This is a genomic window from Autumnicola tepida (assembly GCF_031846485.1).
Classification (GTDB): Bacteria; Bacteroidota; Bacteroidia; order Flavobacteriales; family Flavobacteriaceae; genus Autumnicola; species Autumnicola tepida.
Window position 1 is genome coordinate 1 of sequence record NZ_JAVRHQ010000017.1, and the last position, 57,671, is coordinate 57,671.

49 protein-coding genes, 3 tRNA genes and 1 pseudogene (1 of these 53 running past the window's edge) are annotated in these 57,671 nt (G+C 41.6%); 21 read left to right on the plus strand and 32 right to left on the minus strand.

Annotated features, from left to right (window positions below):
* On the minus strand, nt 1–389 hold a 389-nt coding region (locus RM553_RS13180; RefSeq protein ID WP_311535409.1), incomplete at its 3' end, for a hypothetical protein.
* 213 nt (nt 390–602) lie between these two features.
* On the opposite strand from RM553_RS13180, the gene RM553_RS13185 reads away from it, so the two are divergent.
* The gene (locus RM553_RS13185) at nt 603–1,457 is read left to right on the plus strand and encodes a universal stress protein (RefSeq protein ID WP_311535410.1); all 855 of its coding nucleotides are present in this window, start codon (nt 603–605) and stop codon (nt 1,455–1,457) included.
* A 25-nt stretch (nt 1,458–1,482) separates the two neighbouring features.
* Here RM553_RS13185 and RM553_RS13190 read toward each other — a convergent pair whose 3' ends face one another.
* The 3 genes from RM553_RS13190 to RM553_RS13200 all read right to left on the minus strand — a co-directional run bounded on the left by RM553_RS13190 (nt 1,483) and on the right by RM553_RS13200 (nt 3,536).
* Complete coding sequence (locus tag RM553_RS13190; protein ID WP_311535411.1) at nt 1,483–2,799, minus strand: NAD(P)/FAD-dependent oxidoreductase; 1,317 nt, start codon at nt 2,797–2,799, stop codon at nt 1,483–1,485.
* Between the two features lie 126 nt (nt 2,800–2,925).
* Nucleotides 2,926–3,126, minus strand: a complete 201-nt coding sequence (locus RM553_RS13195) for a helix-turn-helix transcriptional regulator (RefSeq protein ID WP_311535412.1) — start codon at nt 3,124–3,126, stop codon at nt 2,926–2,928.
* Nucleotides 3,123–3,536, minus strand: a complete 414-nt coding sequence (locus tag RM553_RS13200) for a hypothetical protein (RefSeq protein ID WP_311535413.1) — start codon at nt 3,534–3,536, stop codon at nt 3,123–3,125. The genes RM553_RS13195 and RM553_RS13200 overlap by 4 nt, the downstream gene beginning before the upstream one ends.
* A 199-nt stretch (nt 3,537–3,735) precedes the next feature.
* On the opposite strand from RM553_RS13200, the gene RM553_RS13205 reads away from it, so the two are divergent.
* Nucleotides 3,736–4,488 (plus strand): ZIP family metal transporter, encoded by a 753-nt coding sequence (locus RM553_RS13205; RefSeq protein WP_311535414.1) that lies wholly within the window; start codon nt 3,736–3,738, stop codon nt 4,486–4,488.
* A 123-nt stretch (nt 4,489–4,611) separates the two neighbouring features.
* Here the strand turns inward: RM553_RS13205 and RM553_RS13210 are convergent, their stop codons facing one another.
* The 9 genes from RM553_RS13210 to RM553_RS13250 all read right to left on the minus strand — a co-directional run bounded on the left by RM553_RS13210 (nt 4,612) and on the right by RM553_RS13250 (nt 14,252).
* Nucleotides 4,612–4,899: a hypothetical protein gene (locus RM553_RS13210; RefSeq protein ID WP_311535415.1), complete on the minus strand. Its 288-nt coding sequence runs from the start codon at nt 4,897–4,899 to the stop codon at nt 4,612–4,614.
* 130 nt (nt 4,900–5,029) lie between these two features.
* Nucleotides 5,030–5,115, minus strand: a tRNA-Leu gene (locus tag RM553_RS13215).
* Nucleotides 5,116–5,220: 105 nt separating this feature from the next.
* Nucleotides 5,221–5,293 (minus strand) — tRNA-Gly (locus RM553_RS13220).
* A gap of 310 nt (nt 5,294–5,603) precedes the next feature.
* Nucleotides 5,604–8,189 carry a DNA mismatch repair protein MutS gene (gene mutS / locus RM553_RS13225; protein ID WP_432271465.1) on the minus strand — a complete coding sequence of 862 codons (2,586 nt, stop codon included), beginning with the start codon at nt 8,187–8,189 and terminating at the stop codon, nt 5,604–5,606.
* Between the two features lie 268 nt (nt 8,190–8,457).
* Nucleotides 8,458–8,793 carry a hypothetical protein gene (locus RM553_RS13230; protein WP_311535417.1) on the minus strand — a complete coding sequence of 112 codons (336 nt, stop codon included), beginning with the start codon at nt 8,791–8,793 and terminating at the stop codon, nt 8,458–8,460.
* Nucleotides 8,794–8,803: 10 nt separating this feature from the next.
* Nucleotides 8,804–9,379, minus strand: a complete 576-nt coding sequence (locus RM553_RS13235) for a Pycsar system effector family protein (RefSeq protein ID WP_311535418.1) — start codon at nt 9,377–9,379, stop codon at nt 8,804–8,806.
* Nucleotides 9,380–9,983: 604 nt separating this feature from the next.
* On the minus strand, nt 9,984–11,216 hold the full coding sequence (locus RM553_RS13240) for an ATP-binding cassette domain-containing protein (RefSeq protein ID WP_311535419.1): 1,233 nt from the start codon (nt 11,214–11,216) through the stop codon (nt 9,984–9,986).
* An 88-nt stretch (nt 11,217–11,304) separates the two neighbouring features.
* On the minus strand, nt 11,305–12,207 hold the full coding sequence (locus RM553_RS13245; RefSeq protein WP_311535420.1) for an alpha/beta hydrolase: 903 nt from the start codon (nt 12,205–12,207) through the stop codon (nt 11,305–11,307).
* Nucleotides 12,208–12,419: 212 nt separating this feature from the next.
* A complete protein-coding gene (locus tag RM553_RS13250; protein ID WP_311535421.1) occupies nt 12,420–14,252 on the minus strand; it encodes an ABC transporter ATP-binding protein in 1,833 nt (610 codons plus the stop codon).
* A 404-nt stretch (nt 14,253–14,656) separates the two neighbouring features.
* Between RM553_RS13250 and RM553_RS13255 the strand changes: the two genes are divergently transcribed.
* Nucleotides 14,657–15,532, plus strand: coding sequence for a hypothetical protein (locus RM553_RS13255; protein WP_311535422.1), 876 nt, complete (start codon nt 14,657–14,659; stop codon nt 15,530–15,532).
* A gap of 66 nt (nt 15,533–15,598) precedes the next feature.
* Here RM553_RS13255 and RM553_RS13260 read toward each other — a convergent pair whose 3' ends face one another.
* Genes RM553_RS13260 through RM553_RS13275 form a run of 4 tightly spaced genes read right to left on the minus strand, consistent with a single transcriptional unit; the run spans nt 15,599 to nt 20,281 of the window.
* Nucleotides 15,599–15,979: an amidohydrolase family protein gene (locus tag RM553_RS13260; RefSeq protein WP_311535423.1), complete on the minus strand. Its 381-nt coding sequence runs from the start codon at nt 15,977–15,979 to the stop codon at nt 15,599–15,601.
* A gap of 42 nt (nt 15,980–16,021) precedes the next feature.
* On the minus strand, nt 16,022–16,357 hold the full coding sequence (locus RM553_RS13265) for a hypothetical protein (RefSeq protein ID WP_311535424.1): 336 nt from the start codon (nt 16,355–16,357) through the stop codon (nt 16,022–16,024).
* Nucleotides 16,358–16,405: 48 nt separating this feature from the next.
* A complete protein-coding gene (locus RM553_RS13270; protein WP_311535425.1) occupies nt 16,406–17,026 on the minus strand; it encodes an amidohydrolase family protein in 621 nt (206 codons plus the stop codon).
* A gap of 30 nt (nt 17,027–17,056) precedes the next feature.
* A complete protein-coding gene (locus tag RM553_RS13275) occupies nt 17,057–20,281 on the minus strand; it encodes a S41 family peptidase (RefSeq protein ID WP_311535426.1) in 3,225 nt (1,074 codons plus the stop codon).
* A 169-nt stretch (nt 20,282–20,450) separates the two neighbouring features.
* Here RM553_RS13275 and RM553_RS13280 point away from each other — a divergent pair, with 169 nt between their 5' ends.
* Nucleotides 20,451–21,017: an RNA methyltransferase gene (locus RM553_RS13280; RefSeq protein WP_311535427.1), complete on the plus strand. Its 567-nt coding sequence runs from the start codon at nt 20,451–20,453 to the stop codon at nt 21,015–21,017.
* On the opposite strand, the gene folK is transcribed toward RM553_RS13280, so the two are convergent.
* Nucleotides 21,014–22,153 (minus strand): 2-amino-4-hydroxy-6-hydroxymethyldihydropteridine diphosphokinase, encoded by a 1,140-nt coding sequence (gene folK, locus RM553_RS13285; RefSeq protein WP_311535428.1) that lies wholly within the window; start codon nt 22,151–22,153, stop codon nt 21,014–21,016. The two genes, RM553_RS13280 and folK, sit on opposite strands and share 4 nt — an antisense overlap.
* A gap of 102 nt (nt 22,154–22,255) precedes the next feature.
* On the opposite strand from folK, the gene RM553_RS13290 reads away from it, so the two are divergent.
* A complete protein-coding gene (locus RM553_RS13290; RefSeq protein ID WP_311535429.1) occupies nt 22,256–22,999 on the plus strand; it encodes a queuosine precursor transporter in 744 nt (247 codons plus the stop codon).
* Nucleotides 22,983–25,658: an AsmA family protein gene (locus RM553_RS13295; protein ID WP_311535430.1), complete on the plus strand. Its 2,676-nt coding sequence runs from the start codon at nt 22,983–22,985 to the stop codon at nt 25,656–25,658. The genes RM553_RS13290 and RM553_RS13295 overlap by 17 nt, the downstream gene beginning before the upstream one ends.
* Nucleotides 25,659–25,831: 173 nt before the next feature.
* Here the strand turns inward: RM553_RS13295 and RM553_RS13300 are convergent, their stop codons facing one another.
* The 3 genes from RM553_RS13300 to RM553_RS13310 all read right to left on the minus strand — a co-directional run bounded on the left by RM553_RS13300 (nt 25,832) and on the right by RM553_RS13310 (nt 29,109).
* Complete coding sequence (locus tag RM553_RS13300) at nt 25,832–26,971, minus strand: AEC family transporter (RefSeq protein WP_311535431.1); 1,140 nt, start codon at nt 26,969–26,971, stop codon at nt 25,832–25,834.
* A 14-nt stretch (nt 26,972–26,985) separates the two neighbouring features.
* The gene (locus tag RM553_RS13305; RefSeq protein WP_311535432.1) at nt 26,986–28,176 is read right to left on the minus strand and encodes a pyridoxal phosphate-dependent aminotransferase; all 1,191 of its coding nucleotides are present in this window, start codon (nt 28,174–28,176) and stop codon (nt 26,986–26,988) included.
* 138 nt (nt 28,177–28,314) lie between these two features.
* Nucleotides 28,315–29,109 (minus strand): DUF2797 domain-containing protein, encoded by a 795-nt coding sequence (locus tag RM553_RS13310; RefSeq protein ID WP_311535433.1) that lies wholly within the window; start codon nt 29,107–29,109, stop codon nt 28,315–28,317.
* A 118-nt stretch (nt 29,110–29,227) separates the two neighbouring features.
* On the opposite strand from RM553_RS13310, the gene RM553_RS13315 reads away from it, so the two are divergent.
* The 11 genes and pseudogenes from RM553_RS13315 (at nt 29,228) to RM553_RS13365 (ending at nt 38,810) form a co-directional block, all read left to right on the plus strand.
* On the plus strand, nt 29,228–30,739 hold the full coding sequence (locus RM553_RS13315; RefSeq protein WP_311535434.1) for a GH3 auxin-responsive promoter family protein: 1,512 nt from the start codon (nt 29,228–29,230) through the stop codon (nt 30,737–30,739).
* A 48-nt stretch (nt 30,740–30,787) separates the two neighbouring features.
* Nucleotides 30,788–30,955, plus strand: coding sequence for a hypothetical protein (locus RM553_RS13320; protein WP_311535435.1), 168 nt, complete (start codon nt 30,788–30,790; stop codon nt 30,953–30,955).
* A gap of 169 nt (nt 30,956–31,124) precedes the next feature.
* Nucleotides 31,125–31,538: a response regulator gene (locus tag RM553_RS13325; RefSeq protein ID WP_311535436.1), complete on the plus strand. Its 414-nt coding sequence runs from the start codon at nt 31,125–31,127 to the stop codon at nt 31,536–31,538.
* Between the two features lie 7 nt (nt 31,539–31,545).
* Nucleotides 31,546–32,103 carry a heme NO-binding domain-containing protein gene (locus tag RM553_RS13330; RefSeq protein ID WP_311535437.1) on the plus strand — a complete coding sequence of 186 codons (558 nt, stop codon included), beginning with the start codon at nt 31,546–31,548 and terminating at the stop codon, nt 32,101–32,103.
* Complete coding sequence (locus tag RM553_RS13335) at nt 32,087–34,483, plus strand: PAS domain-containing sensor histidine kinase (RefSeq protein WP_311535438.1); 2,397 nt, start codon at nt 32,087–32,089, stop codon at nt 34,481–34,483. The genes RM553_RS13330 and RM553_RS13335 overlap by 17 nt, the downstream gene beginning before the upstream one ends.
* A gap of 4 nt (nt 34,484–34,487) precedes the next feature.
* Nucleotides 34,488–34,808, plus strand: coding sequence for an Hpt domain-containing protein (locus RM553_RS13340; RefSeq protein WP_311535439.1), 321 nt, complete (start codon nt 34,488–34,490; stop codon nt 34,806–34,808).
* A gap of 11 nt (nt 34,809–34,819) precedes the next feature.
* Nucleotides 34,820–35,528 (plus strand): annotated as a pseudogene (locus RM553_RS13345) (LytR/AlgR family response regulator transcription factor).
* A gap of 127 nt (nt 35,529–35,655) precedes the next feature.
* A complete protein-coding gene (locus tag RM553_RS13350; RefSeq protein ID WP_311535440.1) occupies nt 35,656–36,735 on the plus strand; it encodes a mannose-1-phosphate guanylyltransferase in 1,080 nt (359 codons plus the stop codon).
* 123 nt (nt 36,736–36,858) lie between these two features.
* The gene (locus tag RM553_RS13355) at nt 36,859–37,542 is read left to right on the plus strand and encodes a DUF4114 domain-containing protein (RefSeq protein ID WP_311535441.1); all 684 of its coding nucleotides are present in this window, start codon (nt 36,859–36,861) and stop codon (nt 37,540–37,542) included.
* The gene (locus RM553_RS13360) at nt 37,539–38,351 is read left to right on the plus strand and encodes a hypothetical protein (protein ID WP_311535442.1); all 813 of its coding nucleotides are present in this window, start codon (nt 37,539–37,541) and stop codon (nt 38,349–38,351) included. The genes RM553_RS13355 and RM553_RS13360 overlap by 4 nt, the downstream gene beginning before the upstream one ends.
* A 189-nt stretch (nt 38,352–38,540) precedes the next feature.
* Complete coding sequence (locus RM553_RS13365; protein ID WP_311535443.1) at nt 38,541–38,810, plus strand: hypothetical protein; 270 nt, start codon at nt 38,541–38,543, stop codon at nt 38,808–38,810.
* Nucleotides 38,811–39,315: 505 nt separating this feature from the next.
* Here the strand turns inward: RM553_RS13365 and RM553_RS13370 are convergent.
* The 10 genes from RM553_RS13370 to RM553_RS13415 form a co-directional block, all read right to left on the minus strand.
* The gene (locus RM553_RS13370; protein WP_311535444.1) at nt 39,316–40,323 is read right to left on the minus strand and encodes a helix-turn-helix transcriptional regulator; all 1,008 of its coding nucleotides are present in this window, start codon (nt 40,321–40,323) and stop codon (nt 39,316–39,318) included.
* A 290-nt stretch (nt 40,324–40,613) separates the two neighbouring features.
* Nucleotides 40,614–41,003 (minus strand): response regulator, encoded by a 390-nt coding sequence (locus RM553_RS13375; RefSeq protein ID WP_311535445.1) that lies wholly within the window; start codon nt 41,001–41,003, stop codon nt 40,614–40,616.
* Between the two features lie 343 nt (nt 41,004–41,346).
* Nucleotides 41,347–41,424: transfer RNA gene (locus RM553_RS13380), tRNA-Val, on the minus strand.
* A gap of 230 nt (nt 41,425–41,654) precedes the next feature.
* A complete protein-coding gene (locus RM553_RS13385) occupies nt 41,655–41,813 on the minus strand; it encodes a hypothetical protein (protein WP_311535446.1) in 159 nt (52 codons plus the stop codon).
* A gap of 136 nt (nt 41,814–41,949) precedes the next feature.
* Complete coding sequence (locus RM553_RS13390; RefSeq protein WP_311535486.1) at nt 41,950–43,170, minus strand: bifunctional folylpolyglutamate synthase/dihydrofolate synthase; 1,221 nt, start codon at nt 43,168–43,170, stop codon at nt 41,950–41,952.
* 6 nt (nt 43,171–43,176) lie between these two features.
* Nucleotides 43,177–44,004 carry an energy transducer TonB gene (locus RM553_RS13395; protein WP_311535447.1) on the minus strand — a complete coding sequence of 276 codons (828 nt, stop codon included), beginning with the start codon at nt 44,002–44,004 and terminating at the stop codon, nt 43,177–43,179.
* Between the two features lie 2 nt (nt 44,005–44,006).
* Entirely contained in the window at nt 44,007–44,399 is a 393-nt protein-coding gene (locus tag RM553_RS13400; protein WP_311535448.1) for an ExbD/TolR family protein, read from the minus strand.
* 1 nt (nt 44,400) lies between these two features.
* Nucleotides 44,401–45,102, minus strand: coding sequence for a MotA/TolQ/ExbB proton channel family protein (locus RM553_RS13405; RefSeq protein WP_311535449.1), 702 nt, complete (start codon nt 45,100–45,102; stop codon nt 44,401–44,403).
* A gap of 136 nt (nt 45,103–45,238) precedes the next feature.
* Nucleotides 45,239–46,465, minus strand: a complete 1,227-nt coding sequence (locus RM553_RS13410; RefSeq protein ID WP_311535450.1) for a Glu/Leu/Phe/Val dehydrogenase dimerization domain-containing protein — start codon at nt 46,463–46,465, stop codon at nt 45,239–45,241.
* Between the two features lie 98 nt (nt 46,466–46,563).
* A complete protein-coding gene (locus RM553_RS13415) occupies nt 46,564–47,628 on the minus strand; it encodes an anhydro-N-acetylmuramic acid kinase (protein ID WP_311535451.1) in 1,065 nt (354 codons plus the stop codon).
* Nucleotides 47,629–47,718: 90 nt separating this feature from the next.
* Between RM553_RS13415 and RM553_RS13420 the strand changes: the two genes are divergently transcribed.
* From RM553_RS13420 to RM553_RS13435, 4 genes are all read left to right on the plus strand, one after another.
* The gene (locus RM553_RS13420; protein ID WP_311535452.1) at nt 47,719–48,861 is read left to right on the plus strand and encodes an acyl-CoA dehydrogenase; all 1,143 of its coding nucleotides are present in this window, start codon (nt 47,719–47,721) and stop codon (nt 48,859–48,861) included.
* Between the two features lie 236 nt (nt 48,862–49,097).
* A complete protein-coding gene (gene gltB / locus RM553_RS13425) occupies nt 49,098–53,618 on the plus strand; it encodes a glutamate synthase large subunit (protein WP_311535453.1) in 4,521 nt (1,506 codons plus the stop codon).
* Nucleotides 53,619–53,620: 2 nt separating this feature from the next.
* On the plus strand, nt 53,621–55,081 hold the full coding sequence (locus RM553_RS13430; protein WP_311535454.1) for a glutamate synthase subunit beta: 1,461 nt from the start codon (nt 53,621–53,623) through the stop codon (nt 55,079–55,081).
* A gap of 210 nt (nt 55,082–55,291) precedes the next feature.
* On the plus strand, nt 55,292–56,260 hold the full coding sequence (locus tag RM553_RS13435) for an NAD(P)-dependent alcohol dehydrogenase (RefSeq protein WP_311535455.1): 969 nt from the start codon (nt 55,292–55,294) through the stop codon (nt 56,258–56,260).
* 176 nt (nt 56,261–56,436) lie between these two features.
* Here RM553_RS13435 and RM553_RS13440 read toward each other — a convergent pair whose 3' ends face one another.
* A protein-coding gene (locus RM553_RS13440) for an SLC13 family permease (RefSeq protein WP_311535456.1) crosses the window boundary here: on the minus strand, nt 56,437–57,671 show its 3' portion. The gene runs 235 nt beyond the window's last position; only the last 1,235 of its 1,470 coding nucleotides appear in the window; its start codon lies off the right edge, out of view; it ends in the stop codon at nt 56,437–56,439.

Genomic DNA, 57,671 nt, shown 5'->3' on the forward strand with positions numbered 1-57,671 from the left:
TAACTCTCCACACCACTGTTCACAAATGCCAGTTCCCAGCCTTCCTGGGCCATAGCATTGATTTTTGAAGTTACTACGGCATCATTGGCCGCAATATTCTGAAAGCGGATCCCTCCCAGATTAAAGAAATTCAGCAGCTTGGTTTCCTCAAAATTCTTAATCCTGATGTCGCCTCTTTCCGATTTGTTGCGCTCATCATCTTCATCAGACCTTTTGGTGGTAAACTCCTTGAAATTTCGGGATTCTTCACTGCTAATCATACGGGAGCGTCCCATGCCTCCCGGCACAATGGATTCTACCACTGTAACAATTTTATATTCGGTCTTTTGGGCGAAGAGGAAGCCGCTAAAACACACTACCAAAACAATACTGAGGATTAATTTTTTCATGGTTCTTCAGGTTTAGAAATAGGACTAAATAATTTAAAAAATGAATATGCGAAGTGAGTTTTAGGGAAAATTTAACTACAATTTCAAATTTTAAATACCTGGCAATCAATTAAGCATAAAAGCAAAAGTTAATTATATGAAAGAACCAGAAGTATGATAATGGTCATTTTTTTACAGACATTGCTCCCCTACTTTTGGAGCAAATAGTTTGTCATGAAAAACATCTTAGTCGCTACAGATTTTTCCAGAGAGTCATATTGTGCTTTATACTATGCCACTGAACTTTACAGGAATGAGGAATGTACCTTCTCTATCACTAACTTTTACGGAAATGAGATAGAAACTTCTGTTTACAGCATCGTGAACGAAGAGGAGCTTGAGCAGCTTCCTAAATTAAAAGCAGCGTCTCAAACCCGATGTACAGAAGTGGTACATCGTATTACAAGGGATAACAAACAGCCCGCACATACATTTGAAACTAATATCTCAGATCAAAAACTTGCACATGCCCTTCCTGCCTTTGTTGTAAAAAAAGATATCGACCTTGTAGTTATGGGCACGCGGGGCCATTCCGGCACATTGGAAAGCCTTCTTGGCAGCAACACCAGCAAAGTAATAGAACAGGCAATTACCTGTCCTCTTCTGGTGGTTCCAAAAGAACTGGATTTTAAAGCACCTCGCAAAATTGTCTTCGCGACAGAATTAAAGAAAAAATTCAGTCATTCTTCTTTGGCTGAATTGAAAAAACTTGCGGTGAACTTCCAATCGAAAATTACCATTCTTTATGTTGGCGGGCGGGATTCTTTAGGCCAAAAACAAAAAGATAATTTGAACCACCTCAAAATGTTGTTGCAGGGAATAAAATTTGGGGTGGAATACCTTCCTTCTGATGAAGAAGTGTCCAAAGCGGTTTCAGCTTATGTAAAGGAGAATAAAATTCAGTTGTTAAGTATGGTATATTATCCTCATAATTTCACCCACACCATTTTCAGGGAACCCGTGATACGAAAAATAGACCAACATCTTGCATTTCCCTTTTTGGTCCTTCCGCAGAAAACAGAAGAATAAATTAAAAGAACACCCCCGAGAAAGGCTATACTCCCGAGTGTTCTTTTTCTGTTTTACTTTCCCGGATTTCCTGGGGAGCAACACTATTGGCCGGCCTGATGATTAACCTTAAATCCTGATTCCTGGTAAAGTATTCTATAGACCAGTTATAAAAGGTGCGAATCCTGTTTCTATAGTTAATCAGGGAAAAAAGGTGAATAAAAACCCACATAAACCAAGCTATGAATCCGCTGAAATGCAGTTTTGGCCTGGGAATATCTGCCACCGCCTTACTGCTGCCAATAATGGCCATAGAACCTTTGTCATTGTATTTAAAAGCCTTCGTGTCCTGAGAGTTTTCTATACGCCTGAAATTTTTTGCCAGGTTTTTACCCTGTTGTATTGCCACCTGTGCCAGCTGAGGGTGCCCTTCAGGAAAAGCAGGATCTGTACGCTGAATACAACAATCTCCTATGGCAAAGATATTTTCTAATCCTTCAACCTGGTTGATCTCATTTACCTTCAGGCGGTTTCCACGATCATAAGCTTCAGTTGGAATACCTTTAAAGATTAAACCAGTAACTCCCGTGGCCCAGATAAGATTTTTACTCCTGATGTACTTTCCATTTTTCAGACTTACTTTCTCACCATCATAATCTACAATACGGGTATTTAAAACCACATCCACCCCCATTTGTTTAAGGTTTTTCAGGGCATATTCCTGGCTTTTCTTGCTCATTGGGGAGAGCAGCTCGTTCCCACCATTAACTAAATAAATTTTTGCGCCTGAGCCTGCTAATTCAGGAAACTCCTTTCTTATGGTATTGTTCCGAAGTTCTGCGAACATTCCAGAAATTTCCACGCCGGTAGGTCCCCCGCCACCAATAACCATAGTGAGCCATGGCAGGCGCTCCTCTTTATCTTTGATACGGGAGGCAGCCTCAAGGCGCTGCAAAAGTATATTGCGCATACTAAGGGCATCCTCCAGGGTCTTCATAGGAATTGCATGTTCCTTCAGTTGTTCCAGTCCAAAAAAATTGGTTTTAGTACCGGTGGCCAGAACAAGGTAGTCGTAAGGCAGTTCTCCGTTATCCAGGATTATCTTTTTTTGTTGTGGAACCACCTCCTGCAGTTCGCCCATCCAGAAATGAAAATTTTCTTTTCCGCGGAAAAGATTACGGATAGGATAAGTGATGGAAGAAGGGTCCAGATAGCCGGTGGAAACCTGGTAGAGCAAAGGCGGAAAAAAATTATAATTGTTTTTGTCCACCAGGGTGATTTGAAATTGTGAATTTCCGGCAAGTGACCTTGCCAGGTTAATCCCGGCAAAGCCTCCACCAATAATTATTATTCTCTTTGGCATAGTCTTCTTCTTAAGCTGCCTTTAAATTAAAGGTTTTCAACAAAAAAGTAGCCGCAAGAATGAAAAATAGCACTTCTTTAAGACGGTTTTTAACAGCAGTTAAAGAATCGCTAAAGTAGTTGACCTTTATACTTCCTGTTCATCTTCAAAAATTTCTTCTATAGTAAGGTCAAACAACCTGGCAAACCGAAAAGCAAGGGGTAAACTGGGATCAAATTTGCCCTTTTCTATTGCATTTATAGTTTGCCTTGAAACACCCGTTTCGCTGGCGAGCTGGGCTTGCGTCAAATCTCTTTCTGCCCGCAACACTTTTAGCCTGTTTTTCATTTGTAACGGGAATTTGCAACAGCAATGGAAAATATATAACTAATCCCGATAAGGATCACCAGATAGGAAATTTCAGCATCAAAAGAAATAACATTAGTTACATCTAAAGTGGAGAAAGCCAGCCCTCCAACCACAGCTACACCTAAAGTGACACCCATGGCTTCCATGGAAATTTTGCGTTGCAGTTCATCCAGGTTTCTCAGGTATTTGACGTAATAAACCAGCATTCCCACTCCAGTAGCCAGGTTAACTAAAATGAACAGAATAGTAAGCGCCATATTGAAATCCCATAAACATCTGGCTCCAAAAGTTACCAAAGCAAGGCTCAGCACCCACGCGGCTGTCCATATTGCCAAATTTACAGTACTGCGCCTGCTTTCTGCACAACGACTATCATTTTGTGTTTTCATAGTAAAGTTATTTTGATTAAAAGTAAAGTTTCATTTACAAATATAGAGCTTTTTCTAATATGTAAAGCTTTATTTACATCTTTTATTAGAATTATAACTCTGCTGCCGCTGCTGTTAAACTTTCTATAAGCTGTTCAGCTTATTTTACTTATCTAAAAACTCCGCTTAATTTTGAAACAATATTTAAATTTTCCGGAAAATGGAGGAATGGATCAAAGCAGGTTTATGGGGCCTGTTCTCCGGCAGTGCCCTTATATTAGGTTCTCTGGTTGGGTATTACATAAAACTTTCTCAAAAAACAATCGCTATTGTTATGGGTTTTGGGGCAGGAGTGCTGGTATCGGCGCTGTGCTTTGAACTTATGGAAGAAGCTTACCTCCAGAGTGGATTAATTCCCACTTCTACAGGATTTATTCTTGGTGCCGCCATTTATTTTCTGGCCAACCTCTTTCTGGAGAAAAAGGGAGCAAAACACAGGAAACGTTCACAAGAACAACAACCTTCAGAACAAGAGGACGAGGGCAGCGGACTGGCTATAGCTTTGGGAGCATTATTAGACGGCATCCCCGAATCTATAGCTATTGGAATAAGTTTACTGGAAGGCGGGGCGGTAAGCGCGGCTACTGTGATTGCCATTTTTCTTTCCAACTTACCCGAAGGGCTTTCCAGTTCTACAGGGATGAAGAAAGCGGGAAGATCCAAACTTTTTATTTTTGGGGTGTGGGGCTGTATAGCAATAATTTCTGGATTGGCTTCTGTTATTGGTTACACGGTATTTAGCCAGTTGTCTGATGTTTTTATAGGAGCAACATTGGCTATTGCCGCTGGCGCGATACTAAATATGCTCTCAGCCACTATGATTCCCGAAGCCTTCGAAAAGGGGCATAATATTATTGGCCTGGTAACCGTGTTAGGTTTTTTGTCTTCTTTCCTGCTTTCCCACCTTTCTTAAAGGCAGGCATCTTTGCCAGCAAATACCGTCACAACATAATTCTGGAAAAGGCGAAAATTTACCCCCCTAAACTGCTAATTCCTTCTTCCGCTTCAGGAATAAAAACCCAATCTATTAAAAGAATTAATCCCTGGCGATCTTGAAACTGTAAGATGCAGGATCCTGCTCACTGTCCATTCTTACCAGTTTATCATTTTTAAAATAATAGTAGCCAAACCTGTCTGCTCCCCATCCATATTTGACCATATAGACAATCCACTGGCTGTCTTGAGATACCAGTTCTTCATATTTTGCAGATTTTCTGAAGTCATCTACAGACATGCCTATGTTAACATCCGGGGCTTTACTTGAATAACAGGAAATTAAAAGAATTGCTGATGCAATAGCGATAGTAGCGGTTTTGATATTCATGCTTACAAATTTGAAGATGAACCACAAGAACATTGCCAGAATTTTTATGCTGCCCATGCCAGCCATAGAAAAAGCGCATACCGTAAATTTTTTCCATAAAAAAAGCCCCCGCGTTTGCGGAGGCTTTAAGTACTCGGGACGGGACTTGAACCCGTACGAACGTTGCTGTTCATTGGATTTTAAGTCCAACGTGTCTACCAATTCCACCACCCGAGCATACACTAAGTTTAATAATTTAAGAACTTACAGAAGTCTGGATTTTGAATCCAGCGCGTAAAAACAAAACCCCAGACAAACCGGGGCTTATTTCTTTACTTTCAGAGCGAAAAACGGGATTCGAACCCGCGACCTCCACCTTGGCAAGGTGGCGCTCTACCAACTGAGCTATTTTCGCATTTTAATGAACTTCCCTTGTTTCCACAAGGCCACAAATATTAATTGCGGATGCAAATTTAAAACATTTTCAACAACAACAAAGAACTTTTTTAGAAAAATGCTAAAATTATCAGGCTCCTAATTCGGAGTCTGTTATAAACTGACTTAGTTCCTGTTCAGACCTCTACATTTGAAAAACAGAAGATCCGGAAATAATTTCAGGATGAGCTTCTTATTGTAAACTGACTTGTAAGAGGGGAGTACAATCGCCAATAGTCATTCTACCATCTTATCTTACATTCTCAATTGCCAATTGTTAACTCAGAAACTCAGGCTTTCACTTTCTGCTTACTTGCCAGCATCCTTTTGATCTCGTTCAGCTTCATTAAAGCTTCCACAGGCGTTAAGGTATCAATATCAATGTGCAGCAGTTCATCCCGCAATTCTTCCAGCAGCGGGTCATCCAGGTTAAAAAAACTCAGCTGCATTTCATCTTCAGCCGACTTCTTTAAGATCTCGCCGGAGTCTTCCATGGCATGGGATTTCTCAAGCTTTTGAAGGATCTTGTTGGCGCGGTGTAAAACCTGCTGCGGCATCCCGGCCATTCTCGCCACATGTATCCCAAAACTATGTTCGCTGCCCCCCGGCACCAGTTTCCGCAGAAAAAGCACGTTATCTTTCAACTCCTTTACCGATACATTAAAGTTTTTAATCCGCTCAAAGGTGTCACACATCTCGTTCAACTCGTGGTAATGCGTAGCGAAGAGTGTTTTTGGCCGGGCAGGATGCTCGTGCAGGTATTCGCTAATGGCCCAGGCAATAGAAATGCCGTCGTAAGTACTGGTCCCACGGCCAATTTCATCCAGCAGCACCAGGCTTCTTTTAGAAATATTATTAAGAATATTGGCGGTTTCGTTCATTTCTACCATAAAAGTAGATTCGCCCATAGAAATATTATCGCTGGCTCCTACTCTTGTAAAGATCTTATCCACCAGCCCAATATTAGCCGATTTTGCCGGCACGAAACTTCCCATCTGTGCCATAAGCACAATAAGTGCGGTTTGCCTTAAAATGGCCGACTTACCACTCATATTAGGCCCTGTAATCATAATAATTTGCTGGTTTTCCCGGTCCAGCTGCACGTTGTTAGTCACGTAATTTTCGCCTATGGGCAACTGCTTTTCGATTACGGGGTGGCGGCCCTCCTGTATATCCAGTTCGTAGTCTTCTTCAATTTCCGGCCGGCAGTATTTCTCCAGTTTGGCCTGCTGCGCAAAAGAGGCAAGGCAATCCAGTTGTGCCACCAACTGTGCATTTTGCTGCACCGGCTGGATATAATCGTTCATCCATAGCACCAGTTTTCCAAAGATTTCCTGCTCCAGTTGCAGTATTTTTTCTTCGGCACCCAGTATTTTCGCTTCATATTCCTTAAGCTCTTCGGTTATATAGCGTTCAGCGTTTACCAGGGTTTGTTTCCTGGTCCATCCCGCCGGCACTTTATCTTTATGGGTGTTGCGGACTTCAATATAATAACCATATACATTGTTGCTGCCAATCTTCAGGGAAGTTATTCCGGTTGCTTCACACTCTCGCTGGAGCATATTGTCCAGGTAATCCTTTCCTGAAAAGGCAATTTTCCGGAGCTCGTCCAGTTCCGCAGAGAAACCATTAGCGATTACATTCCCCTTTTGAACATTTACCGGCGCGTCTTCAGTAAGGCTCTCTTTAATTTTTGTCCTGAGGAGATCGCAACCCTGCAGGTTATCCCCTATTACTTTTAAAGCATCATTTTTACATCCTGAAGCTATTTTTTTAATAGGAATCACCGCATCCAGGGATTTTTTTAGCTGATTGACTTCCCGGGGCGTAACCTTGCCCGTGGCCACTTTGGAAATAAGCCTTTCCAGATCGCTTATCTCTTTGATGTGCTGCTGAATTTCAGCTAAAACCGGGGTATTCCCCAGCAGAAACTCTACCACTTCATGACGCTTCCTTATCTTTTCGGCATTTTTAAGCGGAAGGGCGAGCCAACGCTTCAGCAACCTTCCGCCCATGGGAGAAATGGTTTTATCAATAACGTCCAGCAAAGTTACCGCGTTCATGGCTGTGGAATTATACAATTCCAGGTTCCTGATGGTAAAGCGGTCCATCCACACATATTCCTCTTCAGCAATACGGCTAAGCGAAGTGATATGCTGAAGTTTATGATGCTGGGTTTCGGCTAAATAATGAAGGATCGCACCCGAGGCAACCACCCCTTCCTCCAGGTGTTCTACCCCAAAACCCTTTAAGGATTTGGTCTGAAAATGCGAGTTCAGGGTTTCTGAAGAAAAATCCTGCTTAAAAACCCAGTCTTCCAGGCAGAAGGTATGGAAATCTTCGCCGAAATCCCTGGAAAATTCCTTTTTGTATTTTTTCTGAATTAAAACCTCGCTGGGGCTAAAATTCTGAAGCAGCTTATCCACATATTCTGAAGTACCCTGTGAAGTAAGGAATTCCCCGGTGGAAACATCCAGAAAAGCAATCCCCAGGCTTTTTTTCCCAAAATGGATTGCGCAAAGAAAATTGTTGGATTTACTGCTTAGCACCTCATCACTTAATGCTACTCCCGGAGTTACCAGCTCTGTCACGCCCCTCTTCACTATCTTTTTGGTCATCTTCGGGTCTTCCAGCTGGTCGCAAATTGCCACCCGCTGTCCCGCTTTTACCAGTTTTGGCAAATAGGTATTCAGGGAATGGTGCGGGAAACCGGCAAGTTCACTTCTTTCGCCCCCGTTGTTACGGTTAGTCAACACAATATTTAAGATGCGCGCTGTCTTTACGGCGTCTTCCCCGAAAGTCTCATAAAAATCCCCTACGCGGAATAACAATAGGGCATCAGGATATTTTAACTTGATGCTGTTATATTGCTTCATTAAAGGGGTGACCTTCTGGGGTTTTTTAGCTGACAATTTTCCGGGATTTTAATTTAGGCTAATGTAAAGAAACACAAGTTTTAATAGAAAAGAAAGTAATTGAAGTTATCCAAATTTATCCACAGCTTTTGCATGGAGGAGCCAGTTCATTTATAATGAAATTAATACTAAAAATACCTGCGAATTGTATTGAAAAAGGAGCCGCAGGAATGCTGTAGCAAACTTTTCTGTTGCTGAATTTTTTATTTATTGAAGATGCTGCCCCCGCTTAGTAAAGCATATTTCTTAGAATACGGTCCATAGTGCATTCCAGCATAGTGTACTTATTATCTGAAAAGAAAACTTCCTGCATCTCCTTTTGAAGCTGAAGAATCTCTTTATAGGAATAATGATGAATGGCCACAGCATTTTGTATTTTGTCCAAACTTTCCTCCTCGGTATCCCCTGCAATTTCGTTTTGCATTTTCTCAAAAGTATCTTTATCTACTTTTGATCTTATAAGGCTCATTTCCTCCTCTGTCTTTACAGCATCCGCATTGGCACATAAAAGCAGGATGTACACCTGCAATTCCTTTTTTGTCCATCGTATTTTTTCTTTTTTCATACTTCTTCATTTAAACAATTATTATAGTCAGCACGTAATAAACCGAAATGATCAGCAGGATAAAAAGTCCCACCGCAAGAAATCGCAGGGAGCGGTTTACATTCATGAATTTGACGCTGGCGATTTTTGAATTTATGTAAACCTGTTGCCCCAGGTGGTCAAAAAGCTGGTCTTCATCCAGGCTTATGTCATAAAATGTCCTGCTGAAACTTTTAATATCCCCAAACCTGCTAATCACATCCCTGAAAAAAAATATATTTTTATCGTACTTACCCTCAATACGCGGCATAAAGCACCTGATGCTGTAATAAATCGAAAGAATCATGGAGAGGAACCATAAACCCAGCAAAAAATATATTGCCACTGCGTTCTCATTTACAAAATGGGAAAGGACAACATTTATATTCTGAAAGATAAAATTGAACAGGATTCCATAAAAAGAAAGAATAAGCCCGGCCTTAAGCTCAGAAGCTTTAATCAGGGAAGCCACATACGTGATGCTCCCCCAGTAATGGTCTATAAGATCATCGGTATGCTTATTTTTAACATGGGGGGCTACTTTAAATTCTTCCTCTGCCTTACTCATAAAATTAGATTTTTACATTTATCCCGGCACCTTTTGTACATAAACCGCCTCGCCTTTGCTTTATTTTTAAATTGAATAATGAAAATCGTATCCCGGACATCATGCTCCCTGCAACCTTCAGATAATTCCTTATACATAAATCATCATTTTTATTTGCTGAAAGATACTCTTCGCCGTCCTTTAAAGATCAAAGAAGTAGAAAAATGGGGATGGCTAATTTCTTTCAGTAATTCTGGCCTCAGAAATAAAATTAAAACTCCAACGTAGGGGATCTGGAAAATAACCTGCAGGCATGTTTATATGCGATCTGTTATTATTCTCCATATCTTTTGAAGACTTAATTGATACTGTAAATTATTATTCTAAAGAAGAATCTTTAAAACACAATTATTTCATTCCTAACCATTTACCCCTCAATATAATCAATACCAGCTTTATATTTAAAATTCTTTTCCAAAAAATGCAGGCAGCCTACGATTTAATTAAAACAGCACATAAATAAGAAGACAATCGACCATCACAATATTGCAGGCTCGCGTAAGAAAATGTGCAGGAGCAGGCTAGAGTATTTTAAGTTGAAATTCTATTGGGTGAGAAAGTTACTTCATAAAACCCGTCCTTTCGAGCCATTTTCAGCAGGACAAAGCTCGTAAGCAAATTGCGGGTCTAATCCTTTCTCTTTGCGATGGGAAACAAAGATCACCGCGGTTTCACTTTCAGCAGCAATAAGATTTGTTAACCGCACAATTTTTAGCGCGCTTTCGTCATCCAGTGCTGTGGTAGGTTCATCCAGGATCAGGAGCGGCGGATGTTTGATCATGGCCCGGGCAATGAGCAGCAGCCGCTGTTCCAGCAACGGCAATTTGGTAAAAACCTGCTTTTCCCGGTGTTCCAGGTTTAAGGTTTTGAGCCAGCTTCTGGCCAGTACCAGCTGTTTATCAGTAGGTTTTTGATAAAGCCCCACGCTGTCTACCAGCCCGGAAATCAGCATTTCCAGCGCAGTGTTTCTTCTGCTGAAAAGTTCGGTAAGGGATGGCGAAAAATAGCCGATTTTCTTCTTAATTTCCCAAACACTCTCTCCGCTGCCTTTTTTACTTCCGAACAATAACACATTTTCACCATAAGCCTTGGGATTATCGCCGTAAATCATGCTTAAAATGGTCGTTTTTCCCGAGCCGTTTGGGCCGGTGAGCTTCCAGAATTGTCCTTTTTTGACCTCCCAATTGATATTGGCCAATATTGGCCGGCCATCATAATTCACGCAAACATTTTCCAGTTTCAGCAATATTTTCGGAATGTTTCTAAATGCACCGGGAGCTTCGGGAATGTTATTAATGCCCGCTGGTTTTTCTTCGGAAACCGGATTGGCTGTAAATTCTTCAACTGGACAGACTTTACTGATTTCTTTATTCTCAATAAAAACAACCCGTTCTATAAAAGGCAAAAGATCTTCCTTTCTCCTAAAAACCTGGATTATTAAAGCCTCTTTTGAAATTTCCTGCAGCCTGGTTTTTAAATTCTCTACAGATTGCGCATCAAGATTATCGAAAAGACTGTCCAGAATTATATAATCGGGATTTTGCTTCAGTAGATAATCCAGCAAAGCTTTTCGCTTTTCCCCGCTGGAAAAAGTGCGCAAAGATCTTTTTCCTGCGCCAATCAATTCAGAAAAATCCCTTCGCCGGTCTTCCTCTATGAATTTCTTCAGTACTCTTTCAGAAAAAACCGCTCCTTTCCCTGATTGCAAGCTCTCAAATCCCGGGATTTTCTCCTCATTTTTTTGCAGCCACTGGCCATCTATAGAATAATTCGCTACATAAATTCCAATATGCTTCAAAATAACAGCATTTAAATTATTACGGTTCGGATCAGTTATAACTTCTTACTCTGATTTTCTCTCCTTTTAATCTTCTTCTTTAACTTTTTCATTCCCCAGAATTAAGACTTTTAAGCCAGGCATAAAAAAGTTCCGGCCATGATTCCAGTATTCTGTTGCCATTCCCAAGGGAAAAACCATGCCCGCCTTCGGGATAAATATGCATTTCTACCGGGATATTCTTATCCTTTACAGCTTTATAAAAAGCCAGTGAATTTTCCACGGGTACAACTTCATCATCTGTGGCATGAATTAGGAAAGTAGGCGGAGTTTTCTCCGAAACCCGCTGCTCGTTTGAGAATTTTGCCACCAACTCCTCGTCCGGAGTTTGTCCCAGCAGCGCATTTCTGGAGCCCATATGGGTAACATGTGCTTCCATGCTGATAACCGGATAAATGAGCGCCATAAAATCTGGTCGTGAATTGGCTGAATCTTCATTTTCAAAATGCGTTCCCAAAGTAGAAGCCAGGTGACCCCCGGCAGAAAAGCCAATCACGCCAACCTTCTGCCTGTTAATATTCCATTCGGCAGCATGTTCCCGCAACAGTTTCATCGCTTGTTGCGCATCCTGCAGCGGTGCCTCATAGCTCACTTTTACAGAAGCCGAAGATGGCAGGCGGTACTTCAGCACAATTCCGGCGATTCCTTTGGTATTCAGCCATTTTGCGATCTGGGTGCCTTCCCAGTCGAAAGCCAGGCCTTCATAACCCCCGCCAGGGCAAATAAGAACAGCCTGCCCCGTGGAAATACTTTTTGGCGGCAGAAAAACCTGAATTTCTGGTTGCTGTACCTGGCGTATCCAAAGAATATCACCTTTATCTGCTATTTCTTTTTCTTCCGAAGGTTTGGAATTTGGAACTCCCTGCGGCCATAACAGCAGCGTTTCATCTTGTGCCATTGCTGAAGTAATTTTTGCTAATATGAGTATTAAGATTAGAAGTTGCTTTTTCATTATTTTATAGTTGTGAGTTGTGGTTGTGGGTTGTTTGTTATTTTTAGTGAGGCAGGCAATTCAATACTGTCACTTATCAATTCCTAACCCAGATGATGCGAAAAGAAAACCGCCTCTCGCCTTCGCTCGAGGTGACACCCAGGATCATTGAAGCATCTTTTAACAGTTTGCGCCTGCAAACATTTGATTGTCCATTTTCCATTATTTATTGCTTATTGATACCCCGCTGCCTGCAAATTAAACAATTCCGCATACAGCTTATTATTTTTCATTAATTCTGAGTGCGTACCTATTTCCAGCACGGCACCATCTTTTAATACCATTATCCTGTCGGCAATTCTTACTGTACTAAATCGGTGGGAAATAATCACTGCGGTTTTACCTTGTGTCAACTCAATAAAACGTTGGAAAGCCTCAGTTTCTGCCCTTGCATCTAAGGCTGAAGTAGGTTCGTCAAGAATCAAAACTTCTGCATCCTTCATATAAGCCCGTGCAATGGCTATTTTTTGCCACTGCCCCCCTGAAAGGTCTTTCCCGTTTTTAAACCTCTTCCCAAGTTGTTGATTATAACCCAGAGGCATTTCTGCCACCACCTCCTGCGCGAGGCTTTTTTGTGCGGCGCTATCTAAACGCTGCTGGTCATTAATCTCCTGAATTTCGCCCATAGCGATATTTTCCCGCAGGGTAAGTTCAAATTTTACAAAATCCTGAAAGATCACTCCAAAATACTGCTGGTAAGCTGCCTGGTTATATTTTTTAACCGGAATACCGTCCAGTAAGATTTCTCCTTCGGTAGGTTCATAGAAACGCAACAGCAGTTTAATTAATGTAGTTTTCCCGGCTCCGTTTTCTCCCACAAAAGCCAGTTTCTCTCCTGCCCTTAATTCAAAATTAATGTTTCTTACCACCCATTTTTCAGATTTAGGATACTTAAAACCCACGTTCTTAAATTCGAAGCCGCTGCTGATCTTTTCTGGCAGAGGTAAGTTTCCTTCAGAATTTTTTTCAGCAAAAGAAAGATCGAGAAATTCGAAATAATCCTGAAGGTATAGAGCGCTTTCAGTGATGGCCGTAAAACGGGTGAAAAAACCCTGTAATTTTGACCTTAACCTGTTAAAGGACCCCGATAGGAACGTAAGGTCTCCTATAGAAAGCGCGCCTGCCACTGTCCTGAAAATAATAAAAACATAGGCGCCATAATAAGCGGAAGTTCCAATAATATTAAAAAAAGAGCCCCAGCCGGCACGCTGTTTCGCGAGCTTTTTACTTTGAGTATAATATTTATCTGATAGGCCTTTAAACCTCTTTGCGAGGTAATCTGAAAGGCCAAAAAGTTTTACCTCCTTCGCAGTAACGTCGCTGGCACCGGCATAACGTAAATAATCCAGCTCCCGCCGCTCCTGTGTCCAGCTGCGGGCAAGCGAATAACTGGTGCCGCTAAATTTAATTTCGTTTATTAGCGTTGGTACGATAGATACCACCAGCAATACAATAAGCCAGGGTTCAAAAGCCACTACCCCGCCAAGCAGGGATAAAATAACCACAATATCTTCTCCCTGGGTAAGGATGTTAGACATAAGTCCAACCCGGCCGGTGGTTTGCTGCCGCGCCCTTTCCAGCTTATCGTAAAATTCGGAATCCTCCAGCTGGTCCAGGTTGATTTCTGAAGTCTTTTTAATGATCCTTACAGAAGTATCTATGGAATACTGGTCTCCCAGTAAGGCATCACTCAGATTTATTCCGCGGCTAATCAAATCTGACAGAATTGCCAGGGCAAATTCAGCTGCCACCAAAATCCAAAGCCGATCCAGTTCTTTTTCTTCCGTAGAAATCTGCAGCAGCACCTCATCAATTATCAATTTTCCTACATAAAGAATAAGTACGGGGAGGGCGGCATTAATAATCCTGCAAATTACATTAGTGTAAAACAGCAAGGGATTAACTTTCCGTATCTCTCTAAAAAATCTCGGAACAAATTTCAGAGAGGCAAAACTTTCCCTAAAATTGATTTTATTAGGTTCTATGGATTTCTTTTTACGAGGCAAAAGCAGAATTTTTAACGCAAGTTAAGAAGGAAAATTCAAACCTTTCTGTCAAAATCTAAATACTACATTATCAATCTTATAAGAATTTTCCTTCAGAAAGTTACCGCCTCTAATTTTTCCTCAGAAACCAAAGTTATTTAACTGAAAATCAAATTATTAAAATCTTGCTAAATATTCATAAAAAAACTTTAACACGACCTTTAGTCGAACTTACTTGCATTTAATCGATTTTTATCGCTATTTGCACCCGATTTGAAGGCGTACATTTCTGACAATTAGCACCTACCCCCTGTTGTTATTTTAAAGGCAACGGGAATTCTCAGAACCATTGAAACTCCTTGAAATCCAAAAATATTGTTAAAAAAAACGGTCTTAACGGACCGGAAAGTGAAAGATTAATGAAAATGATGTCGCCCCGATTCTTTGCCGGAAAAGCTGTATGGTTTACCGCTTTTTCTCTTTTTAGCATTTTATTCCATTCCTGTTCACCCGATGAAGGACTAATAACAGAAAGCACCTCTGCTGAAGAAGATTATAGCCCCGGAAAAACTTATAAAGGAATTTTTGCCACTTACAATTCTAAATACCGTGGAACCTTCCAACTTGAGGTATCAGAATCTACCTTTGAATATGAAAAGTCCGATTATCATGCCAATGCTGTTCTAACCGTTCAAACGGGAAAGACTTACACCGCGAAATTTATACGCGCTGAAGAAGTAAGTAAAAGCAGTAATTTTAAATTAACTTTTGACTCGGAAGATTTTTCCTTTGTTTTTTCACTAGATGCCAATAATAAGCCGGTTTTTAAAGAGGTGGTATTTAAAAATGAACAAGGAGCTATGATTGCCGCCGAAGAAACTGAAAACAAAACCATCATCCCAATTACCGGAACTTATAAGTGTACCAATTGCCAGGAAAAGGATTCCATAAACGGCGTGCCTCTTAATAACGAGGAAAGGACTTTTAATATGATGCTCACCACCGAAGATGGCAGCAGCAGTATGACCATCCAGGCTTCCCTTGGAATTCTGGTGGACAATGAGGTAATCGTAGAAAAAAGCTGCACTACTGTTGGTGAGTATACTACGTGCGAATTCTCGAACGGAATCTATGGCAGTAATGAACCCGTAACCTGGACAGGAATGCACCGCTATAAAACTGTAACTACAGATACTTCTTCTGCATGTTCCAGTGTCTCCGGACATATAAGCTTTGAGTCTGCTGAAGCAGGTATTATTGAAGGTGATTTTTCCAGTGACAGCACCTGTCCGGAAGATTAGTCACTCCCCGAGTGTAGCCTGGGAAAGGGGCTGGATTTGATTCAGCTTCTTTTTTCAGGCTTTTTTCTATTCTTCAATAAGTGCAACCAATAATTCCTGAAGCTCTTTACGAGGATAAACCTTCCCCGATTTCACCACCGCAAATATATCCTGCAGATTCCTGATATCTTTCAGCGGATTACTGTTCAGCAACAAAAGATCTGCCGCTTTTCCGCGGGAAATATCACCGTATTTATCCAGAACATCAAAAAATTCAGGCCCATTAATTACAGAAGTTGTCAGAGCTTCCTGCGGACTTAATCCTGCAGCTACCAGTGCTGCCAGTTCCTTTTGAAGCGATTCGCCAGCATAAACAAAAGAATTAAACGCCCCGCTATCTGAACCCGCCAAAATCTTTACGCCGGCATCCTGCATAGGCCGGATCATTGCAGCACTTATTTTTTCCATTTTTTCCCTCATCTGGCTACCTGAGGCCTTTGCTCTTTTGGCTCATTCAATCCGGCCCTGGTAGGTTTCCTGTATTCCTTTTCCAATAAATGGAAGCAAGGTATCCCGGGTATGATCTACCTCCAGGATTTCTGCCAGGGTTTTACCTATGTATAAAGTAGGGGTTATAAAAACCTCGTTTTCTTCCATTTTTGAAAAAACTTTCCCGGCCAGTTCTGGGTCATAAGTATCAATAAGTGTTTCCATCATTCCGTATCCCAGGTCTAATTCCGTAAGGCTATCTGCCACGGGGGAACATGCTTTTAAGGGATAATACATATGCTCTGCCCCATCCAGGCCAAGATTTACCGCTTTCAGGAAATCTGCCGCCAGGGGCATATGCCCTGTGGTCTTTAATCCCCGTTTCTCCGCTTCGCTTATAATTCCTTAGTAAGACTCAGGAGAAAGGCTCCCGTCATACATTTTTACATAATCCACGCCTAATTCCTGAAGAGAATCCAGGGCGGCTTTAATTTCTTCCTGGTTGGTGACCGGTATAGAGCCCGGCCAGGCAGGATTTCGACCGTCCAGCTTTGGCCCGGAAGTAAAAATAGTGGGGCCTGCAATCTTATTTTCGGCTATAGCCTTCCGCCATTTAAGGACTGAAGGAGTAATATCGCCCCCGGCATCCCTTACCGTGGTGATGCCATAGGCCAGGAACAACGGAAGCAGGTTTTTGTTTTCTTCAACAAGGGAATCTCCACCTCTAAAATGCACATGCATATCCCAAAGGCCCGGCATTACAAATTTCCCTTCAGCATCAAGTATTTCCTTCGCCCTGTATTCTTCCAGGTTTGCCGCATCATCAATATGGCTTATACTGCCTCCGTTAACAAGAATAAGCTGATTTTCCTTCAGCTCCCCCGATTTTACTTCTACTATATTAACATTGGAAATAAGCAAATCGTAGCCTGGTTCATCTTCATCTGTGCATGAAGCAGCAAGAAAAACCACCAGGTAAAAAAATACCAGCTTCAATGTCCTGCCATCAATTATAGGATTTTCCATGTATAAAACATTATTGGGATTGGCCTGGAATTATGGTTGTTTAGTTTCTTCTTCAGAAACCTCTTTCATCAGCTCTTCTATTCCCCTTTCCAATTGCTGGTCCCTTCCTTCAGAAATAATTTCTGGCATATTTCTTACTATAATATCTGGTTCGGTTTGCTTGTTTTCCATCCAGTCCCCGGCCATATCCCGTGCACTTACGGGTACTATTCCCCAGCGAGTGCCATCTGCCAAAGTTTCCCACCCGGCAAAACTGCAGGTCCCGGGAACCGGCATACCTACTGTTTTACCAATATTAAGAGCTTCGTAGCTACTGGCGTAACAGCTCCCGTCTGAATACATACTTTCATTGTACAAAGAAAGGGTTGGTTTTGTCCAGCGGGAAGTGGGTTCTCCCCCCACATCTTTGGCAGCCGTGGCGTAGGTAATAAAAGGTGTACCTGTAAAGAAAGCAGCAAGATCTGCCACCAAATCCCCGCCTCCATTAAACCTGGTATCAATAATCACCGCTTTTTTATCAAAATATTTACCCATCATATCTTCATATATTGAACGGTATGGACCGTCTGCCATGCCCGGGATATGAACATAACCTAACTGGCCATCGCTTTCTGCATCCACCTCTTCTTCATTAATTCTTACAAAGCGCTCGTAGAGAAGGTTCCTTTCTTCATTAAGGCCAATGGGTTTTACAGTGATTTGTTTATGTTCTTTAGTCTCAGAGTCAACAAGTTCCAACAGCACAAATTTACCGGCCTTGCGATTTAAATACCTGGCCACATCCTTATCTGCGGCAATAGCCTCCCCATCGATGCTTTTAATAATCATCCCCGGCTCTACATTAAATTCAGCCTTATCCAGCGGGCCTCCCTGCAGCACTTCTGTAATAAGGATCCCGTTTCCATTATAATCATAATCCATAAATAGTCCCAGGGAAGCAGTTTCATCTCCGTTTTCCATATCACTGCTATACCTTGCACCGGAATGTGAAGCATTTAGTTCTCCAAGCATTTCCGAAAGCATTTCAGCAAACTCATAGGAATCGCCTATATGAGGAATGTATTTTTTGTACTCGATATACAGGCTGTCCAGGTTTTGACCATGAAAGGTTGGTTCATAAAAAACATTTTTTGCCCTGTTATAAACATGGTCAAACATGCTTTCGCGTTCGGCAACTTCATCATACATCATTTCCCCTGAAACCCTGATACTTTCAGACTTACCTCCTGAAAGATCCAGTTTTGAAATCTTTCCTTCACTTAGCAGGTAGAGATTTTCCTTCTCTTTATCCCAGCTTAACGTTCCCCTACGGGTATTCAGCTTAATGATCATCTTTGTTTCCCTGGTTCTAAGATCGGTTTCCCAAAGGTTCATTTTATCTTCAAATTCGGCCAGGTAGTAAAGTTTTTCAGCATCTTTAGAAAGCACAGCATCACTAAGGGAACTGGAATGGATGGTAAGCTTCGCCTTTCTCTCCTTAAGACCATCCCAGTCAATTTCAAGAGGTTTTTCTTTTTTGTCCTTTTTCTTTTCTGAAATGCTGTCCGGACTGTTTGCCTTTTCAATTTCCTTCATTAATTTATAATCCTCTTCGCTCATGTTGAATTTATCCCATGCATCCTGGGTAAAGAACATGCTGTACACATCTTCTTCTGTCCTTCCACTGGTGGCATAACTTTTAAGGCCGTTCCTGTTACTAAACCAGATCATTTGCCTGCCTTCATTGGTCCATTTTGGATAGGAATCATCATAACCGCTTTCCGTGAGATTAACTCTCCTGCCTCCATTGGCGGCCAGCAGCAAAATTTCACTGTTGTTAAGAGACTTGTTCCAGTCTACCAAAAGCCACTTACTATCCGGGCTCCAGGTAAAATATTTATCCCCATCCCTCATGGTGAAAAGATCGGCAGGGGTAAGAAGGTCAGTAGTTTTTCCAGATTGCATATCCTTTACCCTAAGGGTGCGGCGGTCTGCAATAAAAGCCAGTTTTTTACCATCGGGAGAAAAAGAGGGCAGGTAGCTGTCGGTTTCATTATCTACCAACACCTCTTCATTTAAAAGCGTAGAGGCATAAAAGAATGGTTCCTCTTCCCTCTTTTTGGTGGATTTATAAATATTCCATTTCCCATCACGTTCACTGGCATAGACTACGGCCTTTCCATCTGGCGTAAAGGTTACGAAACGCTCCTGCTCAGGAGTGCTGGTAATCCTTTTGGTTAGGGAACCGTCTACAGAGGTTACAAAAACTTCTCCCCTGGCGATAAAAGCAATCTCCTTTCCCCCGGGAGCAATCGCCATTTCGTCTACTCCACCATTTATGCTAATGTACTTATCGGGATTATTTTCTGCCTGGGTGCGAATATTCACATTCACCTTTTTCGGCTCCTGCCCCTCCACCATAGTGTATAATTCCCCATCATATCCAAAAGCCATGGTTCCGTTGCCATAACTCAGGAACCGGACCGGGAAAGTGTCAAAACTGGTTAATTGTTCCTGCTCTTTGGGATTGGCAAGGGATAGTTTAAATACATTAAAATTACCGCTTTGCTCACTTAGATAATATAGTGACTGTTCATCTTCAGAAAAAACCGGCTGCCGGTCTTCCCCTTCAAAATCAGTAATTTTTTTGTAATCTCCTGTACGGGTATTGTAGCTCCAGATATCTCTTGTTATGGCAGAAATATGATGCTTACGCCATTCATTCTCGTAGCCTTTCTTATCATGATAAACCAGCAGATTGCCGTCTTTGCTTACCTGTACATCTTCAGCAGGTACGGTAAAGACTTGATCTACCCTTCCACCGGTTATCGGCACTGAATATAATTCTGGCTGCGAAGAAGTAGGAAACTGCCGGTGGCTTGCCAGGTCCTGCCGCACCCCTCCAAAGATCACGCTTTTATCATCTGCGGAAAAACTATAGGGATTTTCATCATTACTATGGAATGTAAGCCTTTCTGCAGGGCCGCCAAGGGCATCCATAATGAAAACGTCAAAATTGCCATACCGGTTTGAAGCGAATGCTATTTTACTCCCGTCGTTACTCCAAACGGGCATATAATCGTGGGCTTCATGAAATGTTAATTGCTGCGCATCTCCCCCATCGGCTGGAACCCGATAGAGATTGCCTTTATAAGTAAAAACAATGGTTTTACCATTGGGGGAAATTTTTTGATACCGGATCCATTTTGGTGAAACCTGGGCACAAAGCGAAGCCATAGCTGCAAATAAAAGCAGCGTGGTTAAAATATTTTTCATCTTTTGAAAATTGATAAAGTAGCTGGAATTATTAATAAAAATATTCCTTCAAAGATGCTAAAAAAAGATGAAGATTAGAAGCTGCCCCAGCATTTGGCCGGTAATTTCAGGATACTGCAATCTTCATAAAATATTTCATTCTCCAATTGAGAATATCTAATTTTACACCATGGAAAACCGTAAACTTAAAAACAGTGAGCTGGAGAGAAAGTCTGTTGAAGAATTTAAAGAAGCCAAAAAAACCCCAATTATCGTTATTCTGGACAATATCAGAAGCCTGAATAATATTGGCTCTGTCTTTAGAACCGCTGATGCTTTCCTGATTGAAAAAATCTATCTCTGCGGTATCACTGCCCGCCCCCCGCATAAGGATATTCAAAAAACCGCTCTTGGCGCTACCGAAACAGTCGATTGGGAGTATACTGAAAACACTCTTGATGTGGTAAAGCGGCTTCAGAAAGAAAAGGTTAAAGTTTTTTCTGTGGAACAGGCCGAAGGTGCCGTTATGCTAAATGACTTTCAACCTGAAAAAGGGGAAACCTGCGCGGTGGTTTTTGGAAATGAGGTAAAAGGCGTGCAGCAGGAAGTGGTTACGGCCAGTGATGGAATTATCGAAATCCCGCAGCTGGGCAGCAAACATTCGCTCAATATAGCCGTAAGTACCGGTGTGATTTTATGGGATCTGTTTGTAAAGATTTCGTCCCATACTTCCCGAAATTCTTATTTTTCCCATTAAGGTTTTAACGCATCATCTATTTCTCCAAGCAAAGCCAGGTAATCCCTGCGGTTGTTCACAAAATCTTTATCTGAAATATCGATGATCTGTACCTTCATACCTGTTTGGGATTTAATAAAACTCAGGTAAGACTGGTTGATCTCCACTAAATATTCTGCCTTGATATTCTGCTCATAATCGCGGCCACGCTTTTTGATATTTTCCAGCAGGCGTTCGGTATTTTGGTACAGGTAAATATATAACTCCGGTTTTACCAGTTCTTTATACATAAGATGAAAAAGCTTGTGGTAAAGCAAATATTCATCTTCCTGCAGGGTGATTTTGGCAAAAATAAGCGATTTGAACACATCGTAATCTGAAATTACAAAATCCTTAAATAAATCATATTGCGCCAGGTCGTCAGAAAGTTGCTGGTAACGATCGGCCAGGAAAGACATTTCCAGCGGAAAGGCGTACCGTTCCTTACTTTCGTAAAATTTTGGCAAAAACGGGTTATCTTTAAAGCGCTCCAGGATAAGTTTCGCGTTAAAATCCTGGGAAACCATGGTGGAAAAACTGGTTTTCCCGGCTCCTATATTTCCTTCAACCGCGATGTAGTTGCAGTTTACAAAATTATAGGTATGCTGTGGCGACTTTAGATCCTCAGCAATACGATGTATTTCAGAAGTATCTTTTGTTTCTTTCAGTAATTGAGAAGTGCTCTTTTTTAAAACCGGATGAATTTCCTTTGCTGCAATATCCTGTAAAGGCTGCAATACAAATTTTCGGTTTTGCATTTCTGGATGCGGTACTTTAAGATATTTGGTTTCTATAACCTCATCTTCAAAAAGCACAATATCGAGGTCCAGTGTACGATTTTGGTAATTTTTGGAACCGCTTCGGTTACGTCCCATTTCAGTTTCAATCTGCAGCAGTTTCCGCAGCACTTCTTCCGCAGAAAACCGGGTAGAAACACTAACGCAGGCGTTTAGAAATTCATTTCCCTCAAAACCCCAGGCCGGAGTTTTATAAATTCCGGAAATTTTAAGGATATCGCCAACCTCTGTATAAAGCAGGTTTACAGCTTTTTGTAAAATAACAAATCGTTCGCCAACATTGCTTCCCAGCGCAATATGTACTATTTTAGGGGCATTCAACTTAAAAGAAAAATTTATAGGACAGGTGAAAAATTTCACAGCAAATTAAGCAAAACAAAATCACATACCCTTAATTTTGTTCCTGGTCTTTAAAAAAATAATTTGGCAAAACTTAATCTTAAAGACAAATTGGCTGCCCAGAGAATTTACTTAATTCTTGCAGCCCTTTTCATTGCTTCCCTGGTTGTATCTAACCTGATTTTTCAAAAATTCTTTTACTGGGATTTCTTCGGAATCTACACTTTTGAGATTTCAGTGGGGATTTTACCCTACCCGGTTACCTTCTTAATTACAGATATTATTAGCGAAATTTATGGAAAACGCAAAGCCAATGAAGTGGTAACGGCGGGGATCTTCGCTTCGTTCTTCTCTTTATTAATCGTTTTTACGGCCGATGCTGTTCCGGCTACCGCCTGGTCTCCCGTAGGTAATTCCTTGTTCAAAACGGTATTTGGCGCTACCGCAATAGCGGTTTTAGCTTCCATGCTGGCGTACCTGCTGGCGCAGTATATAGACATCCAGTTATTCCATTTCTGGAAAAAACTTACCAGGGGCAGGCACCTCTGGGTTAGGAATAACTTTTCAACCTTCCTGTCTCAATTTGTAGACACTTTTTCGGTCTTGTTTTTGCTCTGTAGTTTTAATAAAATTGAATGGGAGCGGTTTGGCGCACTATTGCTTAGCGGCTTTTTGTTTAAGGTTATTGTCGCCATATTGGATACGCCCTTTCTATACTTTTCAGTCTATGCTCTAAGGAAAAGGTTTAAACTGAAAATGGGAGAAGAATTAATTCTGGAAACTCCCAATGTGGAACATAAAAAAATCTATGATGAAAAAAGCGCTTAAAATAGTTGGGATTTTTGTGTTGGTGGTGCTTGTCATTTTAATAGCAGCACCACTTGTTTTTGAAACACAAATTGAAAATTTTGTAAAAAAAACCATTAATAACAATGTAAATGCCCGGGTAGAATCCTCAGATATAGACCTTAGCCTCTTCCGTAGTTTTCCCCAGGCAACAGTTGTGCTAAGCGATGTAAGCGTGATCAATAATGAACCTTTTGAAGGCGACACTCTGGCTTTAAGCGAAGAAGTGCTGCTGGAAATGTCTATAGGGGAATTATTTAAAGGCAGTGATGAACCAAAAAGTATAGACGAATTCCGCTTTAACAATGCCTTTGTTAACATAAAAGTTGATTCTCTTGGCAATGCTAATTATGATATTGCTATTGAAGATACTACCACCACGGCTTCAACAGATACCGCTTCCACAGGTTTTAGTTTAGACCTGGAGCATTATGAGATCAATAATTCCAGGCTTAAATATGCAGATGAAGGAGCAAAGATTTTTCTTGATGTTGAAGAGTTAAACCACCAGGGAACCGGGGATTTCTCTCTGGACCAAAGCGAGTTGGATACTGAAACCAGTGCACTGGTAAGCTTTGAGCTTGACAGCGTGAATTATTTAAGCCGAAACACGGTAGCGCTGGATGCCGTAATCCAGATGGACCTGGAAGAAATGAAGTACAGCTTCCTGGAAAACCAGGCACTTATCAACCAGTTACCGCTCACTTTTGATGGATATGTAGATGTAAATGACGATAACAATGAAATAAACCTCACTTTTAAAACTCCTTCTTCAGAATTTAAAAATTTCCTGCAGGTAATTCCTGAAACTTACGCCAAAAACATTGAAGAGGTGCAAACCAGTGGCGATTTTATTGTTAACGGTAAGATAAACGGGATTGTAGATGAAGAGCATATTCCCATGATGGATATACAGGTAAGCTCCAGCAATGCCTCTTTTAAGTACCCCGATTTGCCAAAGGCCGTCCAGGACATAAACCTGGACCTTAAAGTGTTGAATGAGACCGGCCTGGTGGACGATACTTACATCACTTTTGATAATGTAAGCTTCCGTATAGATGAAGACCGCTTTGCCGCAAACGGCAGCGTACGGAATTTGATGGAAAACATGCTCATAAACATGACGGTGGATGGCACGATTAATCTGGCCAATATTGAACAGGCTTACCCGCTGAATATGGACCTGGACCTGAACGGGATCCTTACCGCAGACCTTACGGCCAGTTTTGATATGAACTCCATTGAGAATGAGCAGTACCAGAACGTAAATTCCAAAGGAACGGCCAGCATCAGGAATTTCAGGTACAAATCTCCAGAGATCCCGAATGAAGTTCAGATTGCCAATGCGCAAATGAATTTTAACCAGGGCACGGTTCGCGTGCCGGAATTAAAACTTACCACCGGCCAGACCGATATCACCGCTTCAGGAAATATTGAGAACCTGATGGGCTTTTTATTTACAGACCAGGTTCTAAAAGGAAATTTCCAGGTGAACTCCAATACTTTCGCTATAAGTGATTTTAAGGTTGCTGAAACTGAAGAAACAGCTACTGAAGAAGTCGAAACCACTTCAGAAGAAAATACTCCGGCAACAACAGGCGAAGAAGCGATTAAAATTCCCTCTTTCCTGGATGTTGAACTAGGTTTTAAGGCCAACAGGGTTTTATATGATGATCTTGAACTTCGCAATGCCACGGGAACACTTATTTTGAGAGATGAAACCGCCACCCTGCAAAATGTAACTACAAATATTTTTGGCGGAAGTATTGCCCTGAACGGGAATGTTTCCACTAAAAATCCCACGCCAACTTTCCAGATGGACCTTAATTTGAATAAGCTGAACATCGCCCAGTCCTTTAATCAAATGGATCTGTTGCAGGGTCTAGCCCCTATTGCCAATGCGCTGGAAGGTGAACTCCAAACAAACCTCAACCTGCGTGGAAATTTAAATAATGATTTTACGCCAGACCTTTCTACTCTTGCCGGCACTGCTTTGGCACAAATTCTCACTGCGGAAGTAGATCCTGCAAAAATGCCATTACTGGCCAGGCTGGACCAGCAACTTTCTTTTATTGATTTAAACGATATCAATCTGGATAACCTCAAAACAAACCTCACTTTTGATAATGGGATGGTAGAAATAGAACCTTTTAATTTTGATGTAAAAGGGATAAATGTGCAGGTGGGTGGTAGCCATGGGTTTGATATGAATATGAATTACAACGTAAAACTGGATGTGCCGGCGCGTTACCTGGGCAGTGAAGTTGGAGGAGCACTGGGACAGTTGAGCGGTGAAAATATCCAGAATATGACGGTTGCCTTACCAATAGATCTGACAGGAAGTTTTAGCAATCCGCAGGTTAACCTCAACATGCAGCAGGCTATTACCAACCTCACTCAAAAGGTTGCGCAAAACCAGAAGGAGAAACTCCAGCAAAAAGGAATTGACGCGATAAATGATATCCTTACCGGAAAGAGAAATCAGGGTCGTGAAAATACGCAGGATTCTACCAAAGTAGATACCACTGCCAACCCTGCCGCTCCAAAACCGGAGAAACAGGTGGAGCAGGCAGCCAAAAACATCCTTGGAGGAATCCTGAAAAACGCCCAGACCAAAAAGAAAGATACGACCGGAAGTTAGAGGTTAGAAGTCTGAAGTATGGAATAGAAATACCTCACAGGTTTTGAAAACCTGTGAGGTTTAATCTAAATAAGGTTTCAGTTTGTTTAAAGAAATTAATTCGTTGTATGCGCGGCTTCTAGTGAAAGAGCTTTTAAGCTTGATCGGGTATCAGACTCTGTGAAAAGAATTTTTTAACCTTCGGCGGGTGCGTTTTTTAATTCCGGCTGGTATTCTTTTTTGGTGGTGTTCTTTCTGGTTACCAGATTCAACTTCCGCAGAAATACAGGGATTATCCCCAATATTAAAAAAGTTGATGCTATTGCCAGCATTACCGGCAGCTGCGTTACTGCCTCTCCTATAGTGAACATTCCCAGGATAAGAATAATAGAAAGAGGAAAGGAAAGTGCAAGTATATTAATAGCCAGTGAACCCGAAAAAGTGCCCGTCTTCTTCTTTTCATTTTTCTCCCTGGCACCAACTGCCGCAATATGAGCAAAAGGCCAGAAACTACAGGCACTCATCGAAAATGCCAGCACGATCAGCCGGTCGTTTCCCAGGCTGATATTCCCAAAGTATATTAACAGGGAACTTATAAAAATCACCGCTCCCGCCCTTAACAGCAAGAGACTAAAGATCTTCCCAAATTCTCCTTTTTTAATAGAAACGGCCAATCCAATGAATAAAAGCACCAGTGGGGTCATTAATAAACTCAGGCGGCCCAGGGTTTCAGAAAAAACGAATGGCAGGTCGCCAAGATTATATCCAAACCCAAGCAGTACTAGCGCCACCAGGATAAAAACATTTACAGGTTCAGAAACCAGGACTTTTAAAAGATCTTTAATCTTTGCTGAATTCATCCGGGCACTTTTCCCATGAACTTTGTAGAACCAGTTCATCGCCACAACGTATAAAATAAGCAGTACAAAAACTTTATTTCCAAGATCTGCCATTGCTGCTTTGGCCAGGGCACCATCTCCCAGGTATTCTAAAATAAAGGGGAAGGAAGACAGTCCAGGAGCCAGCGATGGCACCAGTAAGCCGGCAGTCCTGTAATCTGCACTGCCCTTTTTTATTCCACATGAAGGCAGGAGATACGGAAAAAGAAAGAACAGGATCAGGTTTAAAATAATCGCGAAAAAAGGTAACAGGAAAAACTCCGATTTAAGCTCAACGCTTAGCAAGGCGATAAAGATCGTTGCCGGCAGTGCCAGGTTTAGAATTATTTTCTTTATACCTGTGGTTTCCTCCTTTTTACTGAATTTGAGCTTTAGCAGAAATCCAATTCCTATAAATAATAAAAAAGTGAAGGTTTTCTGTAGACTTACATCCATAAAACTCTTATATATTAAACCAGAATCTCATCCAGTGCTTCGGTGAATAATTTCATTTCTTCCATCTTGCCCATACTTACCCTGCACCAGTCCTGGTCCCAGAATTTGAATGCCCTTACTGCCATCTCGCGCTCATATACCTGGTTTAAGAATTCGTCACCAGCCATTTCAAGAGGAAAGATTACGAAATTGGTTTGGGAAGGCATATAATCAATATTCCGGCTCTCAAGATAATCTGTGAAGTAGTTTCGGGATTCAATTAGTTTAGTCCTGCAGGAATCCAGGAATTCAGCATCGTCCATCCCGGCCGAAGCCGCAGCTATACTGGGACCGGTGACTCCCATGCCTCCACGGGTTATTTCATTTATACTATCCAGAGTTTCTTGTTTTCCTATCATGTAACCTATTCTAAGGCCAGCCATTCCATGTATTTTAGAAAAGGTCCTGGAAACAAGCACATTCTTATTCTCAGCAACAAGAGGAGCCATACTGTTTTCCATTCCGGCGTCAGAGAGTTCTATATAGGCTTCGTCTATAAAAACCGGAACTTTTTTAGAAACACGCCTGCAGAAATCCATTAATTTGCCGGCATCGGTTATTGTCGCGGTAGGGTTGTTTGGATTGGTGATATAAACCAGCCTGGTTTCAGAATCTATGGCTTCTTCCATAGCATCCAGATCATGCTGATAATCGGGAGTGAGTTTTATGCTTTTCCAGCTGCCCCCTGCAGCTTTAGCCACAGAAACAAGAGACATATAACTGGGATCTGCACTCACCACATTGCCCCCATGCTGAAAAAACACAAGTGCTGTTTTTTCCAAAAGATCAGAAGAGCCGGGCCCCATCATCACCTGTTCAGGCTTTACTCCTTCTTTTTCGGCAATTTTAGCCGATAAATCTCCCAAACTTTGCCAACTGTAATGGTTCCCGCCCCAAACTTCTTTTTGAAAAACTTCTGCGGCTTTTTTGGAAGGCCCGTGTGGATTTTCATTCCACATTAACCTGGCTTTTAAAGAATTAAGGTCTGGAAACCTGGGTGGCGTATATTCGTTAAAGTGAGTATTGTGAAAAAGAAATTTGCTGTTATTACCAATTGCATTTTCAACGCGCCTGGACCATACCACATGCGGCGCTACAGCTACCGCGCCAAGCGATAACAGGCTTTTTTTTATCCAGTCCCGGCGGGCATTAGAGGAGGTTTTCATATTTTGTTGTTTTCTTATGTTATAAACATATACAGAAAACCCCTGAAAACCTATGCTATAAATTTAAAAATGAGCACCTTAAATTATTGATATAAAAAAATAGCATTCCATATTTTTAAATATTGAAAACAGCAGGAACTACAAAACCCTTATTTCAACCACGTAACCTTCATGTGCCCGAACATTAAATGCCGTGCCATCTTCAAAGATAAGGTACTGCCCTTTTATTCCTTTTAGCACCCCTTCATAATAAGGATTCTTCTTTAGCGCCAGGGTTTTTATTTTCTTCGGAAATTCCAAAACAGGGAAGGCTATTTCGGTTTCTTTATTATTTTCAAGGAAATAAGGTTTGGCCTCTTCAGGAATATAATCCTTCAGTTTATCCCTTTCTTCAGCTAAATTTAAATCCAGCACCTCGTTGGTTAACATTTTGCGCCAGTTGGTTTTGTCTGAAACATGATCTTTAAGCGCCACTTCAGTAATCCCGGCAAGATAGCGGTTAGGCACTTCCACAATTTCTATGGCCTCATGTGCGCCCTGGTCTATCCACCGGGTAAGGCTCTGGCTGGCACGGGTCACCCCTACTTTTACGTTGCTGGAATTGGCCAGGTACACCACATGCGGCTGCAACTGGGATTTTTTTTCAAATTCCAGGTCACGGTCTTCCTGCCCTAAATGCGCTTTACTTAGTTCCGGGCGCATAATCCAGTCTCCCGCCTGCGGAATACTGCTCCAGCAATCGTAACAAAACCCGGTGCGAAAAACCTTTTTTTGCCTTCCGCAGTTAAGACATTCAAATTTGAGAAAATTTATGCTGATCTTTTTATTGAGAAGCTGGTTCATATTCAGAAAATCTGCTTCAAAAACCAGGTAATACTGAACGGTATCGGTAAGCTCCGTCCTCATTTTGGTAAGTACTCCTTCGTACCTCATAAAAATTGATTAAATTTAGTTGAAACGATTCTTTTGCCGGCTTCAAAGTTTAGATTATTTTTAGCCGCACAACCAAAATTGCCCCAAAAATTAAAGGGCATAAAGATAAAAATAAATAATGCCAATTCCGCTAGTAAATTCCATTGCTTCCTGGTTTTTGAAGAAGAGAATCCATCAGATGGAGCTGTTTATGAAGTATCCTGAAGAAGTTCAGAATGAGCTGTTAAGGAATCTTATTGCCAAAGCAAAAAATACTGAATTTGGAAAGAAGTATGATTTTGATTCCATTTCCAGTTATGAAACTTTCGCGGAACGGCTTCCGGTTAAAAAATATGAAGATTATGAAGCCTGTATAGAAAGAAGCAGGCGTGGCGAAACTAATATTTTCTGGCCAACCCCAATAAAATGGTTTGCCAAATCCAGCGGCACCACCAATGCAAAAAGCAAATTTATCCCGGTAAGCGACGATTCTCTTGAAGATTGCCATTTTTCTGCCGGGAAAGACATGCTGTGCATGTATCTTAACAACAATCCGCAATCGCAAATGTTTACAGGTAAAAGCCTGCGCCTGGGTGGGAGCAAGGAAATTTATCGCAATAACGGCACAGCTTACGGAGACCTTTCGGCTATTCTTATAGACAATATGCCTTTTTGGGCAGAATTCAGCAGCACGCCGAGTAATGAAGTTTCGCTGATGCACGACTGGGAAGTGAAAATGCAGGCCATTGTTGATGAAACCATAAAAGAAAAAGTGACCAGCCTTGCCGGCGTACCTTCGTGGATGCTGGTTTTGCTAAACAACGTACTGGAAACCACAGGCAAGGAAAGTTTATTTGAAGTTTGGCCGCACCTGGAAGTTTACTTTCATGGCGGGGTAAGTTTTGATCCTTATGCCCCGCAATACCAAAAAATACTTCCAAAGGAAGAATTCAGGTTTTACGAAATTTATAATGCCAGCGAAGGCTTTTTTGCCTGCCAGGACCAAAACGATTCCAAGGAGTTATTGCTCATGCTGGACTACGGCATTTTTTATGAATTTATCCCCATGGACACCTATAACACTCCTGAAGAAAAAGTTATTCCCCTGGGGCAGGTGGAAGTTGGTAAAAATTACGCGGTGGTGATTACCACAAATGCCGGGCTGTGGCGCTACAAAATTGGGGATACCGTAAGGTTTACCTCCACCTATCCTTACCGGATAAAGGTTTCTGGCAGGACCAAACATCACATTAATGTTTTTGGCGAAGAGCTGATTATTGAAAATGCTGAAGAAGCCCTTAAAAAGGTTTCCCTGGTCACCAATTGTGAAATAAAGGATTACACCGTGGCCCCTGTTTTTATGGAAGGCAGGGAAAAAGGATCGCATGAATGGATCGTGGAATTTAAAACTCCGCCCAAAGATTTTAATAATTTCAAGGTCCAGCTGGATAAGTCCCTGCAGGAAATTAACAGCGATTATGAAGCCAAGCGCTATAATAACATGACGCTGAATATGCCCAAAATTCACAGCGCCCGGGAAAATCTTTTTTATGACTGGCTGAAGAAAAATGACAAACTCGGCGGGCAGCATAAAATCCCGCGTCTTTCCAATTCCCGAAAATATCTCGAAGAATTACTGGAGATGATGTAAAGGCTGTGGAAGGAGTTTTTTTCAATTCCGCAGATAAATTTACAGCAGATGCTGTGGGTTTATCAGATCATCATCAGCTATGGTGGTCCTGTATTTAAGGTGGTAACCAGGTTTTCAGAAAATTCTCTTTATCCTGAAGCCCTATTTTTGCGACAAACCTTTGTACCATACAACACAAGCAAAGTAAGATACGATCTGCCGCGTATTTTCCTTTAACTTTCAACACGCTTCAATAACAGCTCAGCGCCATGGGCAGGTAAGATAGAAATAACTCACCGACACTTATTTGCCAATTACCGACACTAATTTAGAATTAGCCGAACTTCTCTCATTCTGTATTGAATTTAATACATTTTTGTAAGCTGAAATATAACCCTGCACCAAAATGAGAAAGAAACTGAATATTCTGTTTATTGAAGATGATGAGATTGAGGTAATGAAGTTGATGAGAACCATGAATTCGCTGGAGTTGAAGCATAATATTCTGGAAGCACAGGATGGAGAACAGGCCCTTGAAATCCTGAATAAAAAAACCAGACTGCCCGATATAATATTCCTGGACCTCAACATGCCTAAAATGAATGGTATTGAATTCCTGAGGATCCTGAAGAACGATGAGACCCTGCGATATATCCCCACGGTTATCCTTACCACCTCTAACAACAGGAAAGATGTACTGGAATGCTATAAAATTGGAATCGCCGGCTACCTCATTAAAACTTTAAAATATGATGATTACGTAGAAAAATTAAAAGCTGCCTTCGAGTACTGGAGCCTGAATGAATTGATAAAAGCCTAAACCGAAAATGAAAGGTATTGTATTTACAGAATTTCTTGAAATGGTCGAGAAAGAATTCGGCATCGGACTTTTAGACCGTCTCATTGCAAAATCAAATCTGTCTTCTGGAGGAGTTTACACCGCGGTTGGCACGTATGATTTTTTCGAGATGCAAAACCTCATAGCTAATCTTAGTGAAGAAACCGGGATTCCTGTTCAGGATCTTATATATGCTTATGGCAGGTACTTTTTTCAGGTACTTATCCGTCACCATCCCAACATTTTTGCCATGTATTCCTCTGCCATAGAAATGTTGGCATCTATAGAGAGCCACATTCATGTACAGGTGCGAAAACTGTATCCCGGCGCCGAACTTCCAACTTTTAAAATCACCAATAAGGAGGAGAATTTCTTGGAAATAATGTATTTTTCTACACGTTCTATGTATATGTTCGCCAAGGCTTTAATGGAAAAGACCTTCGAACATTACGAAACAGCTTATAAAATAGACCTGGAATTATTGAAAGAAAACGGCAGCCAGGTGAAATTCAAAATTTACAAGCAGCCCCATGCAATCTACAGCTAAAATCGAAATTCTTGAACGTGCCCTGCAACGGGAAAAAGCAGCGCGAAAAGCCGCTGAAGAAATTCTGGAGCAAAAATCTGCAGAACTCTACGACACCTCCGAAAAATTAAAATCTTCCAAAGAGCAGCTGGAAGAACTTCTTAACCGCAAAACCTCAGAACTTGAAGGGGTGTTTGAAAACATCATCGACGCCTATGTTGTCCTGGAACTTTCGGGAGACGTAATTAGCATGAATCGTGCAGCGATGGAATTGCTGGGCTATGATGTAGAAAAAGAACCTATAAACCTGCTGCGGCTGGTAAAGGAAGAATACCGGGAGTATTCACTGGAAGCCTTCCGCGAGTTATATTACCACGGCAAATTCAACAATTATAAGGCGGTTATTGTAACAAAAAGCGGAGAAGAAAAAATCGTCCAGATAAATGCCAGTATTATCTACAATAAACAAGGGAAACCCATAGCTGCCCAGGGAATAGCCCGCGACATCACGCAGGATACCCAAATGAAGAAATTGATGGAACAGCAAAAGCAGCAGCTGGATATCATCTTCAAAAATTCGCCTATAGGAGTTTCCCTTTCCAAACCCAAAACTAAGGGATTAATTATGGTTAATACGGCCCTCTGTGATATGCTTGGCTATAGCCCGGAGGAATTTAAAAAGCTTAATGTTCAGCAACTTACCCATCCGGATGATGAAGGGGAATCGGAGAGGTGCAGGGAGAAAATGTTTAGTGGTGAAATTGACACTTTTACCCTGGAGAAAAGGTATCTTAGAAAGGACCGGGAGATTGTGTGGGCAAAAACTTCGGTTACCGCCGTGAGGGATGATCACGGAACCATAGATTACCAGGTAGCAACCATTGAAGACATTACGGAACAAAAATTCGCTTCCGAAGAACTTAAGGAGTCTGAAAACAGGATGTCCACCCTTATCATGAACCTGCAAACCGGTATTCTTCTTGAAGATGAACACCGCAGGATAAGGCTCACCAACCAGAGGTTTTGTGATATTTTTGGCATTCCGGCACCTCCGGAAGATCTTACAGGCACCGATTGCAGCAATGCGGCAGAATCCAAACATCACTTTAAAAATCCTGAAGCTTTCGTTTCAGGAATTCAGAAACTTCTGAAAGAAAGAAAAACAGTACTTGGAGAGGAGTTAGAGCTGGCAGACGGACGCATTTTTGAGCGTAGTTATATTCCCATTTTTAGTGAAGGTATTTATCGCGGCCATTTGTGGAGCTATGAGGATATTACCATCAGGAGAAGGTATAAGGAAAATCTTAAGGCCCAAAAGGAAAAGTACAGTAACATTATCGCCAATATGCACCTTGGCCTGGTAGAGATAGACAAAAAAGGCACAATCGCAATGGTTAATAATGCCTTTTGCGATATCAGTGGCTATACTAAGGAAGAACTGGTGGGGAGTAATGCCATCAAACTCCTCGTTCAGAATGACCCCGAAGAATTCATGGAAAACCATAAACGCAAAAGGAACAACGGGATCGCCGATTCCTACGAGGTGGAGGTTCAGGACAAAAACAAGAATACAAGGCATTGGCTGGTAAGTGGCGCTCCCAATATAGATGTTAAAGGCAAGATGATTGGGTCTATAGGCATTTTTCTGGATATTACCGAACGTAAATCGCTGGAGAAGAAACAAAAAGAGCTGTTGAAGCACCTGGAAAGCCAGAACGAGAAGCTTAACGACTATGCCCACGTGGTGTCTCACGACCTTAAATCTCCATTGCGCAATATCTCTGCCCTGCTAAGCTGGACACGTGAGGATTTCAGGGAAAAATTAGGCCTGGAGAGTCTGGCAAATTTAGACCTGATGCAAGCAAAGGTGGAAAAAATGGACCACCTTATCGAAAGCATTCTCAATTATTCCAGCATCGATAACACCAATGTTTCAAATGAAAAGGTAGACCTTCAGCCACTTGTGGAAGATATTATTTCCATGATCTATGTACCGGAGCATATAGAGGTAAAGATCAAAAAGCAATTGCCGGTAATTGAGGCCGATAATACCCGCATTCAGCAATTATTCCAGAACCTGATAAGCAACGCGGTGAATTATATCGATAAAGAAAAAGGAATTGTTGAGATTGATGTGAACGAAAAAGCTAACCGCTATATCTTCAGTATTGAGGACAATGGCTGCGGAATTCCTGCCGAACACCATGAAAAGGTCTTTAAAATTTTCAGCTCGGCCAGCAATGACAAAAAATCTTCGGGTATAGGTTTAAGTATCGTAAAGAAAATACTTGATCTTTATGAGGGCAACATCTGGCTGGAAAGCGAACCTGGAAAAGGAACAATTTTTTACTTCAGCTTAAATAAGAACATGAAGAACCTGCAGGGCGGGAATAAAAATTAGTACGATGAAAGAAGCACCCAATTTATCATACATCCACCAGCTATCTGACGGCAATAAAGATTTTGAAGAAAAACTTCTTAACGTGGTACGAAGAGAGCTGCCTGAAGAAATTGAGGTTTTTAAACAGAACATCAGGAATAAAAACTATAAAGAAGCCTCTGCCAACGTGCATAAACTTAAACATAAAATTAGTATTTTAGGGCTTGAAAAAACATACCACTTAGCGGAAGATTATGAAAGTGAGTTGCGCGAAGGTGAGAATAAAAGACAGGCTGAATTTGAAGAAAAACTTCAGATGATGCTTGCTTTTGTTCAGCAGTCCTAAAATCTATATGAATGAAATGTTTAGTTATTGATGATGAGGCGGCGGCCAGGATGATTATCCAACAACTTATTGAAAATAACCCGCATGTGGAACTGGAAGAAGAATTCCCCAATGCCATGCAGGCCATAAAATTCCTTAACCAGGAAAGTGCAGAACTCATTTTCCTGGATATTCATATGCCAGATTTTACCGGTTTCGATTTTATCCAGACGCTTAAAAATCCGCCGAATGTTATTCTTACCACCTCAGACCGTAGTTTTGCCATTGAGGCTTTTGAATTATGATTGTATTGTGGATTACCTGGTGAAACCCATTACCCAGGAAAGGTTTGATAAAGCCGTGCAGAAGGCTTTAAATACCAAACCTGTGGCGGCGACGAAGGATCCTGCTTCAGAATTAAATAAAACCGATAACGACCTTTACGTAAATATCGACCGCAGACTTATTAAAATTGATATTCCCACTATTTATTTAATAGAAGCAAAAGGAGATTATATTCAAATCAAGACTTCCGGTAAAAATTATACCGTACATTCCACCCTTAAGAAAATTGCGGAAAAGTTACCCGGGGATATTTTTCTTAAAGTGCACCGCTCTTTTATTATCAACATAAAGCAGATTGTAGATATTGAAGATAACAGCGTCCTTATAGAAAAAGATGTGATCCCGGTAAGCCGCAGTAACCGCCCGGAACTGATGAAAAGGTTAAACCTGCTCTAAACCGTTCATCTACACTTTTCATCTTTTCAACAGACATACTTTTTGCTTAGGCGAAAAATCCCGGCAAAGCTAAAAGCATCGGCTACTTTTACCATACTTAATCACCAAATGGTAAAAATTACCCGAAATGAAGAATCACAATTATGCAGTTATTATGGCCGGCGGAGTTGGAAGTCGATTCTGGCCGGTGAGCAAAAAAGCCCATCCAAAGCAATTTCAGGATATCCTTGGGAGTGGAAAAACTCTGATGCAAACCACCTTCGAGCGCCTGGAAAAATTTGTCCCCGCAGGGAATATCTACATCCTTACCAACGAGATCTATAAAAAGATCATTTTGGAACAATTGCCCCAGATTGACCCAGAGCAGGTGGTGGCAGAACCGGTTATGCGCAATACCGCGCCCTGTATTTTAATGGCAGCCATGAAGATCTACACCAGGGATCCGGAAGCAAAAATGATTGTTGCCCCAAGTGATCACTGGATACACAACGAATATAATTTTGCCAGCGATGTTAACCTGGCCTTTAAAACCGTAGAAAAAGCAAATAAGCTCATAACTTTTGGGATACGCCCCAGCTTACCAAATACCGGTTACGGTTACATACAATACAATCCATCGGCTTCTGAAAATATTTATCCTGTAAAAAAGTTTACTGAAAAACCCGATTTTGACACTGCTTCACATTTTGTGGCAGCAGGAAATTATTTATGGAACTCCGGAATTTTTGTATGGAAAGCCTCACAGATTATTCATAGCTTCAGGGAATTTTTGCCAGATATGTACGAGTTGTTTGATAATGGAACGCCTTTCTGGAACACCTCTTTAGAACCGGAATTCCTGTCAGTTACCTATCCTTCAGCAGAAAATATTTCGATAGACCATGGCATTATAGAAAAATCCCCGGATGTTTTTGTGATCCCGGCGAGCTTCTCCTGGAATGACCTTGGAACCTGGTGCGCGCTTGAGGAAGAACTGCCCCAGGATGTAGACAGGAACACGGTTGTGAATTCCAGGTTTATCCCGCTGGAAGCCAAGGGAAACATTATTCGCACCGAAAAAGATAAAGTAGTTTTCGTGGATGGCCTTAGCAATTATATCATTATTGAAAATGAAGAAGTGCTGGTGATCGTACCCAAGCGAAAAGAGCAGGAAATAAAAGAAATAAGACAGAATGTAATGAACCGGTACGGAGTTCATTTTGGGTAAAAACTGCAGAAAAACCATTCATCTGCAATTATAGCTGCCCAGGCTTAAAAAAACCTGCACTTATCACAATTTTCCTTAAAGAAGAGCATCTGTAAATACCTTTATCCTGCTAACCCAAATCTTATGAAACGAATTCTACTTCTTTTTTGCCTCAGTTTGAACCTGAACCATTCTGCCCAGCATTACCAGTTCCAGGGAGGCTATGATGCGCAGGGAGTTACAGATGACCTGGAACCGGAAAATGATATGATTTCTGATAAAAGCATGCAAATGCTCCTGGACGCTTTACCGGAGAGTTACCCGATGCCGGAATATAATCCGCATTACATCTCTACGGGTTACGATACCGATATTGCCTTACGGGAAGATGCTGGCAATTGGGTGACTTTTGTTAAAGAAGGTGCCGGTTATAAAAATGTTCTGGGGTTTTATACTTATGATCTTAATGCCCCTGCTCCCGCCAAACCCCAACCATCAGACATTACAATTATTTTTCCCAATGCTTCTGAAGGTGGTTACTGTGGTTGTTTACGCAAAGGAAACAAGGTGAAAATCGGCAATTTCCCAGCGGGTACAGGAATAGGTTGGGTGTTGCTCGCCAATCGCTGGAACGGCAGCAGGGTAACCGGCGTACACTGGCAGGTTTTCTCAAACCCCGATTTTAATCCGGAAGCCGATGAGGAGTTGAGACAAACCATGGTACTGCTTTCAGATCCCCAAAATGAAAGGGTGTATCTGGGGATTGAAGATTTAAGAAGGGACCACCACTCTTGCAAGCAGGATTTTAATGATGCCCATTTTATGTGACCGCCAATCCATGTGGGGCGATTAAAACTTACAACTATGCAGACATTAAAAGCGCCACAAAAGTAAGCTCTGCCAACAAAGGCGGCCTGGAAAGCACCGGCGACATCGCCAGCCGAAATTTTAAAAGGTTAAAGAACAATTACAGCAAACACAAAAAAGAAAAACAACAAAAATTTGCCGAAAAAGCCTCTATAGTAAAATCCCCCCATGGTTTGGTCCTGGCTTCCCTGCTCCCCCATAGCGCCATGTTTGGCAATGAGGAAGCCAGGATTTCAAGCCCCGGGGATCTGATGGGTATCACCAATGCCGAAGCTGTTTTCTCTGCTGATTATTACAGTAATGGCGAACGTGTTGCCGCGGCACTTATCACCAAAACCAGTGGCGGTATTTACGACCAAACAAAAGTGATTTGCGACCGGCTTAATTCTTCCAGCCTGGAAGACATCAGGACCATTAGCCTTAAAGGCCATGAGCTGGTGATGATAAAAATACTTCGCGCAAACGGAGAGTTGGAATACGCGGTGAATTTTTCCGTAGAAACTGGAGAATTGCCTACCCTCCACTCCTACTGGAATATTGCAGATTATCCCGAAGGAGACTATGTGAATTTCCAGGTATGGGGAAATGCAATGGGGCAGGTGAGCAGCATCGTGGGGCATATTTTAGAAAAATTTAAAGCTTATAGTTCCCTGATAAGCGATAAGATGGCCGGCAGGTACCCTACCGTTTTTGTAAAACGTGGTTTTTATAAAGACGGCCGGCTTCATCTTATCGTAAAAAACAAAAATGAAGATGAGGGCTTTCTTTAAGCGGAAAAATGCGCGCTACAGAATTTGATGAAGAGGTGGAATTTATAAATGCACAAAATCTTAACAAGGATTATGAGGAAGAAATCTGCATAGCCTCAGGATCAGGCTTTTGATGCCTCCGGTTTTGAAGCCCTGGAATTCAACATCGGGAATACTTCCCCTGTTGAAGTGATACTTGTAACTGAAGAAATGCGAAACTGGGAAGATCGTTATCGCCTTCAGCTTCCTGCTTATGAAGAATTAAAAACGCTAAACCTGAAACTCAGTGATTTCTCTAATGGAACAAAAAACTATAACAATGAAAAATTTAAAGCGGTGGTCCTTTCAATACAGGGAGATTACAGCAGGTTTTCAGATTTTTCACTCGAGGTAGAAAAAGTCGCTTTTACAGATTCCCGCTTACTTGAATTGTTATCCCACGGAAAGCCGAAACTGTGCAATTGCATATTTATGATATGAACGGGCGCAGGCTTTGGTTCAGGCCGTATGTTACAGAAAACTTAAAAAAACAATTGTCGGTGGAAATTCCCGGGATAAAACGAGGAATGTACCAGGCAATATTGCTCCTGGAAGGAAAAGAAAAATTTTCGCTTAGTTTATTGGTTAACTAAGCATCTTAGGTGGTTAGGTTGAAAAGCAGGGAAAAAACTCCCTGCTTTTTGTTCTACATAGAAAGGTTAACATTACAAAAACAACCGTATTCTTCTATTTTTCTCAAAACCAAATGATTTAAGAATGTAGTTTTCCAATAAAAGAAGAGGTAGCCTAATTATTTATTGTTTTTTTCTACTATGGTATATGTATAATATCAGGAAGAAAATGGTGATTCCAGTCCAACCGCACAAAAACAACTTCATTTTAGATAGAATTGGTTAATAAACGCTATCCAAAATTCATGATAATCTCCTGGAAATTTTGCTCTTATCCTATGGATTATATCTTTTTTGCTAATATTCCTTTAAAATCAATCATCTTCAGTTGAAAGGTCTCTTGGTGAGATCCCATACTTTTCCTTGAATATCCTGGAGAAATAACTATGGCTACTTAGTCCCACAGCATAGACTACTTCATTAATATTCTTTTCTTTTGTTTGCAATAATTCCAGGGCCCTGGAAAGCCGCACATCCCTGATGTATTCATTTATTGTTCTGCCGTAAACCGTCTGAAAGCACTTTTGCAGCTTATGGACATTCATGCCAGCCAGTTTGGCCAACTCGCTGTTGTTTTTCTTCTCTTCGAGATTGTTGTTTATCTCATCGGCCACAGTACTTATAGAATTGTACTCATCTTCAGTCAAACCCTGGCGCCTGTCATGTATCACCACTTCCTTATAGGTTTGAAGAGTATTGGAAAGCATTTCCAGTGCCTTGGCTCCTAAAAAATTAATTCTTGGAAGCCCCTTCAGGCTACAATTCCGAAGTTGCTTAATCACATCGGATGTTGTCATACTAAAACTGGCAGGAAGAAGATGCCCATCGAGTACATGCGAATTATGAAACATATTATAGAATAGAGGATTAGTATCATTAATCCTAAAAGGAAGACTCTTCATATAGGCAGTACGGTCCAATTCCAGATAAGAGATTTGGTATTCCACATCTTTTTTGAAAAGTACAGTATGATATTCGTCGATTCTGGGAGAAACTATCGTATATTGATGAGGTTTTATTTCATGGTTTTTCTTTTTATCATTTATCCAGCTTTGAAGATTTCCGGTTAAACAATGGATTATTTTAATGGGTTTTAATATGAGGTGCTTAACACATAATTCTGTATTTTCCCTGAAAGTGCAGGAAAAATTATATAAGGCCAGCCCGTTGGGAAACTCAACACCTTTTATATAACCGGTTCCTTTGTCCTGAGGTAAAAAAAGTGAATATTCGGCAAGTTCGTCTTTAAATCCTATATTTAATTCTTTTGCTAATGATGGTATAAAATCACTTATACTCCTGAATTCGACCTTTAAGCGCATGCAATGTTAATATTTTAACGTTAAAGAGAATAAATTTTTGCTTTTAAAACAAGTCCAGGTCAGCAATAGCGCCAATAGCACGCGATAAGATTAAAAAAATTCGGATAGGGTTAATTGTGGGGCTTTTCTGAAGGAAATTATACTGCGTTTATACAAAAACTTCTATCTCTCCCAAATTTTTGCTGTGCCATGGGATAACAATATTGCAAGTTGTTTTAAAGTGCTATTCCGGAGCAACGCAGTACGGCGAAGCATATACAATAGAATAAAAGTTTCACTACTACCAAAAATCAATTGTCTAGCAAGCCCGTAATTTCGTTTATTTTTTCTTTATTGATTGGTTTCATAAGCAGCGCTTTTACATACTCATGCTGTGCCACCTCTTCCCTTTCTGCGGGATCCTGGGAAAAAGTTAGAATAAATATTACCGGAGGCTCTTCAAAATCAATTTTATCAAGTTCATCAAGAACATCCTTAGCAGATAACACAGGCATATTCAGGTCCAGAAAAATTAGCAGCTTTTCCCCTGCGGCATTTAGCTCTTTAATATATTTAAGAGCTTCTATGGGAGAAGTAATTTTCACAATTTCGTTATCGGGAAAATGCGCCTTTACTGAAGCTGTTTGTATAGCATTTATAATAGGCTCATCATCAATCATTAATATTCTGTCGAAATGCATGTAGGGATTTTTTTAGGTTTTTAATACTTTTTCCAGGAGGTTATAAGAATATTTATTGTACTTGCTAATTCATCAATATTTACTTCCTCATTTTTCCTGTGATGCTCATAATATTGATTTAAACATATTAATATAATTAAAATTGAAAAAGCGGCCCTTCACTTATAAACCACTTCAGGCTTACACCAAACTGGGTAAAAAGTAAATCCGGCCGCGGTTGCCGATCGATGTTATTGTGGTTCCCATAAAGGCTAAGGCTGAAACGGCTGCTTATGGATCAATCTCAAAAGTGGTGGGTGTCTTAAAATAAAAAACCCCGCAAAAATTTGCGAGGTTTTTAAAATGGTGGGCGCGAAGGGATTCGAACCCCTGACCCCTTGGGTGTAAACCAAGTGCTCTGAACCAACTGAGCTACGCGCCCTATTTCATTTTGTTATCGCTTCAGCTTTTCAAACAATCCTGATTGCTGATTGCGGATGCAAATATAGGCTAGTTTTTCAATTCAACAAAAGAAAAATGAGAAAAAATGAAAAAATTTTATCTCCTGATTTTAACGTCTCTTTTGCGTCCTAAAAAGCAACGTCTAAAAAGTTCATAATCAACTAAAAAGATTTTATTTCTGTAATTTGAAAACACTTTGGCAAATGTAATCTAAATGTTTACCCGTAAAATGCTTTGCAAGTTCTGGCCAAATTCTTTACGTTCTGCCTCATCTGCCCAGGCATTGACCATGAGCTTTTCATTCTCATCAAAAAAAATCCCCTGAAACCCCAAAGATGTCGTTACGTGTAATATGCTTTTAGTTTTCATCTTAGTTGATTTTTGGCTATTAAAAATCATAGCTGAGAAGTCTACTCATATAGCCGGAAAGCTATAGCATAAACAGGAAAAGTAAAAAAAGGGATAAAAAACGCGCAACTCTACCTGCCAAAAGTAAGCTGAAACTTTAAATGACTTCCGCTACTATAAAGTTACTTCCGCCTACAAAAATCAGGTCTTCATCCAGGGCTTCTTCTTCTGCCGCAAAAAGCGCTTCTTTTACAGAGCCATAGGTTCTGCCTGCCAATTCGAACTGCTGAGCCTCCTTTTGTAGCTCTTCAGCAGCAAGCCCCCGCGGAACATCTGGTTTGCAAAAATAATATTTTGCCTCCTGTGGAAAAAGAGGAAGAATTTTGGAAAGATCCTTATCATTTACCACTCCCAGCACAATATGCAAATGTTGAAATTTTTCCTTTTTCAACTGGTTCATTACCAGCTTTAGGCCTTCAGCATTATGCGCGGTATCACAAATAATTTTCGGCTTTTCCCGAAGCACATCCCACCGGCCCTGGAGACCGGTATGGAGCTTTACATTATTAAGACCGTTAATAACAGCTTCTTCAGAGATCTCCCAGCCCTTCTGCTTCATAAGCTTTACTGAAGCGAGTACAGCTTTGAGATTTTTTTTCTGATATTCTCCTTTAAGGTCGGTATAGTACTTAGGAAATTTTAATTCTGAAGCAAAAATAATTTCAGCCCCAACTTCTTCAGCTTTTCTCCTGAAAACAGCCTCGGTTTCTTTCTGCTTTTCACCAATTACCACCGGCACCTCTTTTTTAATAATTCCGGCTTTTTCTGAAGCTATTTCAGCTAAAGAATTTCCCAAAAAAGCGGTATGATCTAAACCTATATTCGTGATAATGGCAATTTCTGGAGTGATGATATTTGTAGAATCCAGCCTGCCGCCCATACCCACTTCCACAACAGCTATATCCACCTGTTGCTTTGCGAAATAATTAAAGGCCATTCCCACCGTCATCTCAAAAAAAGAAAGCTGATGTTCCTGCAGAAAATTTTGATTTTCGTCTACAAACCGTACAACTTCTTCCTGGCTAATAACCTTCCCGTTAATTTTTATACGCTCCCGAAAATCTTTTAGGTGTGGAGAAGTGTAAAGCCCCACCTTGTAACCTGCTTCCCGTAGAACAGAAGCAAGCATATGGCTGCTGGACCCTTTACCATTGGTCCCTGCCACATGAATGGATTTGAATTTCCTTTCAGGATTTTTGAGGTGCTTTGCAAGGGCAAGGGTCCTGCCCAGGTCTTTTTTAAATGCCTGTGCGCCCACTCTCTGGTACATGGGCAACTGCTGAAACATCCATTCAACAGTTTCCTGGTAAGTCTTCACTTTCACTTATTCAGAAAGTTTGAAGTTATAGATAATTGTTCCCACCTGTACAGAAGGAGCATCGGGATCGCTGTTAAAGCGCGTTGCCATTGCCGCCCTTTTCGCAGGATCTGTTAAACAGGTCGAGTTGTTGGTGGTACCTTTCATTCCGGGCCTTGCACTAATCACCTGCCCGGCCTGGTTTACTTCTATTCTTACCACCACAATGCCAGATTCATTGCAATCCTGTACAAATTTTTCTTTGTTCAGGGCTTTTCTGCCGCTTAGGCGATAGTTTCCGTCTCCGTCAAGCCCGGCTCCGTTACCATAATATTTCGTAGCATTAGGATCTCCTGTGGGGTCACCTTTATCTCCGGCAGCATTGTCATTTCCCTCGCCACCGGTTTGTGTGCCGTCACGTTCAGGGCCATTTAGAATACTACTCATAGCATCTGTGGTGGATTTATCTGGTTTGGGCTCCGGCTTTTTAACAGGAATTTCTTCTTTTTTAGGTTTGGGAGGCTCTTTGGTTTCTACGGGCTTGGTAATTTCCTTCTTTTTCTCTTCAATCACCGGGGCTTCTTCAACTTCCTGTGTAACCACTTCTTCCTTAATTTCAGGTTGAGGCGGGGTAACTTCGGGGGCGCTGGTCTTTGGCGCAGATTTTACCGGCTCGGTAGGCTGTTCGTTTCCGGAACCCACTTCGGAAGTACCAAAATTTACCGCAATTCCATTTTCCGGCGGAGGATCTAAATACGTAAAACCAAAAAACAACAGCAGCAATATCAACAACACGTGCAGGACCACCGTGATGGTAAAAGACTTTTTCTCGTGTTTTGTATTCAGCATTGCCATTTTTATTCAGGTTTTACTGCCAGTACTATTTTATAACTGTTCCTGTTTGCTATATCCATTACATTTACCGCCTTTTCTATAGGCACTCCTTCTTCAGCCCTTAATATAATAGTAGGGTTTTCTTCTCCCGCCAGCCTGCTCATCAATGTACTTTCCAGTGCGCTCTGGCTTATTCTCTCTTCATTTATATAAAACTGAAGGTCTTTAGTGATACTTACCGCCAGGGTTTGCTTGTTGGTGGTTTTTCCTTTGGCCTTCGGAAGGATTAAATCAAGTGCTTCCGGAGTAATAGCAGGGGAAGTCAGCATGAAAAAGATCAACAACAGAAACACAATGTCTGTCATTGAACTCATACTGAATTCCGGGCTTATTTTATTTCTTCCTCTTAAGTTCATATTAAGCGGGTTCATTTAAAAGATCCAGGAAGTCCACGGCGGTCGCTTCCATCTGGTGCACCACCTTATCTGTCTTCACCACCAGGTGGTTATACCCAATATATGCAATAATCCCCACAACCAAACCGGCTACCGTGGTGGTCATCGCGGTGTAAATACCTTCTGCCAGGGCGCCCATTTGCGCCTGTCCGCTACTGGTGGCCAGTTCATGAAAGGCAATAACCATTCCTATAACGGTTCCCAGGAACCCAATCATTGGCGCGGCACCTGCTATAGTAGCAAGAATACTTACATTTTTCTCCAGTTTGTACACCTCCAGCCTGCCGGCATTCTCGATCGCAGTGTTGATATCCTCTAATGGACTTCCAATCCTGGAAATTCCTTTCTCTGTTAACCTTGCCACCGGAGAATCAGTTTGTGCACAGCGCATTTTGGCTGATTCAATATTTCCGTTAAGCACACTATCCTTTATCTGTAACATGAAATTCTTATCTACCTGGCTGGCAGATTTTATTGCGAAAAGCCTTTCAAAATAAATATAGACTGCAACAAACAGAAGAATAAAAAGAATAAAAATTATAATCTGCCCTCCAATACCTCCGCTCATCATAAGCTCGAAAATAGAAAGGGTTTTTTCTTCTACTGCCGGTTCTGCCTCCTGCATTGCATTGGCGACACCGTCCTGCTGAAAAAAGTATAGCATACTGTTTAATTAGGGGTTTTTAAAGTAACGTGACAAATTGCATTTAATTGTAGCCAAATTTAGTAAAATAAAGAGGAGGCTTTCAACAAATTACTACCTGCTGCTAATAATAATTGTCAACAGGACATTATTAAGATTATATAAGTTGTTTAAGGGCTACTTCAAAGGCACTTTTGCTAATATTGGTCCTGCTGCTGTTATTATCAAAAGAATTCTGGATGGCATTTTTTATGGTGATGGAAGTATCATTGAAAATTGCTTCATCGGTCATTTGCACCCTTCTTTCCATAAAATAGGCGAAAACACGCGCCATTCCGCAGTTTGAGATAAAATCGGGGATTAGGCTTACGCGCTCATCGGTATATTCCATAATTGGGCCGAAAAATATCTCCTTATCGGCAAACGGAACATTGGCGCCACAGGAAATAACTTCCAGCCTGGAATCGATCATTTTCGTGATTTGCTCTTTAGTGACCAACCTGGAAGCGGCACATGGCGCGAAAATTTCAGCTTGCAGGCTCCAGATCTTTTTATTGATTTCTTCAAAAGGGATCATATCGGGATGCCGAAGGACATTCCCATCTTTATTAAGAAACATTTCTTTAATTTCCTCAAAGCTGAAGCCTTCTTCATTTATTAATCCTCCCGCACGGTCAATGATTCCAACAACTTTCGCTCCTTTTTGCGCCAGGTAATATGCCGCGGCAGACCCCACGTTTCCAAAGCCCTGAACAATAGCTTTCTTTCCCGTAATATTACCTCCGTAAATTTCATAAAAATGGTGAACAGCTTCAGCCACACCAAACCCGGTAATCATATCGGCAACGGTGTATTTACGGCTAACATCGGGAGAATAAGCGGTATTTTCCAGAACTTTTATTACGCCCTGTCTTAATTGACCAATCCGGTTAATCTTATCTGCTTCCGAAGGCTGAAAATGACCGTTAAAAACACCTTCCTGCGGGTGCCATACGCCACAATCTTCAGTTATTGGAATAACTTCATTAATTTCATCTACATTTAAATCTCCGCCGGTGCCATAATAGCTTTTCAGCAAAGGAGAAACCGCTTTGTACCAGCGCTCCAAAACTCCTTTTTTTCGAGGATCTTTCGGATCAAAATTGATCCCGGATTTAGCCCCGCCAATTGCAGGACCAGAAACGGTAAATTTCACCTCCATAGTTTTAGCCAAAGACAGCACCTCATTCATATCCAGCCCCGGGCGCATCCTGGTTCCACCTCCCGCGGCACCGCCCCTAAGTGAGTTAATAACCGTCCAGCCTTCTGCCTCGGTTTCAGGATCTTTCCAGTTAAAAACAATTTCGGGTTCTTTATTCTGATATAAATTAAGCAGATCTTTCATTATTTGTATTTATCAATTATTTGTTTCAGTTTTAGGGCGAAACAGCAGGGCAAATATAAAAAACTCCAAAATGGGCGTTCATAAATCTATCTTATATTTCAGGGATTAAAAATCACGCCGGAACTATGGTCTTTTTCGGCCCCGGTGACCGATTTAAGGATATTGTTTTCTCCTCTCAGCTTCAGCGCGCCCAAAAAGGCAAAAATCAGTGCTTCTTTAAAATTGATAAGTTCTGCGGAAGGAAGTACAAATTGGGCAGAAGATTTTTTTCCCAATTCAGTTATAAGGAAATCATTAAAAGCACCGCCGCCGGTTACCAGCACTTTTACTTCGGAAGAATTTTCCACTTCTTCTGAAATTTGAAAAGCGATATGTTTAATATAGGTATGAAGAACATCAGGAATGTTTTCTTCATATTGAGAAATTAACGGAAGAATTTCCCGGTTCACCCATTCTATTCCCAAAGATTTTGGAGGCTTTTCAATATAAAACCTCATAGAATTCAGCTTTCCATACAATTCTTCAATAATTTTCCCTGAAGCTGCTATTTTTCCGCCTTCGTCATATTCCAAACCAAGTTTATGGGCGTAATAATTAAGGACAGTGTTCACCGCGCAAATATCATAGGCGATCCTCCGGTTTTTTTCTTCCGTAGAAATATTGGCAAAACCACCCAGGTTCAGGCAATAATCATATTCCGAAAAAAGCAATTTATCACCAATGGCAACCAGCGGCGCACCCTGCCCCCCAAGTTGCACATCCTGAACCCGAAAGTCACAAACCACTTTTTGCCCGGTGATCTTAGCCAGCTCTTTTAAATTGCCAATTTGAAGGGTGTACTTATTTTGCGGCTCATGTTTAACCGTATGGCCATGACTACAAATCGCGTCCAGGCCATGAAGCCCGTTTTCATCAATAAACTGCTTCAGGACATTTCCTAAATAACGGGTGTACTCAAAATTCAGGTGCTGTAGCTCCTGCTCGTCCATATTAACCGCAGAACTCAGTTTTTTCTTCCAGAATTCATCATAAGGAATCGTTGTGCCGTGTAATATTTTATAACTTGTTCCTGAATTAAAATGAAACCGGGCCTCAATAATGTCTATTCCGTCCAAAGAAGTGCCCGACATGACCCCAAGAAGTTGATATTGCTTTTTTTCCATATTCGTAAAATTAGTCAATAGCGATTGAAAAATAAGTATCAAAAAGTTATCTTTGGACGGCAAAAATGATTTTTCGCAAAAAATTTATATATGGATTTTAAACTTACAGAAGAACATATTATGATTCGGGACGCTGCCCGGGATTTCGCCAAAAGCGAATTACTGCCGGGAGTGATTGAAAGAGATGAAAAGCAGGAATTCCCTAAAGAACAGGTAAAGAAGATGGGCGAACTCGGCTTCCTGGGAATGATGGCTTCTCCTGAATATGGCGGTGGCGGTATGGACACTGTATCCTATGTTCTGGCCATGGAAGAAATTTCAAAAATAGACGCTTCCGCTTCTGTGGTAATGTCTGTAAACAATTCGCTGGTATGCTGGGGACTGGAAACTTTTGGCTCTGCGGAACAAAAACAAAAATATCTTTCCAAACTCACTACCGGGGAAGCGCTTGGCGCTTTTTGTCTTTCGGAACCGGAAGCCGGGAGCGATGCTACTTCCCAAAAAACAACTGCAATAGACCAAGGCGACCATTATATCTTAAACGGCACCAAAAACTGGATTACCAATGGGAATTCTGCCGACTTTTATATTGTAATTGCCCAGACACACCGGGAGAAAAAGCATAAAGGAATCAATGCCTTTATTGTGGAAAAAGACTGGGAAGGATTTGAAGTAGGTCCAAAAGAAAACAAACTGGGAATAAGAGGAAGCGATACACATTCTTTGAATTTTAACGATGTAAAAGTTCCAAAAGAAAACAGGATTGGGGAAGATGGTTTTGGCTTTAAATTCGCCATGAAAACCCTTTCTGGAGGAAGAATTGGTATCGCCGCCCAGGCATTGGGGATTGCATCGGGAGCTTACGAACTGGCGAAAAATTATTCCAAACAAAGGAAGGCCTTTGGTACCGAAATCTGCAATCACCAGGCAATCGCTTTTAAACTTGCCGATATGCACACCAATATTGAAGCCGCCCGGCATTTGGTAATGAAAGCGGCCTGGGACAAGGATAATGGCAATAATTACGACCTCTCTGGCGCGATGGCAAAATTATTCGCTTCAAAAACCGCTATGGAGGTAACGGTAGAAGCTGTGCAGGTGCACGGCGGAAATGGTTATGTAAAAGAATATCATGTGGAAAGGCTAATGAGGGACGCCAAAATTACCCAGATTTATGAAGGCACATCCGAAATTCAGAAGATTGTGATTTCCAGAAGCGTACTGCACGATTAAGAACACACCACACCTCTCATTATCCTCAAAACCCCCGAAAATCCGGGGGTTTTGATTTATGAAAGCATTTAATTAAAATTAAGAATATAATAACAGAAAGAGCTTTGGATTATAGAATTGTTATTAATTTCTAATTTTATTCCTTTTTATAGATTTCTTCTTTTGTTTTACCTACTTCTCTTTATTTTCTTTACGAAAAAAGATATTTTTGTAGTAATAATTTAAGGAGGACGGATATGACACCAAAACAACAGGGGCTTTATTCCCCAGAGTTCGAGCGCGATAATTGCGGAGCAGGATTTATATGTAATTTAAAAGGAAAACGCACCAACGATATTATACACAAAGCCCTTGATATTCTCATCAGGCTGGAACATCGCGGTGCCGTTAGCGCAGACGGAAAAACCGGTGATGGCGCAGGCATCCTTATTGAAATTCCCCATGACTTCTTTAAAAAGGTTTGTGATTTTGATATTCCCGAATTCAAGTCTTACGCTGTGGGAATGACCTTTCTTCCGGGATCTGCAAACCAGGCGAGAATTTGCCGTGAAATTTTTGAAAAGGAAATTACAAGGCAGGGATTGAATATTCTTGGCTGGAGAAAAGTCCCGGTAGACAAAAGCTGCCTGGGTAGCATTGCTGCCCTTTCTGAACCAACAGTAGAACAGGTTTTTATTGGAAAGGGAGAAGAACTTTCTGAAGAACTTTTTAATGCCAAACTTTTTGCTGCCAGGAAAATAACCGAGCATAAAATCTATAAATCAGAACTCGCAGAGGCGGAATATTTCTATGTTTCCAGCCTTTCCACAAACACCATTATTTACAAGGGGCTTTTGATGCCGCAGGACATTAATACCTATTATCAGGATTTAAATGATCCAGACCTGGTAACAAAACTTGCCCTGGTACACCAGCGTTTTTCCACCAACACTTTTCCAACATGGGATTTGGCACAGCCATTCCGGTATATGTGCCACAACGGGGAGATAAACACCCTTAGAGGGAATTTAAGCCGGATGAAAGCCCGGGAGGAATTGTTTGAAAGTGAAAAATTTGGTGATGACCTAAAAGAGATCACTCCCGTTGTACTGGAGGGAAAATCAGATTCTGCTTCTATGGACATGGTGCTGGAATTGCTTTTGCAAACAGGAAGATCCCTGCCGGAAGCCATTATGATGATGGTGCCGGAAGCCTGGGAAAAAAATCCTTCCATGACTGAAGATAAGCGGGCATTTTACGAATACAATGCCTGTATAATGGAGCCATGGGACGGCCCGGCCTCCATCCCGTTTACCGATGGAAATTATATCGGGGCATTGCTGGACAGGAACGGTTTACGGCCTTCCCGCTATACCGTGACCAAAGATGGCTACGTAATAATGTCTTCTGAAACTGGGGTGATAGACATTAAACCTGAAAATGTAGAATTACACGGGCGCCTTGAACCGGGAAGAATGTTCCTGGTAGATATGAATGAGGGGCGGATTATTGGGGATGAAGAAGTGAAAACGGAAATTGTTTCCAAGCTTCCATATAGAAAATGGCTGGATGAAAATCTCTTGCCTTTAGCCGAAGTACCTTATACCGGCAATAAAACTCCCGTAGAGAAAGAAGATTTCCTTACCCGTCAAAAATTGTTCGGGTACACGATTGAAGATATTAAAACCATCATCACCCCAATGGCCTTGGGCGGCAAGGAAGCTATTGGCTCTATGGGCGCCGATATTCCACTGGCCGTGCTTTCAGATAAACCACAGCTTTTATTTAACTATTTTAAGCAATTATTCGCGCAGGTAACTAATCCGCCACTGGACGGGATCCGGGAAGAAATCGTAACAGATATCAGCCTTGCCATTGGTGCCGACCGGAATATTTTTGACGTCCTTCCGGAAAACTGTAAAAAACTCAGAATTCAAAATCCGGTGATTTCCAACGAAGACCTGGATAAGATAAAATATATAGACCATCCCGATTTCGCGGCTACTTCAATTTCAATTTTATATGAAGCTGAAAAAGGCCTTAACGGGCTTGAAGCAAGGCTTGATGAAATTGTACTGGAAATAAAAAGGGCTGTGGATAATGGCTGTAATGCGATTATTCTTTCAGATAGGAATGTGTCGTCCAAACTCGCGCCAATTCCATCACTTCTGGCCTGTTCATTTGTGCATCACCGTCTTAAAAAACATCACAGAAGGTCAAGTTTCGGGATTATAATCGAATCTGCCGAACCTCGTGAGCCGCATCATTTCGCGCTGTTGTTTGGTTATGGTGCAAGTGCCATTAATCCGTACATGGTAAATGAAATCATCTACAAGCTGGCAGAATCAAAAGATATAGAAACAGAAGACCCCGAGGTTGCCGTTCAGAATTTTAATAAAGCCATTGGAAAAGGTATTGTTAAGATCATGAACAAAATCGGGATTTCCACCCTGCATTCTTACCGTGGTTCCCAAATCTTTGAAATTCTTGGGCTAAACCGCAAGTTTGTAGATAAATATTTCACCAATACACCCACAAGGATTGAGGGTATTGGGCTTTATGAAATTGAAAAAGAAATCCAGAAGCGTTTCGACAGCGCCTTCAATCCACCGGAAACCGATGAAGGACTGGATCTTGACATTGGTGGAGACTACAGGTGGCGAAGAAATGGAGAAAGACATATGTTTAACCCTGCCAGTGTTGCCAAACTGCAGCAGGCAGTAAAACAAAATAATCCAAAAAGTTATGAGGAGTATGCTGCTATTATTAACGAGCAGTCCAAAAACCTGATGACGCTTAGGGGAATGTTTAAATTCCGCGATTTGAATCCTGTTCCTTTAGATGAAGTGGAGCCCTGGACAGAAATCGTAAAAAGGTTTAAAACCGGTGCGATGTCTTTTGGTTCCATTAGTAAAGAAGCACATGAAAACCTGGCGATCGCCATGAACCGGATGAAGGGAAAAAGCAATTCCGGAGAAGGTGGCGAAGACGCAAATAGGTTCAACAAAGATTTAGATGGGAACTGGAGAAACAGTGCCATTAAGCAGGTAGCTTCAGGACGGTTTGGAGTTTCCATTAATTATTTGAGCAGCGCACAGGAAATTCAGATCAAAATGGCCCAGGGTGCAAAACCCGGGGAAGGTGGGCAATTGCCGGGCCCAAAAGTAAATCCCGATATTGCCAAAACCAGAAATTCCACACCTTATGTGGGCTTAATCTCCCCTCCTCCTCACCATGATATTTACTCTATTGAGGATTTGGCGCAGCTAATTTTCGACTTAAAGAATGCCAACCGGGAAGCCCGGATCAACGTAAAACTGGTTTCCAAAGTGGGAGTAGGTACTATTGCCGCCGGTGTTGCCAAAGCAAAAGCAGATGTGGTGTTAATCTCTGGTTACGATGGCGGAACAGGAGCTTCCCCCCTTACTTCCCTGCGACATGCAGGTTTGCCATGGGAACTTGGAATTGCCGAGGCACAACAAACCCTTCTGCTTAACAATTTGCGGAACAGGATTGTGGTGGAAGCCGATGGCCAGTTGAAAACAGGCCGGGATGTTGCCATTGCCTGTTTACTGGGAGCCGAAGAATTTGGTTTCTCCACTGCGCCGCTTGTGGCTACAGGATGTATTATGATGCGTGCCTGCCACCTTAATACCTGCCCGGTGGGAATTGCCACCCAGGATCCGGAGTTAAGGAAGAACTTTAAAGGCACTCCTGAAAATGTGATCAATTTCATGTATTTCGTTGCCCAGGAATTACGGCAGATCATGGCCGATCTTGGCTTCAGGACAGTAAATGAAATGGTAGGACAAAGCCAGAAACTGGACATGAACAAAGCCATTCAGCATTACAAGGCCCAGGGGATAGATTTATCGAATATCCTTTACAAGCCAAAAATTGATCCGGACATGCCGCTTTACTGCACGCAAAAGCAGGATCACAACCTGGAAAATGTACTGGATTTCGAAATTTTAAGAAAAGCACACCCGGCAATCTACAGAAAAGAAAAGATGAGCCTGGATTTTTCCATCAGCAATATTAACCGTACCACGGGAGCGATATTGAGTAATGAGATCTCTAAGATCCATGGGGAGAGCGGACTTCCACCAAATACCCTCAATATAAATTTTGTGGGATCGGCAGGACAGAGTTTTGGAGCCTTTGCAACCCGTGGCCTTACCCTGAATGTGATTGGAAACACCAATGATTACTTCGGAAAAGGACTTTCAGGCGCAACGCTTACCGTAAGGAAACCGGCAGAAGCCACCTTTAAATCTAATGAAAATGTGATTATTGGTAATGTCGCTTTATATGGTGCCATTGCCGGGGAGGCCTATGTAAATGGTATCGGCGGGGAACGCTTTTGTGTAAGGAATTCCGGGGCCAAAGCCGTGATTGAAGGAATTGGCGACCATGGTTGTGAATATATGACAGGGGGAGTAGCCGTTATTCTTGGTAGGATAGGCCGGAATTTTGCCGCGGGAATGAGTGGTGGAATCGCGTATATCTATGATCCCGAAAACAACCAGGATTCCAATAACTTCAATATGGAAATGATCGGGCTGGAGCACCCTTCCGAAGAAAACCAGGAAGAGCTGCTTGGCCTTATAGAAAATCACTATCGCTATACCGAAAGTGATGTTGCCAAAGAAATCCTGGACAACTGGGAAGAAAATAAAAATAAATTTATAAAAGTGATGCCGGTGGAATACAAGAAGGCATTACAGAAAATTGAAGAAGAAAAGATGCAGAACGAAAGAGAACTTAAAACAGCTTAAGCATGGGAAAATTACGAGGATTTTTAGAATATGAACGAGCTGAGGAAGAAACCTATGCTGCGCCTGAAAGGCTAAAAAGCTATAAAGAGTTTACCAAAGATCTCGATAACGAAGAATTAAACAAACAAGGTGGCCGTTGTATGGACTGCGGAATTCCCTTTTGCCACAGTGGCTGCCCCGTAGGAAATCTTATACCCGATTTTAATGACGCCGTATACCAGAATGACTGGCAGCGCGCCCTAAAGATATTGCACACCACCAATAATTTTCCGGAATTTACCGGCCGCCTTTGCCCGGCACCTTGTGAATCTGCGTGTGTACTGGGAATTATAGAACCGCCGGTGGCTATAGAAATGATAGAAAAGTACATAGCTGAAAGAGGTTTTAAAGAAGGCTGGATAAAGCCGGAACCACCTGCACACCGTACCGGAAAAACCATTGCCGTTGTAGGCTCCGGGCCGGCAGGCTTAGCCGCCGCTCAGCAGTTAAACCGCGCGGGACATAGCGTTACTGTTTTTGAAAGGGATAAAAAAGTTGGAGGATTATTGCGCTATGGAATCCCGGATTTCAAAATGGAAAAGCACGTGATAGACCGGCGTATAGAGGTAATGGAAGGCGAAGGAATCACTTTTAAGACCAATACCAATGTTGGCGTGGATTATGAAATTGAAAAACTGAAGGAATTTGATGCCATCGTTCTTTGCGGCGGTGCAACTCAAAGAAGGCCTTTGCCTATTCCGGGTGCCGATGCTGAAGGAGTGGTACAGGCGATGGAATTTCTGAAAAGAAATAACGAAGTGGTAGATGGCCTTGCCGAAACTACTGAAAGATTACATGCCAAAGGTAAAAATGTAATTGTAATAGGAGGTGGGGATACCGGCTCAGACTGCGTGGGAACTTCCAACCGCCACGGGGCAAAATCTGTGACCAATTTTGAAATTATGCCCATGCCGCCGGAATCCAGAACGATTGACAATCCGTGGCCTTACTGGCCCTTTACCTTAAAAACCAGCTCCTCACACGAGGAAGGAGTAAACCGTAACTGGAGTATTTCCACCAAAGAATTTATTAAAGATAAGAGTGGCAAACTTACCGCCCTTAAAACGGTAAAAATCGAGTGGGTAAAAGGTGAGAATGGGAGGCCAAAACTTCAGGAAGTTCCAAATTCTGAAAAAGAATGGCCATGCGACCTGGCCCTGCTAGCTTTAGGGTTTACAGGACCGGAGAAAACCCTTAGTGAAAAACTGGGACTGGACCTGGACAACAGGACCAATATTAAAGCCAATAAAAAGTACCAAACCAATGTTCCCAATATTTTTACCGCCGGGGATATGCGCCGGGGACAATCGCTTATTGTATGGGCGATTTCTGAAGGCCGGGAAGCTGCTTATCATGTAGATAAATATCTTATGGGCAAAACGAAATTGCGCACCAAAGGCCAGGGAGATTTACCTGCCGTTTAAAACCAGTTTTCAGCAAATATAATAGTCGTGGAAGAGCCGAAATTTAGCTTTTCCGCGACTTTTTATTTCAGGCAAAAAAAAGCTTTTACACATCAGCTTTCCTACTTCAGTTTTTCCTTAGAACCAGTAATAAATAATAACAATTAAAATTACTATATTTATATATTTGATTTTCAGTTATTTAAATAGATAAATTCAACCGGTTAAAAAATGAAGGCAGTAGTTCGTCATCAATACGGTTCCGCCGAAGTTTTAAATATTGAAGAGGTTAAAAAGCCTGTGCCTGGAAAAAAAGATGTTTTAATCCGCGTTTACTACACTACAGTAAACCGCACCGACTGCGCTATCTTAACGGGAAAACCATTTATAATGAAACTGATGCTTGGCCTTCCCAACCCCAGGAAAAAAATTCCTGGTACCGTTTTTAGCGGGGTCGTGGAAGAAACCGGCAGTGAAGTTAAACTCTTTAAAACCGGGGACCGCGTTTGGGGTTTCGGCGATAATGGAGTTTCTTCCCAGGCTGAATTTCTAACCTATCCCGAAAACAGGCACATTTTAAAGCTCCCGGAGGCGATATCTTTTGAACAGGCGGCAGCAGCCGTAGAAGGTGGCCATTATGCCTATAATTTTATCAACAAGATTCAGCTTAAGCAGGGGCAAAAAGTACTTATTAACGGAGCGACAGGAGCTATTGGTTCAGCAGCCTTACAATTTGTAAAATCCCACGCCGCAAATACTGTTGCAGTATGTAAGGGAAAAGACAGGGACCTGGTAAAATCCCTGGGAGCCGATGAAGTTATAGATTATACAAAAGAAGATTTTACCCAACAGCACACAAAATTTGATTATATTTTTGACACCGTCGGTAAAAGCAGGTTTTCTAAATGCAAACATTTAATAAAAAATGGCGGCGCCTATATTTCTTCAGAACTCGGCCCGAATATGGAAAATCTTTTCCTTGCGTTCAGCACAAATTTCAAAGCCGGCAAACAAGTAAAATTTCCTGTTCCGCTATATCCCAAAGCCAGTATGAAGTTAACTATGGATCTAATGCAAAAAGGCAAATTTAACCCGCTTATCGACAGGCATTATCCATTAGATCAGATTAAGGAAGCTTACCAGTATGTACTATCCGGCGAGAAAACCGGCAATGTCCTGATCCCTGTTCAGAAGGAATAAGGCTATAATAATAATTTTTATGGCGTGCCCTGCGGGCCGGGCTATCCGCGCTATCTACCTGCCTCGCGGCAAGGCAGGATAGCCGCTCCTATCCCTCACGCAATTTCTAACAGAATATGCTTTACAGGAAAAGAATGCTATTTAAAGGTGAAATGGAGAATCCTAGTACAGACTTTTCACAACAGTGCAGGCGGAATTTCATTCATTTTTATATCCCAAAGTATCGGAAGCAAATAATAAACAATCAGGCTTATCAGGAGTATCGAAAAGATGTTCATAAAAATACCAGCCTTCACCATATCAGGAATACTTAACTGTCCGGAGCCAAATACAACCGCGTTGGGAGGAGTGGCCACGGGTAACATAAACGCACAGGAAGCCGCTAAGGTTGCAGCCACCAGGAGAAAATAAGGATGAATTCCCAGCGCCACAGCCATAGGAGCAAGAATTGGCAAAAGCATTGCCGTTGTTGCCAGGTTGGAAGTAACTTCAGTTAAAAAATTAACTGCAGCCACCAACACCAAAATCAGAAGGAAAAATGGCAAATTTTCAAGGCTGGTTAACTGTTCTCCAATCCATACGGCCAACCCGCTTACTTCAAATGCTTTTGCAAGTGCCATTCCCCCACCAAACAAAATAATTATTCCCCATGGAATCCTGCCGGCATCCTCCCAATCCAGTATTCGCCCCTCTTTTTTCCCAGATGGTAAGACAAAAAGAAGAATCCCAGCAGCCATGGCAATAATGGTATCATCAATATTCGGAATGATTGGCGCTAAAAGAAAACTTCTGGTAATCCATGCCAGAGCGGTACAAATAAATATCACAAGCACCGTTATTTCTTCCCGGCCCATCCTGCCCAGTTGATCGAGCATAGAGGAGATTTCATTCTTTTCACCAGGCAATTTCATACCCTTAAAATCAAAAGCAAAAACAGTAAGGTATTTCCAACAGATGAATAGCAGAAAAACTGAAATTGGCAGTCCCAGTACTATCCACTGCACAAAAGAGATTTCGATACCATATAATTTTTCCACAATTCCAGCAAGCACCAAATTGGGAGGTGTCCCTATAAGCGTTGCAATACCGCCTATGGATGCACTATAAGCAATTCCAAGCATCAATGCCTTTCCAAATTTTTTATCCTCATTTTTTAAACCTGCCGGATGATCCTGCAGTTCACTTATTATAGCGGTACCAATTGGCAGCATCATCACAGAAGTGGCAGTATTGGAGATCCACATAGAGAGGAAAGCCGTGGCAATCATAAACCCCAGGATGATAAATTTGATATTGGTTCCAATAAATTTAATAATGGAAAGCGCGATGCGACGGTGCAGGTTCCATTTTTCGATAGCAATTGCCAGCAGAAAACCACCAAGATAAAGGAAAATATATTTATCTCCATAGG

What these genes read in the sequence shown, in the direction of transcription:
- RM553_RS13330 (WP_311535437.1), top strand. Translation starts at nt 31,546, where the DNA reads ATGAAAGGTATTGTATTTACAGAATTTCTTGAAATGGTCGAGAAAGAA.
- RM553_RS13300 (WP_311535431.1), bottom strand. Translation starts at nt 26,971, where the DNA reads ATGGATGTAAGTCTACAGAAAACCTTCACTTTTTTATTATTTATAGGA.
- RM553_RS13190 (WP_311535411.1), bottom strand. Translation starts at nt 2,799, where the DNA reads ATGCCAAAGAGAATAATAATTATTGGTGGAGGCTTTGCCGGGATTAAC.
- RM553_RS13405 (WP_311535449.1), bottom strand. Translation starts at nt 45,102, where the DNA reads ATGCTATACTTTTTTCAGCAGGACGGTGTCGCCAATGCAATGCAGGAG.
- RM553_RS13335 (WP_311535438.1), top strand. Translation starts at nt 32,087, where the DNA reads ATGCAATCTACAGCTAAAATCGAAATTCTTGAACGTGCCCTGCAACGG.
- RM553_RS13385 (WP_311535446.1), bottom strand. Translation starts at nt 41,813, where the DNA reads ATGAAAACTAAAAGCATATTACACGTAACGACATCTTTGGGGTTTCAG.
- RM553_RS13295 (WP_311535430.1), top strand. Translation starts at nt 22,983, where the DNA reads ATGAAAAAAGCGCTTAAAATAGTTGGGATTTTTGTGTTGGTGGTGCTT.
- RM553_RS13325 (WP_311535436.1), top strand. Translation starts at nt 31,125, where the DNA reads ATGAGAAAGAAACTGAATATTCTGTTTATTGAAGATGATGAGATTGAG.
- RM553_RS13200 (WP_311535413.1), bottom strand. Translation starts at nt 3,536, where the DNA reads ATGAAAACACAAAATGATAGTCGTTGTGCAGAAAGCAGGCGCAGTACT.
- RM553_RS13245 (WP_311535420.1), bottom strand. Translation starts at nt 12,207, where the DNA reads ATGAAAAAGCAACTTCTAATCTTAATACTCATATTAGCAAAAATTACT.
- RM553_RS13350 (WP_311535440.1), top strand. Translation starts at nt 35,656, where the DNA reads ATGAAGAATCACAATTATGCAGTTATTATGGCCGGCGGAGTTGGAAGT.
- RM553_RS13255 (WP_311535422.1), top strand. Translation starts at nt 14,657, where the DNA reads ATGATGTCGCCCCGATTCTTTGCCGGAAAAGCTGTATGGTTTACCGCT.
- RM553_RS13370 (WP_311535444.1), bottom strand. Translation starts at nt 40,323, where the DNA reads ATGCGCTTAAAGGTCGAATTCAGGAGTATAAGTGATTTTATACCATCA.
- RM553_RS13415 (WP_311535451.1), bottom strand. Translation starts at nt 47,628, where the DNA reads ATGGAAAAAAAGCAATATCAACTTCTTGGGGTCATGTCGGGCACTTCT.
- RM553_RS13400 (WP_311535448.1), bottom strand. Translation starts at nt 44,399, where the DNA reads ATGAACTTAAGAGGAAGAAATAAAATAAGCCCGGAATTCAGTATGAGT.
- RM553_RS13315 (WP_311535434.1), top strand. Translation starts at nt 29,228, where the DNA reads ATGCCAATTCCGCTAGTAAATTCCATTGCTTCCTGGTTTTTGAAGAAG.
- gltB (WP_311535453.1), top strand. Translation starts at nt 49,098, where the DNA reads ATGACACCAAAACAACAGGGGCTTTATTCCCCAGAGTTCGAGCGCGAT.
- RM553_RS13430 (WP_311535454.1), top strand. Translation starts at nt 53,621, where the DNA reads ATGGGAAAATTACGAGGATTTTTAGAATATGAACGAGCTGAGGAAGAA.
- RM553_RS13420 (WP_311535452.1), top strand. Translation starts at nt 47,719, where the DNA reads ATGGATTTTAAACTTACAGAAGAACATATTATGATTCGGGACGCTGCC.
- RM553_RS13365 (WP_311535443.1), top strand. Translation starts at nt 38,541, where the DNA reads ATGCGAAACTGGGAAGATCGTTATCGCCTTCAGCTTCCTGCTTATGAA.
- RM553_RS13375 (WP_311535445.1), bottom strand. Translation starts at nt 41,003, where the DNA reads ATGCATTTCGACAGAATATTAATGATTGATGATGAGCCTATTATAAAT.
- RM553_RS13185 (WP_311535410.1), top strand. Translation starts at nt 603, where the DNA reads ATGAAAAACATCTTAGTCGCTACAGATTTTTCCAGAGAGTCATATTGT.
- RM553_RS13395 (WP_311535447.1), bottom strand. Translation starts at nt 44,004, where the DNA reads ATGGCAATGCTGAATACAAAACACGAGAAAAAGTCTTTTACCATCACG.
- RM553_RS13340 (WP_311535439.1), top strand. Translation starts at nt 34,488, where the DNA reads ATGAAAGAAGCACCCAATTTATCATACATCCACCAGCTATCTGACGGC.
- RM553_RS13230 (WP_311535417.1), bottom strand. Translation starts at nt 8,793, where the DNA reads ATGAAAAAAGAAAAAATACGATGGACAAAAAAGGAATTGCAGGTGTAC.
- RM553_RS13410 (WP_311535450.1), bottom strand. Translation starts at nt 46,465, where the DNA reads ATGAAAGATCTGCTTAATTTATATCAGAATAAAGAACCCGAAATTGTT.
- RM553_RS13310 (WP_311535433.1), bottom strand. Translation starts at nt 29,109, where the DNA reads ATGAGGTACGAAGGAGTACTTACCAAAATGAGGACGGAGCTTACCGAT.
- RM553_RS13260 (WP_311535423.1), bottom strand. Translation starts at nt 15,979, where the DNA reads ATGGAAAAAATAAGTGCTGCAATGATCCGGCCTATGCAGGATGCCGGC.
- RM553_RS13210 (WP_311535415.1), bottom strand. Translation starts at nt 4,899, where the DNA reads ATGAATATCAAAACCGCTACTATCGCTATTGCATCAGCAATTCTTTTA.
- RM553_RS13275 (WP_311535426.1), bottom strand. Translation starts at nt 20,281, where the DNA reads ATGAAAAATATTTTAACCACGCTGCTTTTATTTGCAGCTATGGCTTCG.
- RM553_RS13320 (WP_311535435.1), top strand. Translation starts at nt 30,788, where the DNA reads ATGCTGTGGGTTTATCAGATCATCATCAGCTATGGTGGTCCTGTATTT.
- RM553_RS13280 (WP_311535427.1), top strand. Translation starts at nt 20,451, where the DNA reads ATGGAAAACCGTAAACTTAAAAACAGTGAGCTGGAGAGAAAGTCTGTT.
- RM553_RS13195 (WP_311535412.1), bottom strand. Translation starts at nt 3,126, where the DNA reads ATGAAAAACAGGCTAAAAGTGTTGCGGGCAGAAAGAGATTTGACGCAA.
- mutS (WP_432271465.1), bottom strand. Translation starts at nt 8,189, where the DNA reads ATGAAGCAATATAACAGCATCAAGTTAAAATATCCTGATGCCCTATTG.
- RM553_RS13270 (WP_311535425.1), bottom strand. Translation starts at nt 17,026, where the DNA reads ATGGAAAATCCTATAATTGATGGCAGGACATTGAAGCTGGTATTTTTT.
- RM553_RS13235 (WP_311535418.1), bottom strand. Translation starts at nt 9,379, where the DNA reads ATGAGTAAGGCAGAGGAAGAATTTAAAGTAGCCCCCCATGTTAAAAAT.
- RM553_RS13435 (WP_311535455.1), top strand. Translation starts at nt 55,292, where the DNA reads ATGAAGGCAGTAGTTCGTCATCAATACGGTTCCGCCGAAGTTTTAAAT.
- RM553_RS13305 (WP_311535432.1), bottom strand. Translation starts at nt 28,176, where the DNA reads ATGAAAACCTCCTCTAATGCCCGCCGGGACTGGATAAAAAAAAGCCTG.
- RM553_RS13265 (WP_311535424.1), bottom strand. Translation starts at nt 16,357, where the DNA reads ATGCCCCTGGCGGCAGATTTCCTGAAAGCGGTAAATCTTGGCCTGGAT.
- RM553_RS13205 (WP_311535414.1), top strand. Translation starts at nt 3,736, where the DNA reads ATGGAGGAATGGATCAAAGCAGGTTTATGGGGCCTGTTCTCCGGCAGT.
- RM553_RS13355 (WP_311535441.1), top strand. Translation starts at nt 36,859, where the DNA reads ATGAAACGAATTCTACTTCTTTTTTGCCTCAGTTTGAACCTGAACCAT.